This window comes from Paenibacillus sp. ALJ109b, assembly GCF_010747435.1.
Taxonomy (GTDB): Bacteria; Bacillota; Bacilli; order Paenibacillales; family Paenibacillaceae; genus Paenibacillus; species Paenibacillus taichungensis.
In genome coordinates, this window is sequence record NZ_JAAIFP010000028.1 from 57,672 (window position 1) to 115,342 (window position 57,671).

The window sequence follows — 57,671 nt, forward strand, 5'->3', positions numbered from 1 at the left end:
CAAGTTAAGCTTCTCGGCAAGCGCTTGACCATGCAATTCTCCCTGGGATAACAGCAGCAGTATCCGAAGTCGGGTCGGATCAGCCAGGGCTTTATGGTAAGCCACAATCTTCTCCAGTTGCATTTCGTTCAACTCACTTTCGTTAGATGATCATCTAATTTGATACTAATCTTTTTTGTTTCCCAAGTCAATTCCCTATGATCAAGATCATTTCTTCACGTCCGTATCCTTCTTGAACTGGCATTGAACCCATATTTACGGTAGGATTATATTGCTTGAAATAAGGAGGATTAAGAACATGGAAGATGTCATTATTATCGGCGGAGGCCCATGCGGTCTATCTGCTGCCATTGAATGCGAGCGGCTGGGACTGTCCGCTGTAATTGTTGAGAAGTACAATATCGTCCAATCTATTTATCTGTATCCAACCCATATGCAGTTTTTCAGTACAGCGGAATTACTTGAGATCGGGAATGTTCCGTTCAGCACACCGAACGACAAACCTTTTCGTTACGAGGCACTCGCCTATTATCGCAAGGTAGCCGAACATTTCGGCCTGCGTGTTCATAACTATGAGGAAGCCCAAGAAATCAAACGCAAAGACGATGGCACGTTCGAGGTACATACGGTCAATCGGCGTGGGCAGACAATCGTTCATGAAGGACGAAATGTCGTTGTTGCTACAGGTTATTTTGACCACCCTAACTATCTTGGCATTCCCGGAGAAGACAAAGATAAAGTCAGTCATTATTTCCGTGAAGCTCATCCTTACACACGCACACGTGTCGCCATTATTGGAGGCAGTAACTCAGCTGTCGATGCTGCGATGGAACTGGTTCGTGTCGGCGCACATATTGACATGGTTTATCGTGGGAGCGGTGTTTCGGAACACATTAAACCATGGGTTCGTCCATTGTTCGAAAGCATGGTGCAAAAAGGCAAAATCTCACTTCACCTTGGCTCACGTGTAAATGAAATTTTGGACGATTCCATTCGTTTGCTCCATTCTGATGGCTCCACAAGTGAACTCGACAATGATTTTGTGCTAGCCTTGACGGGTTTCCGTCCTGACCGCAAACTGCTTTCTTCCGTAGGTGTGGAGATGTCTGCGGATATGGATAAACCCGTATATGACCCACAGACAATGGAGAGCAGTGTACCAGGCATATACGTTGGTGGAGTAATCGCTTCAGGCCGCAATGCCAATGAAGTGTTTATTGAATCCGGGCGCTGGCATGGAAGATATATTGCAGAACATATTGTAGGTCGTCATCGCGGGCAGACCGAAGGGGAATGAAATCGATGGATATGACCTCACTGCTGTTGCTCGTGTTTGCCGCGCTAGGTATTATCAGCAGTAATACACCCGTAACCGTAGCCATGGTATTTCTGTTGTTGCTGCGGGTACTGAACCTTAATCAGGCTTTTCCGTGGCTGGAAAAGTATGGACTTACGATCGGTATCATCGTCCTGACCATTGGTGTTATGGCACCTCTCGCCAGTGGCAAAATCAGTTTGCAGACGATCGGAGAGTCTTTTCTGCACTGGAAATCGCTGCTCGCCATCGGTGTAGGATTACTTGTCGCCCATCTGGGAGGACGAGGAGCTACGCTGATGAGTACACAGCCTACCGTCGTTGCCGGGCTGCTTATTGGTACGGTGCTTGGGGTTGCCTTGTTCAAAGGTGTACCGGTTGGTCCCCTGATTGCAGCAGGAATTTTATCCTTACTGCTCGGAAAATCATGATCAAAGTTGGGACTTGACATCCTTCTGCGGACTGGCTGTTTTTCCCACCGTTGTATGATATACTTCTATTCATGCAATTCAAGCACCCAAGTCCATAGCAGAGAAATCAATTTGATGATCCATCATACAAAAGAAAATTGATTCACCTCGCAACTATTAATGGCCGCAGGAGGATTCAGGAACCCATGTCACGTCAGTTTGTTACAGAAGCCGTGATGGTGGCAATTTACGGTCAATTACTCGCGCCGCCGGCGCCTGTTGAATATATTGTTCCTTACACCACCATCCTGGAGTTATATGAATTTCAGACCAGCCCTGACCCTTTGATGGATAATCCGGCGGATGACCAGCATGTGAAATCCAAGATTAATGAAATGATTTCTTATTTTGAAGAACCGTTGAATAAGAAAAAAATAGAGCGCGCCCTGGCTGTTCCCTGGGCCAAAAGTCCATCCATTTTGTTTGGTGACCAGGTCTCCATCGCCATTATTAATGCGGTTGATACCGCACAATATGGTGAATATTTTGATCCCATTGAGACCGAGCTCCTTCTCACTTCACAGCGCCTGGATACCCCCATACTTACCGATCAGGTCGAATTGATCGCACGTATTATTGAATCGGCATCTCCCGTGCAGGTCTTCGATATTGACGATTTTGATTTTGCGATGGATGATGAAGAACCGCTTGATCAAGTCTAGGTATGACAGGAGCCTGCTGGTTAACGAGAGTGATCATCGTACTCATGGACATCGGTCTATAAAATACTGATTGCCGCAATAAAGAAGACGCCTTCCCGTCAGGAAAGGCGTCTTCTTTGTTCGGTTTATTCAATTCCGGAAGACCTGAGCAGCAAGCGACTAAGATCATTCAGCCTGGGCAATGATTTGAGATCAAAAAACTTCAGCCCAGCCTCGCTATTTACTCGTGATTCTACGAGCGAATCCTGAACAATTTTTGCCCTGAACATGGCAATGACAAAATATTCTTCATCCCCACTGGCATGCAAATGTCTCAGATTCGGACCGGAATGCAAACCTTCAAGTATCATATGATTGGTGGTCCACCCCGTCTCTTCCCACAGTTCCCTGTGCGCGGTGTCCTCAATGGCTTCTCCCGGGCGCATCTGTCCCGCAGGAATACGCCAATGTCCGTGTTCAGCATGCTGGATCAGCAATAATTCACCTTGTTCATTCTCGGCCCGAACCGCCGCCTTAACAACAATATGAGAGCGATTCGCGATATACTGGGCCAAATCTCGGGCTGGCGGATTCATGTGGTATCTCCTCCTGTTCGAAAATCGGTGCGACCGGTGATGAGCCATTCTATATACGCAGAGATATTACGTTAAATCTCGGTGTAGCGATATTCGATATCCTGTCCTTCTTCAACAACATCTACATGAAGTTGATGACCTTTCAGATACCAGTAATCATGATCTTCCATAAAAAATTGGATACCCGATACCTTCGTTTGATCAGCAGGATGTCTCGGTTCCTCCACGGCGATTCCGAGGGAGAAGCCAGGATGAAGACCTCCGCCGGAGCTATAACGGGCGAAGAATCGAATGCTGTCTCCTTCGTTCAAATTCAGTTCTTCCTTATACCAGCGAGCAGCGCGGTCAGATACATGTATGGTACTCATTTGGTGTCAGCTCCTTCTCTATATATATGTTCCATCATATCGCTACAATGGCCTGATTACAAACCTCAACCACCCTAAATACGCAAAAAAAGTTCATTTACTTGTCATAATTCCATCACATTGCGTTGCATCTTCTGTTTTGGAAAAACGTTTGACAGATTGTAAAAGTCGGTGTTAAGATGCAAACATACGAGATCCACATGCAATTTATTACCAAAAAAGAAAGGGTGGTTACGGTGTTTAACAATGACGATCTACATCAATTCAGCATACAACTAAATACCGGAGCACCCATGAAATCGTTATTCCGTTCATAAGACCGCATCACAGAAGCCTCTACTCAGGTTTGCTGTTTTGTACTCTCACAATCGAACTTTATCTACGGTGGTGGCTCTGCTCTCGGAGCCATGCTGCCGTATGAATGATACCCAAGACATACCGCCTGCGTGCGGTATGTCTTTTTTTGTGGGCTCAAATGGCTAAACATGAACGGAACATGCATTTCACGAACTTGAAAGGAAGGGATACCACTTGTTCTCTGTACTTAAAAATCTGGCCTGGTTTTTCCGGCTGGAACGCAAACGATACCTCATTGGTGTCACCTTGCTTATTATGGTGGGCATCATTGAACTGCTGCCACCTCGTCTTCTGGGCAATGCCATTGACGAGATTGTACGCGGTTCCATCACCGGCGCCTCACTCACACGTTACATTTTACTTATTCTAGGATCGGTCATCATTATCTATTTGACAACGTACATATGGATGCACAAACTGTTTGGCGGTGCCAATCTGGTTGAACGCTTGCTGCGGTCACGCTTTATGGACCATTTGCTGCGAATGACCCCGCCCTTTTTTGAGAAAAACAGAACCGGCGATCTGATGGCGCGTGCCACAAATGATCTTCGTTCCATTGCTACCACAGCAGGCTTCGGCATGCTGACGTTAACCGACTCTACTGCTTTTCTGGCAACCGTATTATTCGCCATGGGTTTTCTGGTTAGCTGGAAACTGACCCTGGCCGCAATTCTGCCTCTGCCTTTTATCGCTATCGCCATGATGATCTATGGTAAAGCCGTCCATCAACGATACACACTGGCACAGGATGCATTCGGGGATATGAACGATCAGGTGCTTGAGTCTATTGCCGGCATTCGAGTCGTGCGTGCCTATGTTCAGGAACGTCTGGATGAGAAAAGGTTCGCTGATGTCACTGAAGATGTGTACCGCAAAAATCTGGCCGTTGCCAAGATGGATGCACTGTTTGAACCTACCATCCGGTTATGTGTCGGACTCAGTTATGTGATTGCACTTGCCTATGGCATTTATCTTGTTTTTCATAATGAAATTACCCTAGGGGATCTCGTATCGTTCAATATGTACCTGGGGATGATGATCTGGCCAATGTTTGCGATTGGCGAATTGATTAACCTGATGCAGCGTGGTAGTGCCTCACTCGATCGTGTTAACGAGACGCTATCTGTAGAACCTGCCGTGAAAGATGTTGAGCAGCCTGCTCATATTACGAATCCGGAAGAAATCGCCATGCAGGATGTTACCTTCCGTTATCCTAGTTCTACTGTAGACAATCTCAGTCATGTCAGCTTTTCACTTCGCCGCGGGCAGACACTGGGTATCGTGGGACGTACAGGTAGCGGCAAGTCCACCCTGCTCAAACAATTGCTTCATGAATACCCGGCCGGATCGGGTAAATTAAGCATCTCCGGTCATCCGATTCAGGATATCGCCAAAGATGACCTGCACAGCTGGATTGGATATGTTCCACAGGAACAGGTGTTGTTCTCCAAATCAGTCCGTCAGAACATTCAATTCGGTAAGCCAGGTGCTGATGATAATGTAATTATGGAAGCGATTCGCACCGCAGCCTTTGACGGAGATCTGGGCACTTTATCCGATGGTCTGGACACACTCGTTGGTGAAAAAGGAATTGCGCTGTCCGGTGGACAGAAACAGCGTGTATCGCTGGCGCGTGCCTTTATCGCCGATCCAGACATTTTGATTTTGGATGATGCTTTATCCGCCGTCGATGCAAGAACCGAAGCTAAAATTATCGAAAATATACGCAACAAACGCTCGGGCAAAACTACGCTGATTTCGACTCACCGCCTGTCCGCTATTGAACACGCAGACCGAATCATCGTACTGGAGCACGGGAAAATAACGGAAGAAGGAACCCATCAGGAACTGCTTGCTATGAACGGCTGGTACCGTGAACAGTATGAACGGCAGCAGGTGGAGTCTAATTTGTCCACGTAGGAGGTCAACGCTTTGAAGTCTAATACAGGCAAACGGCTGCTTCAATACGCCCTAAAAGCCAAAGGTACGTTTATTGCCGCTTTAATTATGCTTACGATTGGAGTTGCGGCTGAACTTGCCGGCCCTTTCATCGCCAAGTCCATGATCGACAATCATTTGCTCGCCATTGAGCAACCTTTCTATGAGACTACAGCTTCAAGCGAAGCGGCGGTCTACAATGGAAAGAACTACAAACGTGAAGGCCGGTTTGAACCGGAAGAAACGAAAGGTACCGAGGTACGCGTACTGCAAGCCGGTAGAAGTTTTTATTTTGTAAATGAACCCGTTAGTGCCCCCGATGGGGATCGAACATACGCGAACGGAACACTGACGGTTACACGCGCAGGCGAAGTGACGGGTCAATATGCGGCGGTGCCTTTATCCGCTGGTGAACTCTTTGCCTTTTACAAACCGGAAATGCCAAGCATCTATCAGCTGATTGTGTATTACATGATCTTCCTTGTCATCTCAGTCATTATGGAGTTTGGTAAAACATACTGGCTGCAATCATCTGCCAACAAAGTCATCCAAAGACTTCGTAACGATGTGTATGCACACATCCAGCGATTGCCCGTACATTTTTTCGACAATCTACCTGCAGGGAAAGTAGTCTCTCGGGTCACCAACGATACTGAAGCTGTCAAGGATCTGTTCGTTGCAGTTCTGTCGAACTTTTTCTCTGGCATCATTACGATTACTGGAGTGTACGTTGCGCTCTTCCTGCTGGATTTCCGCCTCGGATTGATCTCTCTGTTCGTTGTGCCGATGCTGGTTCTGTGGATTGTGCTTTATCGTAAAATCGCTACTCGGTACAACACGATCATTCGTTCACGTCTGAGTGAAATTAATGCGATTATTAACGAGTCCATTCAGGGGATGTCCATTATCCGGGTATTCCGTCATCAGAAACAGACCAAGCAGGAATTCGAGGATCTGAATGATGATTATATGAAACACCAGAACAAAATGCTCAACCTGAACGCTTTCACCTCACACAATCTGGTTAACGTCCTGCGGAATATGGCTTTTGCGGTCGTCCTGTGGTACTTCGGATCTAGTGTGCTGGACGGCACAAGTATCATCTCGCTGGGTGTACTGTATGCATTCGTTGACGTTCTCGGACGTTTGTTCCAGCCAATTACAGGTATGGTCAACCAACTCGCGAACCTGGACTCCTCTATGGTATCCGCCGGACGTGTATTTGAACTGATGGATGAGAAAGGTGAACCGGTAACCGATGGCTCGATGCCGAGGTACAAAGGAAATGTCGTGTTTGACGATGTATCGTTTGCCTATAAAAAAGATTATGTGCTGAACAACATCTCGTTCAAAGCCTCACAAGGTCAAACGGTCGCCCTGGTGGGCCATACCGGTTCCGGTAAAAGCTCGATCATCAACTTGCTGTTCCGGTTCTATGATCCACAGAAAGGCAAGATCACGATTGACGGTCAGAACGTGAAGGATCTGCCTAAACAGTGGATTCGCAAACATATGGGCATTGTACTGCAAGATCCGTACCTGTTCACGGGTACCGTTGCTTCCAATGTCAGTCTCGGGGATGAGCAGATTACTCGTGCACAGATTGAACAGGCGCTGCGCGATGTAGGTGCTGAGCGAATTCTCGCCCATCTACCGCAAGGATTCGACGAGCCGGTTATCGAAAAAGGAAGCACATTATCTGCCGGACAACGGCAATTGATCTCCTTTGCTCGTGCACTGGCATTCGATCCAGCCATTCTGATTCTGGATGAAGCTACGGCGAATATTGATACCGAAACGGAAGCATTAATTCAAAATGCGCTCGAAGTCCTCAAAAAAGGACGGACCACTTTCATCATCGCCCACCGTCTGTCCACCATTCGTTCAGCAGACCAGATTTTGGTTCTGCATCGCGGACGGATCGTTGAACAAGGTGCTCATGATGAATTGATGGAACTTAAAGGTCGCTATTATCAGATGTATCAGCTACAGCAAGGTGCTCAAGCAGCACCGGATACGAATGGGAACAACCCAATAGGCGAGGCCATTCGAACCACTTCCTCCTTTGCTGGGGGCGGCGTGTAAGTAAAACGGGAATAAATGTAATTATATTTCAACAACCAACCGATATGCCCGCGGACCTCTTGGTCTGTAGGCATATCGGTTTTATTTTGTCCATGACCCAAATCCGAAAGAAGGTTGGTTGCTCTATCTACTTTATTCTGGTCCCCACTTCACTTTTCTCCGCTCTTATTTATCTTTTCTTGATCCTACCTTTACTCAATTAACTCAGATTTGATCGATATAAACTTCCTTCGTGTATCACTTATTCCGATTTCCTCTTATTGACAATGGAAACATCTCTCTGTATTATACATACCAACGGTCGGTATCTAAAATATAAGGAGGTTATTATGTCCAGAAACAAGCACCCTGAACAGACGGTACAGCAGATTCTGAACGTCGCTGCGCAGTTGTTCACAGATAAAGGATTTGAAAAGACGAGTATCCAGGACATCATTGTTGCCCTAGGCATGTCCAAGGGAGCTGTGTATCATCACTTTAGATCCAAAGAGGAAATACTGGACGCGGTCATGGAACAACAGTTCAACTATTCCGCTCAAATGCTGGATCAATTAGTTACAAATACAACGACTACACCAGCACGAGAGAAGTTAGTTCAGATTTTGGAGTATGTCGTCTCTGATCAACAGGCCCATTCTCTGGATCACGTACTTCGAACCCAGATCAAAAATCCAGTATTCATTGTACGAGGGATTCAACAGGCTGTGCGGATTGATGCCCCGGTGATTGCAGCGATTTTGCGTGAAGGCATTACAGATGGATCTATTCATACCGAAGATCCCGAAGCTTGTGCAGAAGTATTCATGATGCTGGTCAATATATGGATTAATCCAACACTGTTCGGCCGCAATTCGAGCGAAACAAAGCAACGTCTTTATTTTTTACAGCGGTTGATGAACATGCTTGGTGCCGATATTGTGAGTGAATCACTAATTGAACGTATTCTAGACCAACATGCTGCGATGGATGCTTATCCTATTCTGGATGAAGATGTTGACAGAAATGAGGGATAACCATTTTGAAACCTAATAGACACATGATTTGCAAAGAATGGTTGTACGAAGAACCCCTTCTCGCCCTTTCTCTGGAATGGATGCAAGGTGAAGTGCATATTAGCCGGGGCACAGAAGCGGTTATTCGTGTTACTCAATGGGGCTCCGCTCGTTTTCCAAGAACTCGATGTTTTGAAGCTAACGTCAGCCACGGTTTATTACATCTGATCGATGGACGAAAACAAGCTTTTCCGCTGGGCATTAACTTCCACCGCACATCGCTCCACATTGTACTGCCGATTACAGTCTTGAAAAGGCTGTCGATCAACGGAGTTGGTTCCCACTTTCTTGTAGATAACGTTTCTTCGGAACAATGGAATTGTGACTGTACATCCGGCAAGCTCACCTTAACTGGCCATGCCCAGCATATCCGTCTACGATCAGTAGGCAGTCGGGTTACAGCAACAGACCTCCATGCAGAACAAATGCAACTGCAATCCACTTCTTCACCTGTTCAGTTATCCGGTCAGTTCACCCATATTCAATCTAAAGTGACAGGCAGCCAACTCACTATTCACTCCTCAACGATGCTTCAATCTCTGGATATTCGCTCCACAGGTTGTAACGTTGAAGTGCGAATCCCAGCAGATAACGATGGATTCAAGTTAGACTTCAAGCAGGCTGGGGGCCGATTCAACAGTGATCTCCCGCTTCACTCCGATCATAATCAACATACGTATCGTAACGGTACTTATCCATTTCAAGCAGAGGTCAGAGGTGGGAAGCTCACCATAGGGAGCTCTTCTTAACATTCCATATAGAGGAGGTAAACATATGAGCATTGGCTGGATTGTTGGCAGCAGCTTAGCTACCGTGGTATTACTCGCGGGGATCATCCGTTTGTTCATCGGTATACGTAGAAGCAATCATCGGCGCTGGCCTTGGTGGTTCATCGGTTTTGGGGTGGCCGCACTGGTTAGTGCAGCGATTAATTATCCCGGAACATAGAAACGCCGCATCACCATGCGCAAAAAAAGACAATCACGCAGACCAGTCACTTTTCGTGCTGCTGCGGATTGTCTATCCATCTATCCATCCTTTGACCATATATCCCATATATAATATCGTTTCTCTTGCCAGAAAAGGAAATTGGCTGCGCCAGGTCTGGTAAGCCGTCGTTCGTGTTGGGGACGGAACAGCATCCATGCCGAGTCCCTTAGCGAGCTTCATCGCCCGTTTCATGTGTAGCGGGTCACTTACAATGGTGTAGGTGTGAAACCCCGCCTGTTTCCCAACGGAAAGCGAGTTCACCAGATTCTCCTCCGTAATTCTCGACTCTGTCTCCATTTGAATATCTGAAGGATCTACACCATGTGCAACAGCATAATCTCGTCCTACTTCAGCTTCGGTTCGTTCTCCTGCACTGCCAGAACCACCAGTAAAGAGCAGATGGCTGATCGTCCCCTGGCGATATAATAAAATGGCATGCTCAATACGTTCGCGAAATACGGGTGAAGGGTTATCCCCATCTACGGCTGCACCGAGGATAATAGCCGCATCACTCTGTCTGGATGATTCCTCATCGGTGTAGGTCCAGATGAGCGAGGCCGTAGTTATCGTCCATATAACCCCAAGCAACACGAGCAATGTAATGGAGATTACAAGCCAGCGTCTGCTTTTTATTTTACGTATCCGGGACTTGCCTTCTATCACAATGATTCATCCTCTTCCAGTGCCCGGGCGTGCATGCTCTCTGCATGCATACGTTCGAGTGTCTGCAACGCCGCCGCGGATTCAGCATCCAACCCCAGCTCTGCAATCCAGGCACCTGTGTACTGCTGAAGACTAATCTCCAGTTTCTGTGCACGGTCTTTGAAATCTTCCAGCTCCTTGATCATGCGTGATCGTCCTTCAGGACTGAATGTCTCATGAATTCGTTCCTTGAAATAGTGATGTACAATGCTATTACGCTGCTTCCATAGTTCATTCAACTGCCGAGTCTCTTCCTCCGAAAAGGTAAAATGATGGCGCACCTCATGAATGAGTTGTCCGAGTGAACTGCTCATCTTCCGTTCGTACAGATCTTCCAGATCTTCTTCGGATACAACTTTTCCCTGAGACATTTTCATTAATAAAATCAGATTGACCAGTTGCTGTTCAAGCGCCTGTCCATAATATACAGCCAATCCGTAATATGCAAACAATTCCCTGGAGTGTTCGCTGTCCAGCATGTCACCATGCTGCATGTCTGTATTTTGCATAAGCGAGCGCCCCCTTTATCTCCGTACAATACATTCCATTCTAACGTCCCTCTATGGTAACGAAACATAGACTAACATTCAAGTTAAGCGGAATAATAGCATCTAACTCCGTAAATCCCTTCTTCCTGATAACCATACATGAATGATAAGTAGAACTATGGCATAAAGTACAGCCCACACTGTCGTCAGTACAACGGCCCCCAACTTCAAATTTTCAAATAACATCATCTCACGCACGAGATAAAATGCCGGTGGCAGAATCTTGACAACCCACTGTATGGATTCAGGCAAACGTCCGCTTAATGAACCTTGGACAAACGATAATAACATCACCACAATGAAAGGCGGCATGCTGCGGCTCAGCATGGGAATGTATGATTTTTGGAAGAAAACACTGAGCCCCAGACCCAGGAGCGACAACGCCAAATGTCCGGCCCAAGCCATAATCCACTCCCCAGTACTTGGTACCCTTCCAAACATGCCCGTAACAACCGGATATAACACGGTAATTGCAGTCAGACCAAACTGCATGATCAACGCACAGATCAGTTGTGCGAAGACAGCCTTGCGTTTGCTTCCTGCATGGAGAACAAGCAATTGATACTGACCCGCAGGTTCCGTATTCATTACCGTCAGGCCCAGCCAGGCCGCACCAAAAAAGAGCAGCATGGCCGTAACGCTGTAACTGTCCGCAACCGGATTAGGTTTGTAGGAATAGATAAGCAGCATCGTAATAATATAAAAGATCACCGGCGCAACATATTTCTGTGAACGTATGTAATGTTTTAACAAATAACGAGTCAAGTAGATCATTGGAGGTCGCCTCCTGCCGTAGATATAGAGGAAAGGTTCTCAGCAACTTCCCTGCTTATAGCCTCACCTGGGTGCCGCCCCTCCATCAATCCTTCCATATTTAATCGGCTCTCTTCCGGCTGTACAGATACAATGGAACCGCCAGCTGCCAGAATCATTCCAATAATCCGATCTGCCGAACTGCGTGACACCTTCCAATCCCATACTTCTCGACCATAATCCTGACGAACCATACTGCGATGGGATGCAATGATTCCCGGTTGATCAACAAGCAGCGCATCGATAACGGATTGTTCCAGCCCTTCCATCACACTTTGAATACTCACGGCGGGCTCACCAGCTTGCTGCAAATCTTCCTGACTCCATCGACGCAGCACCGTCCCCTTCTGTAACACGATGACCTGATCCGCGAGACGTTCAATCAGCAATGGCTCATGGCAAGCTGTAACGATCTGGCTTCCTTCCTGTTTCCACTGTCTGAGCAAAGCTACAATTGCTTCCTGTGCCGGAACGTCCAGTCCGGACAATGGTTCATCAAGCAGCAATAACCCATCAGGTCCAGGCAGTAAAGCCTGAATCAAATTCACCTTCTGCAAAGTACCTTTGGATAACTGAGGCAGGTTCTGATCCAGCGCCGCGCCCACGAATAACAGCTCACTTAATTCCCCTATCCGTTGACGCAATATCTCAGGTCTCATGCCACGAATACGTCCCATTTCCCAAAGGTACTCTCTTGATGTGAAGGGCAGGCGTGACAGTCCATCCAGTGCATACATAATCCGCCCATGCCTGTGCTTGCGCAGCGAGCCTGAGTCAGGCAGTAACATACCTGCCAGCACACGCAGCAATGTGCTTTTGCCTGAGCCATTCCTGCCCACCAGGACGATACACTCCCCCTGACCTACTTCCAGATTGATATCATTCAATACCTGCACATCCCCAAGTCGTTTGCTCACCTGTTGTAGCGATATGATTCGTCCGTTTGAGCCTGCTGCTGCTTTTCCTGCTTTATCGAAGAATCTACTTGTCCTCCATCCCATAGAATCACATCCGTTCAGGAGCCTGAACGCCCAGTAAATATAGGCTGTAGGCAAGACGCTCCGCCGTACGCTCTGTTAACGCCACCCGGAAGGGTTTGACGTCAGCCGGCGCATCCGCAATCCGTTCCGCATGGTAAAAGCGGTTGAACGCTTGGGCAACATCTATCGCATACTTGGCAATGACCGAAGGCTCGTTGCGATGAATTGCTTTTTCCAAATGCTGCGGATAATCCGCCAGCAGTTTCAGCAATGCCCATGAAGTGTCACCGACCATGACCGGCTTGTTCTCTGAATTTGCCGCAGTATTGTTACTACTACTGCTACGAACATCGTCCAATTGATTATCATTTTCCACGCGCTCTGCCTCTACTGCCTTCGCAAGCACACTGTTAATCCGGGCATGTGTGTATTGCACATAAGGTCCTGTCTCCCCTTCAAAGCTCACCGCATCTTCGAGCGAGAAATCGACGTCGTTCAACCGGTTATTGCGCAGATCTCCGAATACAATCGCACCTACACCAACCGCTTCCGCAACCTCCTGCGAATTCGGCAGATCCGGATTTTTCTCCTGAATAATCTGTAATGCCCGAGCGACCGCCTCGTCCAGTACTTCCTGCAAAAAGACAACCTTCCCCCGGCGAGTAGACATCTTCCGTCCTTCGAAACGCATCAAACCAAACGGAATATGTTCACAAATCTCAGACCACGCATACCCCATCCGGGATAATACCGCAAATACTTGACGGAAATGAAGCTTCTGCTCACCCCCGACCACATACAGCATTTTATCTGCCTTCATCACATCATGACGATAAACGGCTGTTGCCAAATCCCGTGTAGGATAGATGGTTGTTCCATCGGTTTTGATAATCAGGCAAGGTGGCATATTCTCCTCCTCCAAACGGACCACCAATGCGCCTTCGCTCTCTTCGAGCAAACCTTTGGATTTCAGTTCTTCAACTATTGCACCCATCTTGTCGTTATAAAAGCTCTCACCCAGCGTATGGTCAAACTGTACATTTAGACGCTCATACATCCGGTTGAATTCTTTCATGCTCACTTCTACAAAAAAGGTCCATAACCGCTGCGCCTCTTCATCGCCTTGCTCCAGCTTTCGAAACCAATCTCGTGCCTCGATCTCCAGAGATGGATCACTCTCCGCCTCATCGTGAAAACGCACATACAGCTCCAATGATGTACGAATTGGCTCAGCCTGTAGTGCTTCATCATTACCCCAACGTTTATAGGCTGCAATCTGCTTGCCGAATTGCGTTCCCCAATCCCCCAGATGATTCACACTGACCGAAGTATAGCCTGCCTCGTTATATAACCGATACAATGCTGCCCCAATTACGGTGGAGCGCAGATGACCGATTCCGAATGGCTTGGCAATGTTAGGCGACGACATGTCGATCACAACACGTGCACCTGCCCCCAATTGCAACTTGCCAAATGTTTTATGTCCCAGTTCATGCAGCAGCTTCGGCGCCAGATCTTCCCGATTGAAACGTATGTTTACATAGGGTCCTGCTGGTGAAGCATCCAGCCCAACGGTCTGTAATTCGGCAGCGATATCCGCGGCGATAACCGCGGGTGCTTTTTTCAACGACTTGGCCAGAATAAAGCAGGGAAACGCCGCATCTCCCATCTCCGCCTGTGGTGGAACCTCCAGTAATCTCAACACCTCATCTTGCTTCAATCCCGTTAACGGAGCAAGTTGTGCTGCTGCCTGATTCATCAACATGTTGAACACTCCTAATCATTATCGTATTTAGCCATGCTATAGATAACAAAAAAAGCCCTCGTCTCTATATCAGAGACGAGAGCTGATCTTCACAGTTCCCGCGGTACCACTCTAGGTGAGCAGATGGCGAATGCACATCAAAGTACATTCATTGTCTGCTCCGCTCGGTGCGATTAACGGCCGCCTGCCGGATTGCCCTCCATGACCTGCTCTGCATCCTCTCAAGGATGTAAACATTCCTTCGGACAACCATCTCACGGGTGCGCTTCACTCAGGTCATGTCATACCGGCTTCCACCTGCCCCGGCTCGCTGTCATGCATGGATTCTGGCTACTCTCCCGATCATGGATATTCATCGTTTTAATTCATTTCCATCATTATACAGATCAAGCTCTGCTTTGGCAACCTGTTACATGCATTTCCCAATGGAGAGCCTACTGGCGATAGAAGTTCTCGCCTGCTGATGGTGAAGAATGTTACTATGCTGTATCCATAAAAAATCCCCTCGAGCAGACAACGTTGAAGTACATCTTATCGGATGTCTTATCGTTGTCTTCTGTGAGGGGATTAGCCTGGCATCTTTGCAGATTGCCCGGGCTTTTTATTTTTCAATTCAATTTAATTCAATGGAGTTATATTTACGCTACTGCGGCCATCAGGCGGCAAGCCTCTGCACATTTGCGGCAAGCTTCTGCGCAAGCCTGGCAGTGATCATGTTGATGTTTGCCACACTCAGCAGCACAAGCTTCACATGCTTTCACACACAGTGCGCAAATTTCGGCGATGAAATCACTTCCGCGTGTCATGGCTTGAGCAGCAAAACTGCAGATTTCGGCACATTCCCGATCCAAACGAATGCAATCACGCAGCATTGCCAGATCATATTCTTTCAGACTCGATATGTAACATACGTTGCAAGCATTCATACACTCCAGGCAAGCATCGATACATTGTTGATATTGTTGTTGTGTCATTTAAAGTTACCTCCCAGACTAAGTTTGCTATGCTTCTTAATACCCCGTCTGGAGGAACCTTGAATCATTAAACCTGATTTGCCGCCTCTAATTCCAGCAATTGGTTGCGAATAACCGACTGATCGAAATGTTCACCTATAAACACAGCTACGTTAGGCACATCCCCCTGAGGCGTGATCTTCATATAATCCGATTCCCGGTAAGCATATTGGAACCAAAACCGGCTGGACGTATCGCTAAAGAATAAAATCCCTTTTGCCCGATACACATCGCGTGGTAACTCAGCTATCAAACGCTCGAAGGCCTCACTGTTTACCGGCTGGGTGAAATAGTGTGTATATACCATGACATGTTCATGCGAAGCATGGGGATGGGCATGATTATGATTATGGTTGTGGTCATGTGGAGGTTCGTGGTCATTCCCCTGAGAATGTTGATCTTCTTCGTAATCATGATCCACATGCTCATGATGTTCATGTCCATGATCATGGCTGCATCCATGCTCTGCGCAAGCCTCGGAATGCACGTGATGTTCCTTCTCCGCGTGTTTACTCGTTTCCTCAACAGATTGATAGGCATGCACATTGTCTCCGCTACGAAGCAGAACATCCATATCGACTTCACACTTCACCGTAGGCAGTACCGGAGCGAAACCGTTCCAGCGTGCCAACAGGTCCTGCAGATCTGCCAGCTGCTGCTCGTTCACCCGGTCCATTTTGTTCAGGAGAAGTACAGACGCACAGCGAATCTGCTCCTGCATCAGCTTGAAGGTTTGTCCCTTCTGCTCCTGGTACAGCCCTGACAGATGCGCGGCGTCTACTACAGTAATCAGGCTTCTCAGTTCCAGTCGCATATAGAGGGATGTTTCCGTTACTGCATCCAGAATCTCCATCGGGTTTGCTGCTCCCGTTGCTTCGATGATAATGACATCAGGCGATTCCTCCTGCACAAGATCAGCAAGTTGCAGCCCCAAGTCACCGCGCACAGTACAGCAGATGCATCCTCCTAACATTTCCGTCATGGGCACGGAAGCATCCACAATTTGACCATCCAGATTGACTTCACCCAATTCATTCATGACCACGGCGGGCCGGAGACCTTGCTGCTGCCAATGTTCAATCAGCTGAACAAGCAGTGTCGTTTTGCCACTGCCCAAGAAGCCTGACAATATATATACAGGTATGGATGATTCATTTGTTTTTAATTCACTCATCGTTGTTCACCTCTCTATTTGTCCAATGGAACTGGTCTATCTCTATCCTAGCGAGTGTACACTATCCTGCAATCTTTGCGCAATCCTGGCCTTCTATTTGCAAGTCCATTGCCTCATTCTACTGAATGGTCTATGCTATGAGAACATGTTGATTGGGGGAGGATGTATTATGACCAATTCAGTGGAACAACATCGTCAGGAAGCCCCTGACACGGTATCCTGTATGATTGTAACCGTATCAGATACCCGCACCAAGGACACCGATACAAGCGGACAACTTATGCATAAGCTGCTGACTGATTCAGGCTACCAGATCGTCGAATATATCATTACACCGGATGAAACTGAAACCATTCGAAGCATCCTGCAGGATGCAGCCGTTCGTGACGATATCGAAGCCGTGCTGCTCAGCGGTGGGACCGGAATTGCACCCCGAGATACAACATACGAGGCAGTGTCTTCACTACTCGATAAGGAGCTGCCGGGGTTTGGAGAAATCTTCCGCTTCCTAAGCTATACCGAGGATATCGGTTCTGCTGCCATTCTAAGCCGAGCGGTAGCCGGAACGATTGGGCGTACAGCCGTATTCTCCATGCCAGGTTCCAAGGGAGCTGTCAAACTGGCAATGGAAAAACTCATTTTGCCTGAACTAAGGCATGTCATGCGTGAAATATATAAACCCGTCTGAATAATCAGACGGGTTTTTCGGATTTATTTTAGTGGAGTCGATTACTTCAGTTGCTCAAGCACATGCTGGAATACCTGCATAACGTCTTCTTCATAATCGTCCTTTTCTCCACCTGAAGCCGTATAGACCAGTGACACGTAGTCTTTGCTGCGAATCGTTGTTTTGCCAAGTACATTTTCCATCACAGCCTCATCGCCATCATTACCGTACATTTCGTTCATCCGGGCTAGTCTTGTAGGGGCATCACTGAAAATGTGGACCTTTACAATATGTCTGCCACTTCCATTCAGCAAGTACATATATGATATTCCGTCCTCACCATCGTCCGCAGACATATTATTCATCAACTTTATGCCTTTTGCAGCAAAAGCTTCATCCAGCTCCTGAATTAATGGACCATTTAACCCGTGACCTTGACTCTTTGCCCTTACATTTCCTTCATCCGTCGCTTGTCGGGTATATATTTTCCGTTCCTGCTCAACATTCGATGCTGAACACGCTATTACCGATATTGTACATAGCACCACGACCATACGGACCAGCACAGACTTCACACGTCCAGATCTATGATGCAATCCTTTTTCGTTAACACGCATACTCATCCTTCCTTTCCCGCCACATGTACGGTGACGCTCTCAGGTAGAGTTAGCATGTCTAGGAGAAAAGAATCTTATTCGGCAGGCGTATCGGACATCGTATTAACTACAGTACGGCCTACAGCACCGCCCTTGAGGATCGTTTCCAGTGTCTGAGGCAGTTGTGACCATGAGATTTCCTGAATCCCCAGCTCCAGCGCCCGATTCGGCTTCCATTCTCCGCCAAGCAGCTTCCATATTCGTTCCCGCCGTTCCATCGGACAATAGACTGAATCAATCCCAATCAATTGAACCCCCCGCAAAATAAATGGAAATACGGTAGACTCGAACGCAGCTCCTCCGGTTAAGCCTGATACGGCGACAGCGCCTCCGTATTGAATCTGTTTCAGACGCTCAGCCAGTGCCGGACCTGCTGCCGGATCAATAACGCCTGCCCAGAGCTGTTTGCCCATTGCTCCTTTGGCTGGCGCATCCGCTTCTTCGCGTGAAATGACATGTGAGGCACCTAGATTCCGAAGCAGCTGCTCCTGTTGATCTTTTTTGCCTGTACTTGCTGTCACTTCAAATCCCAGCTTCGCCAGAATAGCCACCGCCATAATGCCTACTCCTCCGGTAGCTCCCGTCACGAGAATCTTGCCCATCTTCGGAGTTACTCCAGCCTGCAACAAAGCATCTACCGAAAGTGCTGCCGTGAACCCTGCTGTCCCAATCGCCATCGCTTCCTTCTCACTGAGTCCATGCGGCAAAGGAACAAGCCATTCGCTGCGCAGACGCGCATATTGACTATACCCTCCAAAATGAGACACGCCCGGCTCGAAGCCAGTGCTGATCACCCGATCCCCCGGTGCAAATCGGCCGCTCACGGATTCCTCTACAATCCCTGCAAGATCGATCCCCGGTACGATCGGATACTCGCGAACCACACCACCCTTTTCTGTTGTGGCAAGCCCATCTTTAAAATTGACGCTTGAGTATTGAACCTGTAGGGTTACGTCACCATTAGGCAAGTCTTCTTTCGTCAACTGCTCCATAGCAGCCTTCACGCCACCCTTTTCTTCTTTACGCACAACATAGGCAGGAAAAGTATTTTTCATTCGTTATCCTCTCCTTAATTAATATTTACATATTTTTCTATTCATATCATGAATTGTTCGCCTTCAGATTAAACAAGTATAAGGGCGGCCTCCGTCAAACTCAATCTCTCCGTGCTGTCATTAAATAAATGAGAGGGCCTATCAATGGGATCAACCCTGCAACGGCCCACCCACGAGAACGACGATTGAGAGAAGCATCCCTAAACAATGCGATCACGGAAAGCAACGTCAGGATGACGAAATCAATCGTCATAATATGTAAAAAGGAAGACTCTCTGAACGCTTCCATGTATACATCAGAATTGCCTTGAGTCACTGCATAGAAGCCTGTGCCCAATGTAAGCAGCAAAAGAACCATATGGGTCAGCTTATGAGCTGCCACACGTCCGATACCTGATTCACGTTGACTGCCAAAAGACAATTGTTCGTACCCCGAATCTCTGTGTGTTTGCGAGGACCACGCAAAATAAGCCAGCAGCGCAAAGGCTCCTAATGCAAAAGACAGCAATACAAAGGGCCAAGCAGATACACGAGATCCTCTCGCTTTCCCTGACCTCCTTAACAGCAGGCAAGCAAAAATGGCCGGGAAAATCCCAAGCCACGAAAATACGGTTAGTAGCCAGGGCTCTTTGCTTTGCAGTGTGACCAGCTCTTTAAACACAGGGTCACTCCCAAGAGGCTGCCCAGGTACCCAAATCCAGGGCATACGCAATGAAAGCCAGCCAGATCAGTGCCAAAATCCATCTCATGGTTGCACCTCCTCTTTCATTCATCCCCGGCCGATGCGCAGTTGAAACAGCCACTGAAACGGATCCTGTCGAAAGGCAGGCTCGGAAAGATGCAGCATTTGACGTCTCCTGCGCTTTCCCGAGAAATAATTGGTTCATTTCCCTTATGAACCTGTGTCCTTTGAAGGTACAGTATACCTCAGTTCATGGACTGTCCGTCCATGATGTTTCACACACAGTCATTCGTCATGTGGGACAATTAGCAGCTAAAAGGAAACCAAAAAGGCATAACCCGGCCTACTTGCTTCCGGTTATGCCCCTTTATTTGATTTATTCTTCGGTGGATTGCACGTGCTCAGCAATGAGCTTCTGCTTCATATTCCAGGCCGCAGGGCTGATATTTACGCGGTAAATCTCAGGATTAAGTTTACGCAGATATTCCGGCCAGAACAGATCCATCTGCTCGCGGTGATAACTGCGAATCTCATCCAGGGTAGGCAGTTCATACACTTTGCGCCCATTCACAAAGATCGGTTCCAGCATGTTCACTGCTTCGTAGCGGGTTACCGTCTTTTTCAGATAGGGGTGTAGCGGGTTGAACAACTTGAGCGGCCCACCCTGTATCGGCTGCTCTTCTCCTGGATAGCAGATATAATCTGCAATCGCCTTGCCATGTTTCGGATCAATGATTCGGAAGACTTCTTTTTTACCTGGTGTGGAGACTTTTTCGGGATTCGCCGAAATTTTGATCGTAGGCAGCATGGCACCGTCCACTTCACGCTCCACCAATTTGTACACGCCACCCAAAGAAGGCTGGTCGGAAGCGGTAATTAGCTGTGTACCTACTCCCCATGTATCGATGCGAGCTCCTTGCGCCTTAAGGTTGAAAATCGTATTTTCATCTAGGTCGTTGGAAGCTACAATCTTGACGTAATCCAATCCAGCGTCGTCCAGCATCTGCCGAGCTTGAATGGATAGATACGCAAGGTCCCCACTATCCAGACGAATGGCGTTCATTTTTTTGCCTTGGCTTTCCAGCTTCTTGGCGGTCTTGATTGCATGAGGAACACCACTGTTCAATGTATCAAAGGTATCCACCAGCAGTGTCACTTGATCTGGCAGCACCTTGGCATAGACGTCAAACGCCTCCTGCTCACTCATAAAACTCTGCACCCAAGAATGGGCATGTGTCCCTGCTGTCGGAATTCCAAAGCGTTCTCCAGCCAGCATATTAGACGTTGCATGGAATCCTGCCACATACGAGGCACGCGCCCCCCAAATGGCCGCATCCGCTTCCTGTGCACGCCGTGTTCCGAATTCGAGCAAAGTATCCTGACTTGCCACCTGTTTGATCCGAGAAGCCTTGGTTGCAATTAACGTCTGATAATTCATGAAGTTAAGTATCGCCGTCTCCACCAGTTGTGTCTCCATAATGGAGCCTTCTACCCGAATGAGCGGTTCATCAGGGAAAACGAGCGCCCCTTCCTTCATGGAATGAATCGTCCCCTGAAATGAAAACTGGAGCAACTCTTCCAGAAAGACCGGATCGTAATTTTCCTCTTGTTTGGATAAATATTTGATGTCCTCCATCGTAAAACGAAGCTGGCTGATATAATTCACAATGCGTTCCAATCCGGCAAAAACGGCATATCCGTTGCCAAAAGGAAGCTTGCGGAAATAGGCTTCAAACACCGCTTTCCGTTTGTGAGTTCCATTCACCCAATGGGCGTACATCATATTGATTTGATACTTATCCGTATGTAAAGCCAGGCTAGTCGTCTGCATTTGTCTCATCCTCTCTGACTTCCGCTTGTGCCGGCAGGCCCTGCCTGCTGACACGGGTCAACATGTGGAGACTCATTGCTCATGAGTCATGATTATGGTTACGTACCATTGCATAAGTCTCCGGTTTATTCCTATTCACCATATTCCCCTGCAACATAACACTTGTTCAACAGGGTATGATGGATATAATCACAGGTTCGTTTATAGGTTCAAGCCTGCGAGAACGGTATCGCTCGCTTTGACCACCTGAGCCCCAAGGCTTGCACGAAAATGTCCAAGCGCCCAATCATGTCCTGCTTGATTGAAGCTAGCCACGGCGTCTTCATATACCGTTATGTGAAAACCTTTATTATAAGCATCCACTGCCGTGTGCAGTACGCAAATATCTGTACATACACCGATCAGTGCAATGTCTGTTATTCCACGTTCACGCAGCCGCAGTTCCAGATCTGTACCGCAGAATGCGCTGTATCTTGTTTTATCCATCCAGCGAATCTGGGATTCCCGTTCTTCCATAACCTGGGCCAGACGACCGTAAAGTTGTCTTCCCTCCGTACCCCTGATGTTATGAGGCGGAAAAAGAGCCGTTTCCGGATGGTAAGGATCATTCTCTTCATGTAAGTCCACAGCCATAACAACCTCATGTTTGTTATGGCAATAAGCCTCCGTTATCGCTGCAATCGTCTCCTCAATCTCCACAGCAGGCTGGCCTACAGGCAACGAACCTGTCACAAAATCACGTGTAAAATCGATTACAATCAGTGCTTTCATCGTCCACACTCCCTTTTTGAGAATAGGTTGATCCTGATTCAATCCATCATGATTCGCTTGCGAATTAAGTATAGATGGAAAGACGAGGTACAAGCTCGGTAAAACGGTATAGCTGCGCTGGACGCTGTGAGTATTGATTGGAGCTTAGCAGGTTGCCCTCTTCATCCCGAACCTCTTCCACAATGCCTTTGCGGCTGCGAGTTGAAGTGATCTTCCGAATGAAATTCGGTTCTTCAAAGTCAGGTACAACACTCTGAATCACTTGGTATAACTCGCTTAATGTAAAATCACGAGGCAGGAACTGTCGTGCAATTGTCGTTTCCAGCATTTGCTGTTGAATACGCCGGTATGCATCTTCTATAATCGTCCGATGATCAAAGGCAAGCTCGAGTTCTTGCAAAGCTTCCTGAATTGTAAATAATCCAACATCCTCTGCATCGTCCGCCGCCTGACGGTGTTCCAGCATCCATTCCTCTACCAGTGCAAAAAACGCATGTGAGATAATCCATCCTCTGGGATCACGCCCAGGCTGACTATATACATTCAAATACTCCAGATGTCCGCCGTCCACACCTGTCTCTTCCATCAACTCGCGCTTTGCAGCACCATAAATGGATTCATTCTCCTGACAAAATCCACCTGGCAACGCCCATCTTCCCGCAAAAGGCCATCCTTTGCGTTTGATCAGCATGACCTTCAACTCCCGGATGGGGAGTGTCTTGGTTACCGTCTTACGCTCCCGCTTGGTCAAGGTGAACATGACGATATCCGCGGGAACACCATCGGGTGTACGATATTTCTTGGAACTATAGGCACGTGCTGCCTGTTCATCGCTTTCAGCATTGAATTGTTCGTAGTTTTCGCTCATGGGCACCACCGACTATTCTCATTTTGATATTTTCATTATGACATAATAATATCTTTTGTCAACCTTGGGATTCCGTGTTTTGCACTTTTACTCGCGCTATACGGAATGTAGCTGTTGCCATACACCCCAACGTACCAGATGCATCCCGGACCTCAGATTGTGCCGTCACACTACGCCCCGCTTGATGCAGGATCGTTGATGTCACGATTAATTCCCCTTGTTTCATGGGTGCCAAGAAATGAACATTCAGATTGGTGGTCACACAACTGTCTACTGCCATTGCGGCTGTAGCTACCATGCCCATCGCCTGATCCATCAGAGACGTCAGCACTCCACCATGAATAATCCCCATGGAGTTTGTGTGGTGTTCGCCCGCTGTCAGCGCGATCTGTACTTCTTCTCCGTCACCTTTAATAAACCGACAACCGAGAAAGCCCCAAAATCTTCCGTTTCCTTCTGCAACCATTTTGTCCAAAATACCCATATTGATTTCCCCTTTAGTGCACTTTAAGTATAAAGCCCATGATGTATGTTGTTGTTGATTTTACCAGCATTGGTTCTTTTCGTAGTTGATCTAAAGTGCTTGGTTATTATATTAAGCCTGCTCTTACGGAACAGGTCTTATCCAGTGAAGTTGTCTTGATCAAGCCCACCACACAAAATAACCCCACCACGTGGAGTCTGAGATGATCAAAAAAGGCGCGGACTGCGTCCGCACCCTTCCGTTCACTTACCCGCAGCTAGTCGGAGGTGAATCCGTACCTGCCTCCACGTTCACTTTCTCGGAGACGGTATCCCGGATTACAGAAATAACAAGCTGAAGCAAATAATTGATATCGCTTTGACTTTGCTGGAATTCTGTAACGAGTGGAATGCCGTCCAACTCTGCCTGCAGATCTTCAATTTCCTGTTCAATTTTGCTGACCATGTCTGCATTTTTGAAGCTTTCAAAAGCAACAATTTCCTTTTGTTTCTTCTTAATCGTTGCAATCAATTGCTGGATGCGTTCATGATCACGAATTTTGGACTCAGCCTGTTGGAACTGTTTAACTTCTTCGCTCGTTCCAAGCATATCAGCCAATTCTTTGGCTTTTCCCATAATGTCGTCGCGTATGACCAGATTGCGCGTATCGTAGGTAGGCATTCCATAATGGTTGTACTGCACTTCTTCCTGCGCCACTCGAAATCGCTCCATTCTATGAGATGATATAAGATGAACTACTCGATGTTGCACTAAGCTCAGTTGACTGCTCGAGTGACCGCTACGGTTACGGATCGTTCTTTTGATCGCTGTTGTCTCCAAATTTTTCTGATTGTGATGGTCCTTGGTTAAAATTTGGAGACAAAGGCGAACGCTTCGCTTCTACAGAATCGATTCCGTCACCTTCGCTACGCAGGGCCGTAACCCGCCAAGTGCAAAAAGACATTCATCTTATTAGGTTTGTGTATTACTGATTGGCGGCTACTGGCTCTGTGAGCAGGTTGCCCCGAATATAGAAAGTCATTGGATCGGTGATTTCTACATTTACAAAAGTACCGATCAATTCTTTAGGTCCTTCAAAATGCACCAGCTTGTTGCTGCGTGTACGTCCTGCCAGAACATTGGAATTCCGTTTGCTCTCACCTTCAACAAGCACTTCAACAACCTTGCCTCGTTGTTTCTCATTGCTGCTATGGCTGTATGCGTTGATCGTCTCGTTCAAGCGTTTCAAACGTTCCTTCTTCACGTCCATCGGCACGTTGTCCTCCATCACCGCAGCAGGTGTACCTTCGCGCGGAGAGTAGATAAATGTATAAGCAAAGTCGTAGCCAACTTCCTTGACTAGTGACAGCGTATCTTCGAACTGCTCTTCCGTTTCCCCCGGGAAACCAACGATAATATCAGTGGTTAACACGACATCTGGAATTGCAGTTTTAATTTTGTCGGCGAGCTTTAGGTAGTGTTCCCGACTGTACTTGCGGCTCATACGTTTCAGCACTTCCGTGCTGCCAGACTGTACAGGCAGATGGATATGTTCCACCAGGTTCCCGCCCTTCGCAAGCACCTCAATCAGATGATCATCGAAGTCACGTGGATGACTGGTTGTAAACCGAACCCGTGGAATATCGATTTTGCGGATATCATCCATCAGGTCACCGAAGCTGTACTTCAGATCTGTGAAATCCTTGCCATAAGCATTGACGTTCTGGCCAAGCAGCGTGATTTCCTTGAAGCCTTGTCTTGCCAGTTCGCGAACTTCGGCAATGACATCTTCCGGACGTCGACTGCGCTCTTTTCCCCGTGTGAACGGAACGATGCAATATGTACAGAACTTGTCGCAACCATACATAATGTTCACCCAGCCACGCATGCCCTCACGTTTTTTCGGTAGGTTCTCAATGATGTCGCCTTCCTTGGACCATACCTCAACAACCATTTCTTTACTAAACAGCGCTTCCTGAATCAGATGCGGCAGCCGATGCACGTTGTGTGTACCAAAAATCATATCCACAAAGCCATGCTTCTGCATGATCCGGTTCACGACGCCTTCTTCCTGCGACATACACCCACACACACCCAGCAATAAGCCTGGACGTTCGGTTTTTAGGGTTTTCAGATGGCCCAGCTCACCAAACACTTTATCTTCCGCATTTTCCCGAATCGCACATGTGTTTAACAGAATGATATCTGCCTCTTTGCGATCCTCGGTAGCCTGATACCCCATTGATTCAAGTAACCCTTTAATGGTCTCCGAATCATGCTCGTTCATCTGGCATCCATACGTATATACGATATAGTGTTTGCCTATCCCCACATTTTTCAGTTCATCGGGTACGGCCGTTTCATAAAGCACCTGGACGTCTTCCTTGCCCCGTTGTTTCTCCTGACGATGATTGGGTTCCGACTTGATGTTAATCTCCCGGCCCCGGATTCTTATCTTTTTGCTGAATTCATCTTGCGAAATTACTTTGGCATCGGAGAAATCAAAATATTGGGAGTAATCCTTTTTTGAGTCTTTAGCCATTTCCTTCGGTCACTCCTTACAGCCTCTATTAATAAAAAATCGTTATTTCATCTTGTTTCACGTGATTTGCACGCTTTATACATCAAAAGAGCATTACAGCAAATTATAACATGAATTGGGCTGTAGTTCCACATCCAAAGCCGCTGTCCCTTCCCTAATCCGAAATCCACGCTGGTCTGCTAAACAGCCCGAAAACACACAAAAACCTGAGCTATCCTCAGGTCGAATGTAGCGACGCTGTGGATACTCAGGTTTATACGTTCATTCAAACCGTCAGGATCACGGCTGAAGATGGTTCCATGTGATTAGTCGATGATTTCAGCAGTATCGCCGTTACGAGCGCCAGCTGCATTAGCTTCATCCGTATCAATATGCATGTCCAGTGCAAAGGAATCCGATACACGAGCCAGTACATTTTCCAGTACCAGACCACGATCTCCACCCAGACGAACTTTCAGCAATTGTTTATCCTCAATACCCCATTTAGCGGCATCAGAAGTATGGAAGTGGATGTGACGAGCAGCAACGATAACACCTTTATCGATTGTAACTTCACCAGCAGGTCCTTTAATCGTGATACCAGGAGTACCTTCGATGCTTCCGGATTCACGTACAGGTGCCTTAACACCAATAGCGAAAGAGTCCGTCATCGAGATTTCCAGTTGCGTTTCCGGACGAACAGGTCCAAGGATACGCACTTTATCAAACTGTCCTTTTGAACCAATAACCGCTACTGTTTCGTTAGCAGCATATTGTCCTGGTTGGGACAGAGGTTTAAACTCAGTCAATTCGTAGCCTTTACCAAACAAAATTTCAACGTGCTCTTGAGATACATGAATGTGACGGGCAGATACGCCCACAGGTACTGTTTTGCTCATTGTGAATTTCACTCCTTGTTTATCTATGGCCTGTAGCCAGGCTCTTAACAATCCTATGGTATTATACCCCTTTTTGAAGTGAAATGAAAACGAACTGCTGAAAATTCATGAAATACACTTATTTTGCAATCATAAATCTCCTGCATTTGGTAAATCCGTCTGAACATGTACGACTTTTGCCTTCAGCTCGTCTTATTCAGATGGCCAACAGTATCATGATTTCCCATGTTCCATCTTCAAGTTTTTCGACGGCAAGTTTTCTTCTAAATAACTCATCGCATTACCCCACATCCAACCTCGAACGAGTGATTCGTCGTAGTGCTTAAGCAGCGTATTTATCAGCTTTGGATACTGCCCGGTATGTTCAAGGTCGTGGATATACGTAGCAATTCCGTCAAAATCAGACCCCATCATCAGATGATGCTCACCACCCAGAGAACATATCCGCTCAATATGAGGCAATAGATCTTCAATACATACTTCGCCTTCTCGCTTCACAAACCACGGCACAAACGTCAGTCCGATGCGCCCTTCCCGGGCAATAATAGCTAGAATCTGATCATCCTTCAAATTACGCACATGCGGGCAGATGGCATAACTGTTGGAATGCGAAGCGATAAAAGGGCGTTCACTAAGGTCAGCAAGTTCCCAAAAGCCTTTCTCGGTCAGATGCGAAACATCCAACAGCATGCCGATTTGGTTACATAAGTGAACCAGCTCCCTGCCCTTCTCCGTAAGTCCCGCCCCACGTTTCTCCAATACACCATCAGCTGCCCAATTGGCATAGTTCCAGGTAAGCCCAACGATCCGCACACCCATTTGATAACATAACTCCAGATAAAAAAGATTGCCCTCCAGTCCATCGACACCCTCAAGTGTAAGCAGTCCCCACGGTCTATCCGTCTGCCCGATCTGCGTAAGCTGTTCTCGCCATAATAATGTATGTGTGCCTTCAGTTCGTTCTTTGGTTATCTCCACTCGCTTGCGGTAGATGTCCAACTGGCCCATCACATGTTCAAACTTGCCTCTGCCAAGCACTTCGGGCAAATAGATTGCAAAGGCCTGTAAACCAATGTTACCTTCCCTCATACGTTCCAGATTCACATCCAGCTGTGAAGCATTTTCAAATGAATGGCTAGGGTTCATCAGCATTTTACTCAAAGCATCACAATGAAAATCGGCTACTCGCCAGTTGTGCATCACAATCTCTCCTTCTACACGGTTATGTTATGGAATTAAAACGCAAAAAAACCTGTCTACTTCGTAAACAGGTTCAATGCATAAGCGCATGTATTATCTGGGCTCCACAATCAGCTTAATGGCCGTTCGGTCCTCGCCGTCGATCACAATGTCTGTAAAAGCTGGAATACAAATCAAGTCAACTCCGCTTGGTGCTACAAATCCCCGGGCTATCGCTACCGCTTTAATGGCTTGGTTCAGTGCTCCCGCTCCAATTGCCTGCAGTTCAGCATTTCCACGTTCACGAAGAACACCTGCAAGAGCGCCGGCTACGGAATTGGGATTGGACTTTGCTGAAACTTTTAATACTTCCATGGTAAGTACCTCCCTGGGAATGTTGAATGTTTGTTTCCACTTACTAGATGTTATTCGCGGGAGGCAAAAAAATTCCTTCTTTTTAGATGGGTTTCCCTGCAAAATGGGACAATACCCCTATTCCATGCGCCACTCGTCCTCCATCAGACGAATTTTCTCAATGCGTGTTGCAGCACCTGTGGCTTCATCAATCTCCACAAATACACCGTGGAAATGCCATTTGCCATCATCAACAACAAATCGTACCGGAAGCTGAGTGTAGAACTTGCGAAGCACCGCTTCACGCTCCATGCCCAATATGCCGTCACGCGGCCCTACCATACCAGCATCGGTTAAATAAGCTGTTCCTCCAGGCAAAATACGATCATCGTTGCTCTGCACATGTGTATGTGTACCTACGACCAGCGATGCACGTCCATCCAAATGCCAGCCCATAGCAATCTTCTCTGATGTGGCTTCAGCATGCATATCGACCAGAATGCATTTATGGTCCTGACGCAGTTCATCCACAATTTCATCGGCGACGCGGAATGGACAATCCAGAGCAGGCAGGAACGTCCGGCCCTGCAGGTTGACAATCGCCAGCTCCTTGCCTTCTCCTTTGACTACCGTGTACCCGCGCCCTGGTGTTCCTGGAGGAAAGTTCGCAGGACGAATCATACGTGGCTCATCATCTATAAAATCAAATATGTCCTTATTGTCCCAGGTATGGTTACCAAGGGTGATGCCATGCACACCCCAGTTAAAAAATTCATTCGCAATTGCCCCGGTGATTCCCCGGCCTGCCGCTGCATTTTCCCCATTTACAATGACCACATGTGGCTTATACTTCGTTTTGAGGTAGGGCAGGTTTTCCTTCAGTGCCTTACGCCCCACATTCCCCACAATATCACCAATAAACAAAACTTTCATTTTACCGCCTCCTTAATCCCTACCAAGCGCAGCTTTTCTTCAAAGCATCCGAAACTTCGCAGGACCTCTATCTCTTGCTCATCAATTTTATTATAAAAATGCCTTTTAACAGGCTATCAACAGGAAAAGTGGCCCACTACTGCGGCCACTTTTCCGTAATGCTCTATTTTGCGTATTCAACCGCACGGGTTTCCCGGATGACGGTGACCTTGATGTGACCCGGATAATCGAGTTCGTTCTCGATCATCTTCGTGATGTCACGCGCGAGGCGGAAGGCTTCAGCATCGTCGATTTTTTCAGGCTGTACCATAACGCGAACTTCGCGTCCGGCCTGAATGGCATATGATTTCTCGACACCTTCGAACGATTCCGAAATTTCTTCCAGCTTCTCCAGTCGTTTGATATACGTTTCCAGCGTTTCGCGGCGTGCGCCTGGTCTTGCTGCGGAGAGCGCATCTGCTGCACCAACCAACATGGCAATAACCGAAGTCGCTTCGCAATCCCCGTGATGGGACGCGATACTGTTGATTACAACCGGATGTTCTTTGTATTTCTTCGCTAGTTCCACGCCGATTTCGACGTGTGATCCTTCCACTTCGTGATCCAGCGCTTTACCAATGTCATGCAATAGACCTGCACGTCTTGCTAGGGTTACGTCTTCTCCGAGTTCGCCAGCCATCAATCCAGCCAGATAAGCGACTTCCATCGAATGTTTCAAGACGTTTTGACCGTAGCTTGTACGGAACTTCAACCGGCCCAGAATTTTAATCAAGTCCGGATGCAGACCATGCACGCCCACTTCAAAGGTAGCTTGCTCACCGTATTCACGGATACGCTCATCCACTTCTTTGCGGGATTTCTCCACCATCTCTTCAATCCGTGCCGGGTGAATACGTCCATCAGCCACCAGTTTTTCGAGGGCAGTACGGGCGATTTCACGGCGAATCGGGTCAAAGCCCGACAGAATAACAGCTTCTGGCGTATCATCGATAATGAGGTCAATCCCTGTAAGGGTTTCAAGCGCACGGATGTTACGTCCTTCACGACCGATAATCCGGCCTTTCATTTCTTCATTTGGCAAAGTAACAACGGATACCGTTGTTTCCGCCACGTGATCAGCCGCACAGCGTTGGATGGCGAGTGTAATAATCTCGCGGGACTTTTTGTCCGCTTCTTCCTTCGCTTGCTGTTCAATGTCCTTGATCATTTGAGCCGTCTCATGACGAACTTCCTGTTCTACGTTGGACAGTATGATACTGCGTGCGTCTTCCATGGTGAGGTTGGATATGCGCTCCAGCTCCGTCACCTGGTTTTTGTAGATCATCTCGATTTGCTGCTGTGTCTCATCAATTCGTTTCTCTTTGTTAGCCACTTGCTCTTCTTTACGTTCGAGTGATTCCAATTTTTTATCCAGCGACTCTTCTTTTTGCAACAATCGTCTTTCTTGTCGTTGAATTTCGTTCCGACGTTCACGAGTGTCTTTTTCAGCTTCGGCGCGAATGCGATGGATTTCGTCCTTCGCTTCCAGCACCGTTTCTTTCTTCAGTGCCTCTGCCTCTTTCTTCGCGTTCTCCACGATTTGCACGGCAGCTTGTTCCGCACTGGAGATCTTAGCCTCTGCAAGAGATTTGCGAATAAAATACCCTACTCCGAACCCAATAACGAGCGCGGCCACAACGAGAACGATCGTGATTACGATGTCCATACTGTTCACCTCCTCGTTGGTTCCTCCAAGGCACTCCTTGGGTCAATTTGTTGTTTTCAAGCCTTACATATTTTTGGGAATAACGAATACTCACGGCGATCCCCCGCCGATTTTCATTTCACATGTACATGCTTCCATGTACTATTCACCGTTTCCAGCGAACCCATAATCATGAATGGTATAAATCTTAAAAAACAGAAACCGCTTTTTTGGAAGGAAAAAGGGTTGTCCATTTCTTACAGACTCATGTCCATTTTAGTATTTGACGAAAGAAATTGTCAAGAGAATGCAGTATAGTGAGTCCAGTCTGCTAATCCCATAACAACGCTTCGTCATCTTCAAGGTCTTTAGCCTCGTCTTCTTCAATTAAACAATTCACGACCCGACGCACCATATCCATGGAAAAACCTCGTCGCATCAAGAAGGGAAGCGTTTTACGTTTCTTCTCCTGGATGTCTCCTTTGACCTGATTCCATTTTTTGCGTCCGGCGGTTAGAGCCGTCTCATATTCCGCATCTGTACTTACACCTTCTAGCGCTTCAGCAATCAGCTCATTGGCAATGCCTTTCTGACGAAGCTCTTGCCTTATCCACAGTTTCCCCTTCCGCTGGCCCTCCATACGCTGACGAGTCCATTCCTTCGCAAACAGTTCGTCATCGACCAAATTCTCTCGCTCAAGCCGGTCCAGGGCCTCTTCAATCAACGGTGCAGCAAACTCTTTCTGACGAAGCTTCTGACTTAATTCGTGGCGTGTGCGGGGTTTATGCTCCAGATATCGCAAAGACTGCACATACGTTCGCTGTCGCTCGTCAGCTACTATGATATCTTCCAAGTCTTTTTTCAGAAACGTATTTCCCCGGGTCATCCGATATTTAATCATTACATCTTCAAGCACTGTAATTGAATATAAACCAAAGGTAATTCGGTAACGAGCTTCCCTGCTCTTCGTTCGTTCAACTCGTGTAATGATAAGTTCTTCGTTATCCGGGAATTGGGAGATTCCCTCCAGCTCGGCTTCTTCATATAAATCATCTTCATGTTGATCCATTTCGGTCTCCCCTTCCACATCAATTGATACTTGTATCACAGGTGTCTAACTGAAAGCAGACAATAAAACAATGATTAGCAGATCTCCGACGGAGATAAGCAGCTAAACTGCATACGTTTAGAGCGTAACTTCACAGAGACATCAGATGCTAATACAAAAGGCCGGAAACAATGTCCGGCCTCTCCCTAACAGAAAACGTACCAACAGCCCCTGCCCATTCGGACAGAGGCTGTTGGACAGCGCGAGCGCACACCTTACCCCATTAGCTAGATCTAGATCGAGCCAAGCTCAATCAGACAAGTTTCGGGGATTCAGAGCATTACTCGTTAATTTCAAACAATTCTTGTTCTTCTGCCGCTTCTTTTTGTTGATCTTCAGTCGTAGGCACAGGAACTGCAGTAGTCAAGTTGCTGGCTACACGGATTTTTTGCTCGATTACTTGAGCAATATCTTGATGCTCTTTCATGAACTGCTTGGCGTTTTCACGTCCTTGACCTAAACGCTCGCCTTCGTAAGAGTACCACGCACCACTTTTGTTAACGATGTCCAGCTCTGTACCAATATCAATGATACTGCCTTCTCTCGAAATACCTTCACCGTACATAATGTCCACTTCCGCTTGTTTAAACGGTGGTGCCACTTTGTTTTTTACAACTTTGATACGAGTACGGTTTCCGATGATGTCATTACCTGATTTAATACTCTCAATACGACGTACATCCAGACGTACTGTAGAGTAGAATTTCAGGGCACGACCACCAGGTGTTGTCTCCGGGTTACCAAACATAACACCGACTTTTTCACGAAGCTGGTTAATGAAGATTGCGATGGTTTTGGATTTGCTGATTGCCCCAGACAGTTTACGCAATGCCTGAGACATCAGACGTGCTTGCAAACCGACATGGGAATCACCCATTTCGCCTTCGATTTCCGCTTTTGGTACCAATGCAGCAACGGAGTCAATAACGACAATATCCACAGCGCCACTACGTACAAGTGCTTCTGCAATTTCAAGCCCTTGCTCACCCGTATCTGGCTGGGACAGAAGCAACTCATCAATGTTAACACCCAGTTTGCTTGCGTATTGCGGGTCAAGAGCATGCTCTGCATCGATAAATGCAGCTTGTCCACCCACCCGTTGTACTTCAGCAATCGCATGCAATGCTACAGTTGTTTTACCGGAAGATTCTGGTCCATATATTTCAACAATACGGCCTTTGGGCAAGCCGCCTGTTCCTAATGCAATATCCAGAGCCAAGGAACCGCTGGGTATGATTTCCACTTGCATGTGAGTCGACTCACCCAGTTTCATGATGGATCCTTTACCAAATTGCTTCTCTATTTGACGGAGCGCCATATCAAGCGCGGCACGACGGTCTGACAATAAGCTCACACCCTTTACTGTTTATAAGATAATGATACCTTGTTTTAACACGTTTGCCAAGCTTTTTTTCGAACATACATTCGTTTTTTTTGTGAAGGCCGAGGCGCCTCTTCCTCAAGCAAACTTTCCATTAAACAGAAAAAAGAACCGTAAACAAGGCTGTAAAGCCTGATTCTACGGTTCTTCCGTCTTCCTTTATTATACTTGCTTGCTTTGGCAAATGCAATCCGAGCCGTGAACTAGTCCATCTCCACAAGTTTACGCCACAAACGGTAAAGAATCGCCTTCGCTGAACGGATCCGAACCGTCTCCCGATTGCCATTAATGCGCAGTTCATGAATTTCTGTCTCTTTACCACGTTGAGCCAGAGCGATGAAAACAAGTCCTGGCGGTTTGCGTTCAGAATAACCAGGTCCCGCTACACCTGTAACCGACAGACCGAAGTCGGCATCCCCAATCATGCGAATCTGTTCTGCCAGCACTTTGGCGACTTCGGGACTCACTGCGCCCGGTGCATCTTCACCTTCCAGGTAGGCATGTGGCACATGGAGCAGCTTCTCCTTAATTTCATTGGAGTAACATACTATTCCGCCCTTAAGCATCGAAGCACTGCCAGGGACTGACGTCAGACTTTGCATGACGAGCCCTCCTGTGCAGCTCTCAGCCGCGCTAAGGGTCAGACCCATATCAGACATCATCGTTACGATTGTGTACTCTATAGGCACATCCTCGTTCGCGTAGAGATGCTCTGGCAATCGTTCCCGGATCTGAACTTCCATTGCGTCCAGCTTCAGCTTCGCCTCACTCTCACTTGGAGCCTTTGTAGATACACGTACCGTAACTTCTCCCTCACTGGCATAAGGAGCAATCGTTGGATCTGTCTGCGTATCAATCAGATCCAGGAGTCGGTCTTCCAATGCTGATTCTCCGATTCCTGCAAACTTCAGCATTTTCGAGTAAATCGGCATTTCTTCTGTCAGTACATGCTGGAACAGCCAAGGCTTAACTTCCTGTTCAAACATTGGAATCAGCTCTTTCGGTGGTCCAGGCATCACTACATAATGCTTGCCATTGTCGGAAATCGCATTTCCTGCGGCAAGGCCTGTTTCGTTCGCCAGCGGTGTCCCACCTTCTATAACGATTGCCTGACGGCGATTATTTTCGGTCATGTCCACATTGCGATCTCGGAAGAAGCTCTCGATTTTGTCCATAGCCATTCGATCTATATGAAGCTTGCGGTTCAAGACCGCCGCGATCGCATCCTTGGTCAGATCATCCCGTGTGGGACCGATGCCCCCGGAAAATAAAATGACGTCTGCACGACCTTGAGCGATGCGAATAGCGTCACTAAGTCGATTAAGATTATCACCAACCACCGTTTGGAAATATACATCAATCCCGATCGCAGCCAATTCACGGGATAGATATCGGGCATTGGTATTCACAATTTGTCCAAGCAACAATTCTGTGCCAACTGCAATAATTTCTGCCTTCATTCAGCATCCTCCTGTACACGTGATGAGTGATCAAAGGGCAATAGGATAATTCCCTATTGCCCTTCGTACAAATGATTTCTTCATGCTTCCCCATTTAACCTCAAAAACGTTACGCTTTCGATAAATGAAGCAAATTTTTGTTTTTAATAAAGTAATCAATACCTGACCAAATCGTAATGATTGCTGCAGCCCAAACGGCAATAACGTCCATGTGAATACCCGTAAATGAGAACGGGAAATTATTCAACAACAGCAGCACAATCGCCACAATTTGCACGACGGTTTTCAGTTTGCCCCAGGCACTTGCAGCAACAACCGAACCATCCAATAATGCAATCTGACGCAAGCCGGTAACCGCAAACTCACGACTAATAATGACCACGGCAATCCAGGAATCCAACTTGCCCATTTCCACAAGCGAAATCAGTACCGCAGTAACCAACAACTTGTCAGCCAGCGGATCAAGCAATTTCCCTAGGTTGGTGACCATATTATTTTTCCGCGCCAGATAGCCATCAATTCCATCCGTGCTTGCTGCAATGATAAAAATGACAGCAGCAATCAACTGATTATACGGAAGTGATAAGCTTCCCAATTGCAACGGCTCTGGGTAAAACGGAAAATCTACGAGCAGGAACACCATCAAAAAAGGGATTAAGCAAATTCGTGCAAGCGTAATCCGGTTGGGTAAATTCACAAGACGCCCTCCCTCTTATCCTCCATTACTCCAAACATTCATCTTAATCCCGTATTCATCATCCGGAACATGAAATTTACAGTTTCACTGTCAATCAGCACTAAAGTGCTCTCACTATGTAAAAACGCAAAAAATAAAGTCAACCGTTCAAACGCAAAACCGTTTTAAACGTTCCGGTGACTTTCAGAAGATGTACTGCTTTTCACAAAGTCAGCAAACGATGATGACTGGGCTTTGATGCTTATCTGCCAGCAATGCACACTTAGTATAATATACGCCAATTGCAGTGTCAAAAAACATACCTAGCTACAATAAGGAGATATTACTTAAAGTTTGTATATTGCAGATCCAGAGGTAGATTGGCACCGTTCAACAACTGCATGACTGCCTGCAAATCATTCTTACTTTTACCTGTTACCCGGAGCTGATCTCCCTGAATCTGACTCTTCACCTTAATCTTGGAGTCACGAATCAGAATATTAATTTTTTTAGCGATATCCTGATCAATCCCCTGTTTGAAATTCAAACGCTGGCGGACTGTACCTGAAGAAGCTGGTTCTACTTTTGCATAATCAATGTTTTTTAGAGGTAAACCCCGCTTAGCCATCTTGGATTGCAGTACATCGATAACAGCCTTGAGTTTGGTCTCATCATCAGATACGATCGTTAACGCATCCTTATCCAGTTTCAGACTGCTCTTGCTGCCCTTGAAGTCATAACGCGTGCCAATTTCCTTTTCCGTTTGTGTAACGGCATTTGTCAATTCCTGCAAGTCCATTTTGGACACGATATCAAATGAATTTTCTGAACTCAAACCAGTCACCCTTTCAGTTAATCATATATTCTGTAACATTATAGAGGATACGCCAAGCAAAAGTCTAATTTTATGAGGTTTTTCAGAATAAAAAAGCATTTTTGGCTACCACTTAAGATGGTTACCAAAAATGCTTTTCATGCGGCTGTCCTTCTAATAACGGCTGCGATTAGGCTGTCTGAACATGTCAAGCACACCCAGAAGTACATGTGCAAGTCCAAAACCCAAAATTCCGTAACCCCAAGCAGTTGGAGTCAAGTAATAACCCAGGAGGCTGACAATGATCCCCAAACCTGTTACGATCCAGCTGACTGTCACAGCCATCCACCTCACTTCACCAAAAGTTGACTGCAAGTTGAAGACAAGGTTAGTGTCTCCCGCAGAAACTTTGGTTATTCGCCGCTAGTGCCGTTGCTTCCTTCGGTATTGCTTTCTGTTTCATTCGTCGTTGTGGCTTCAGTACCAGTGGAGGACGTATCCTCACCAAGTCTTAACCGAATGCGGTTTGTCGCTTTCCCGTCTGTCACAACCTGCCCTGCAACCTCAATTGTGGTCGCTGCAGCGTAACCGGACTTAATGTACATTCCTGCACTGTCCAATTCAAAAGTATAACTGTCTCCCTCAGCGGTGTTGCCGTATTCCAACTTCTCGCCACTAGAGTTCTCGCCCTTGTATACTTCCAGCCAACTATGCCCCGTTGCTTTAATTGTAACCGTCACAGGCTGCCCTGCACTGCCGTTCACTTTGAAGTTCGTAATATTGCCTGATTTTCCGTCTTCAGCAACAGTTACAGAAGCTGGCTGATTATCCGTTGGGTTCTCTTCATTTTCACCCGTTGTTTGCCCATCCGTCTGTCCATCAGTTTGTCTGTCAGTCTGCCCCTCTGCTGTTCCGCCACCGTTACCGCCTGCTTCGCCTTCATTCGTTTCTCCGCTACCTGGTTCATTAGCTGGAGGATTAGAAGCTTGGCCATTATCTGTAGGCTCATCCGGTTTATCTTGAGGTTGCTGCTGGCTGTCTGTGATCTTTGTCTGATCCAGCCCTTGTGTATCCGAATCATCTTTGTTCATCACTACATACACGTACAACAGCACAAGAATTAATACCGGAAAAGTCCACATCAGCGCAACAGACATCCAGCGGTTACTGCGCTCTACAGGGCGGCTTGAACGCTTTTGAATAACTGGCTCCATGGTTGCTTCCGTTTCTTCTGCAGGTACATCTTTCTTATGTCCCTCCAGCAGCTCATCAGGATTTAGTCCCACCGTTTCCGCATAGGTTTTGATAAATGCACGCACATAGAAGCTGCCAGGCAGCACTTTGTAGTCTCCTGCCTCTATTGCCTCCAAATACCTCTTGCGAATTTTAGTCATTTCCTGTACATCGTCAAGACTCATCCCTTTTTGCAGCCGGGCCTCTCTTAACTGCTGACCCAGTTCAGACATGCCATCTCCTCCTTATGTTTATCTCTATGGTTGTTGCTTATCTATTTCATGATCCAGTACGGAGCGTTACAGTTCGTCGGTGTAGCTGGCCGTAAACGTATCATAAATAATTTCTTCATTCGGATTGTTGCGCAGTTCAATAATAATGTCAAAATCATTAAAATCATATTCAGACTCCTGCACAAAAATATCCGGATGTTCAATAACCTTGGTGCTTGGCATCGTCATGATGTCCTGTAACAGATTATAATGCCGTTCGCTTGAACGAATCGTACTGACAATTCCGTCAATGATAAACACATTGTTTGGATTCAATTCGTCCTCTGACATCTGGCTTCTTATGGTCTGACGAAGAAGTGTGGAGGAAACAAACGTCCAGCGCTTCATCGCACATACGCTGCCTGCAATAATGGATTCCGTTTTGCCTACACGCGGCATTCCACGCAAACCAATGACTTGATTGCCTTCCCTCTTAAATACTTCACCCAAAAAGTCCACAAGTAACCCAAGTTCGTCCCGCGTAAAACGAAATGTTTTGCGATCATCCGAATCACGATCAATATAACGACCATGACGCACAGCGAGAATATCTACCAGTTTCGGTTGTCGCAAAGCAGACACCGTTATGCTGTTCACTTTGCCAAGCATTTCACCCAGCAGACGGATCTTCTCATCATCGTCCGATTCCAAAAGCATCCCCCGGGTTTTGCCTTCAACACCGTTGATGGTCAATATATTTACTTCAAGCATCCCCAGCATAGAGGCAATATCCCCTAACAGACCGGGTCTGTTCTTATGTATTTTATACTCCATATACCATTGTTTAGATTCCATTTAAACACCCCGTAAAGCATTATTCCACATTATTCGACAGTAACAGAACGCGTCCATTGGACGACAATCTGAGATATCTTCTAAAAATGGGTCACGTTAATGATATATAAAATGAAAATGAATTACAAGAACAGGTCTGTAATCAATGTGTAATCATTAGAGAAAAGCCCCCTTGCGGGAGCTTTCCATCTGTAATCTTATGCGTTTTGTTTGGCCAATTTGACCATCAGGCACGCGATCGTACGACGCTCATCTGCATCGCCGACTTCCCATAATTCTTTCAATGCCCGGTTGGAATGGTTCGCCGGATCGACTTTCTCATCCAGGAAGTCACCGATTTCGTATGCAAGTTTGTTGATGGTATCTTCACTCATCCCCATCTTCTCTGCTTGCAGCACGCGGTCACCCAAAAACTTCTTCCAAGTGTCAAAACTTGAGAGCACTGTTTTTTCTGTTGACATGATAAATCCTCCTTAGCTGACGCATGAGATTTAAAATCAACAGTTGTAATATGTGCTTCCCGGACATTTTATATACGAGCATTTTTGAATTAATCGAAGATCATCTACGAATCATTAATTTCCATCACGAAACTACCCGTATTTAAAAACAAAATTGTTTGCGCGCCCCCCATATATTACGTGAGCCAGCCACCATTTGGACTTATAATCTGCCCATTAATGTATCCAGACTCGGGAAGTGCAAGGAAGTAGACCAGTGATGAGATTTCATCTGGCTGGGCAAGTCTTCCTGCCGGAATTTCCTCTTCCAGCATTTTTAGTTCATCCTGGTCCAGATGGTTCAACATAGATGTTTGAACTGCACCAGGAGCTACAGCATTCACCGTTACGCCAGATGGAGCCAACTCTTTGGCAAGAGCCTTAGTGAATGCATTTACACCGCCTTTGGTTGTAGAATACAACACCTCACAAGAGGCCCCGGACAGTCCCCAGATAGACGACACGTTAATAATTCGGCCATATCTTTGGGAGATCATGTGAGGCATCATTTCCTGTGTACACAAGAACGTGCCTTTCAAGTTGATCGCCATCACTTCATCCCAGATTTCTTCCGTAACATCGGACAGCATTCCATAATGAGATATCCCTGCATTATTCACCAGAATATCCGGCATCAGCCCATGTGATTCCAGCTTCTCACGCATACGTTCAATTTGCTCCCGACTGCGTAGATCAGCAGACACCGTCATGACTTTACCACTGCCTTGTTCCATGCACCTTCTCGCCGCTTCATTAGCTGCTTCATGCGATTTCATATAGTGAATCACTACATTCATGCCCACCTTGGCAAAACGCTCTGCGATAGCTGCTCCAATGCCTCCGCTCGCGCCTGTTACAAGTACTGTCATTTCTCCAATTGGCTTCAATTGTCCTGTTCCCCTCTCCATATTAAGGACTCACGACAAGCGATATCGCCAGTTGATCCCAACGAATATGCTCTTTCAACCTGCGGTTTACCTCTTCCAGTGTGAGCGATTCATACAACGAGAGCATGTTGAAAAAATCGCCACCACGGAATTGCTGACGCGTGAATTCATTCGCAATGTTTTCTGGTGAATTGAGCATACGCAAATATCCACCTATTTTCTTTTTGCGTGCGCGCTCAAAGTCGGTTGCATCAAATCCCTTTTCCACAATAGCATCGACTTCTTCACGGATACGCGCAAGCAGTTGATCAGGGTCTTTGGTATCCCCGCCAATAGCAGAAAAAGCATATTGCCGCGAACTGTTATATTCATGCCCAAAGCTGTCCGAAATCAGGTCTTCATCGTACAATTTTTGAAATAGCGGGGTACTTGAACCAAATAACAGATCCATCATTAGTTTAGTTGTCATATCCCGGCGCAGCAGGTCTTCTCCAGTAAGTCCCACTTCAGTTTCCTTAAAACCAAACAAACATTTGGGCAGGGAAACGGCCAATTTGGATTCACGTCTAGCTTCGCCCACTTGCTTAGGCTCCGGTTCGAAAATCCGCTCGATTTTCCCTTGAGGCTTGTAATTTTTCTTCGCCTGGTTCGAACGAACCATATCGATCACTTCCTGCGGATCTACTCCACCCACGACAAACAGAAGCATATTGCTTGGATGATAAAAAGAATTGTAACATGTGTACAACGTTTCTTTGGTTATAGTACCAATGGATTCAACGGTTCCGGCGATATCAATATGCACAGGATGTTTCTGATACATCGCCTCGATCAGGCCAAAATAAACGCGCCAATCCGGATTATCCGCATACATATTAATTTCCTGTGCGATGATCCCTTTTTCCTTTTCCACATTCTGATCGGTGAAGTAAGGATTTTGCACAAAATCAACTAATGTTTGTATATTTTCATTGACATGTTCCGTCGCCGAAAACAAATAAACCGTCTGATCGAAACTGGTAAAAGCATTGGCAGAAGCTCCATGAGAAGCAAATGTGGCAAAAATATCACCTGTTGGCTCTTCAAACATTTTGTGTTCCAGAAAATGAGCAATTCCGTCCGGGACCTTCACTTCCTCTTGTCCTTCAACCTTAAAATGATTGTCCACCGAGCCGTATTTGGTTGCAAATGTGGCATATGTTTTCTGGAAACCCGGTTTAGGCAGAATATAAACATGCAGCCCGTTATCCATCACTTCGTAATACAGCGTTTCCTGCAAACGATCGTATGTTATGCTCTCCACCGACTATTCCCCCTTCTCATCACGCAAGAAATAAATGGTATCCAGACGGAATTTCTCTGCCGCCTCACGAACATTTTCTTTACTGATTTGTTCTACCTGGGCCAGCAGTTCCTCGGCGGTCCGTTCTTTGCCGGATAACTGTCGATTGAAATCATAAGCAATCAGCTCAAATGCAGAATCCTGCATTTCCTTGAGCAAATTACGGATCATCGCCTTGGTCTGGGACATCTCCAGGTCAGTGATATTCCCATTCTTCATTTCATCCAGCTGCTGCTTGATAATCATGACGGCTTTTTCGTAATTGGGGATTTCTATCCCGGATTGGATCGTTGCAATCCCTTTATGCCCGTCATAACGCGAAGAGGCATAGTACGCCAGACTTTCTTTTTCACGAACATTAACAAACAGCTTGGAATGAGGATATCCTCCGAGAATGCCGTTATACATCAAAGCAGCTGCATACTGAGGGTCACCATAAGTGATAGACGTGCGAAGCCCCATATTGAGCTTACCCTGATTAACATTAAGCCGTTCTACAACGGTTTCCACTTCTTTATCTCCACGAATAGCTTCCTGTGTATGATAGTCAGAAGAGGTCGCTCGTTCTACATTGAAATAACGCTGAACCAGATTCTCTACCTCTTCCAGCGTGGTGTCGCCCACCACATACAAGTCCATACTTGCCTGCTGCAACCATTCCTGATACGAAGCTGTCAATGTATCTGGATCAATGCCCGGCAAATCCTTGCGTTCACCAAGCGGGTGCAAGCGGTAAGGTTCGTTTTTACACATCTCCTCAATACTACGTTCCGCAGCATAACGCATCTTGTCATTGACGATGGACTCCAGCATTTTGCGAACAGTCTCCCGTTCAGCTTGTACATAAGAGGTTCGGAAATGTCCATTCTCCTGTGCAGGGCGTGTGAGGACCTCACCCAGAAAAGCAAAAGAGCGATCCAACAGCTGCTCGTCTCCGCCAACAAAGGAATCATTAATGGTATCCATACGGAACTGTACGATCTGGTAATCGCCACGTTTATAGACATCAAAGCCAAAACCCGCTCCATATAAATGTTCCAATTGTTCACGAAATTGCGTTGTTTCCGGATAGGATTCGGTCCCGCGCCGAAGTACGAAAGGTGTTAAGGCTACTTTGGTAACCGTATCTTCCTGCAGGGGAACCCCTGCGTAAAGCGAGATCGCAAATGTCTTAAAACGTTTCGTAGGAAGAACATGTATGCGGAATTCTTTCCGGTTTCCTCGTTCAAATCCTGATGTATTCAAATGTCAAAACCCCTTTACGGCGTCATTTATCGTGCAATAAGTGAAGCTTAAACGTAACAACCATTTTAACCCATTCAAAAGGCAAGAAGCAACCGAAGTCACGCCTTCTGGTTGCTTCCAAGATCATCACATACAGAATATATGTTGCCCAATTGTTTTTACCTGAGGACGTGTCCAGATCCATTTGGATGTAGCTGTCTTCGGATTAAAATAATAGAGGCATCCACCGGATGGGTCCCAACCATTCATCGCCTGTTCAACTGCTTTTTTAGCTTGTGCATTCGGTTCCAGATAAATCTGGCCGTCTGCAACGGCAGTAAACGCACCCGGCTGGAAAATCACTCCTGACGGTGTGTTCGGGAAACTCGGCGATTTCACACGATTCAGGATAACTGCCGCTACTGCCACTTGACCTTCAAATGGCTCTCCGCGAGATTCACCATATACCGCGTTAGCCATAATTTTGATTTCGTTCTCTGACAATCCCATGGAATTGGCAGAGCCCATATTGTCCTGCTCTTTATCCGCAGTATTGTTATTGTTGCCACTATCTCCTGAGGTTTGATCCTTGTGCAACGGTGTTTCTGTTGGCGACCATTGTTTTGAAGCATTGTAAAGTTTCAGCTTGGTTTTGGCTCCAACCACACCATCTGCCTTCATGCCGAATTCCGATTGAAACCATTTTACTGATTTCAATGTGGTGCTGCCGAAATTACTGTCAATTTTACCATTGTAAAATCCCAAATATTTTAGCCGGCCTTGAAGCTCATATACATCCTGACCGTAACTTCCATATTTCACAGCATTGGTGCTAAAGGTCGGTAACGACTGCTCTTCGACTTGCGAGGTACTTGGGTTTGGACTTTCAGTTGCTGTATTCCCAGGAAGCAAATAACGAATTCCCAATGCGGACATCAGCAAAATAGCAGTGAAAAGCCATATGTTCATTTTTCGCATCGACTGTGCTCTACCTTTCTCTTGTGGGATTAACAGAATCGCTAAGGTTATTATGACAAGCATACTTCGTTCCTATGCACCAAATCCTCCGATCATTGGACATCATGGCAAATCTTCAGTCAAATGGCATGCAAAAAGCCCTCAACCAGTAAGGTTAAGGGCTTGGATCGTTTACACATGCTGTGTATTACGAGCTTATTTTATTCTGTTGATACTGTTCCAGTGAGATCAATACTTCCCTTGGTTTACTGCCCTCGTAAGGACCAATTACACCTCGGGCCTCCATGGAGTCAATCAAACGTGCTGCGCGCGTGTAACCCACTCGCATTCGGCGCTGCAGTAGAGAAACGGAAGCTTGCTTCGCCTCCAAAATAATCTGCACTGCTTGTTCATATAACTCATCCTGCACTTCATCTGCTGCCTGAACGGAATCATCCACCTCAGGAACAATGGATTCGTCATACTGCGCTTCACCTTGACCACGCACGTAATTCACGATATTTTCAACTTCCTCATCACTCATAAAAGCGCCTTGTACACGAACCGGCTTCGAAGCTCCCATAGGCATAAACAGCATATCTCCTCGGCCCAACAACTTCTCGGCCCCACCCATATCCAGAATGGTTCGAGAATCCACTTGAGAGGACACACCAAAGGCAATCCGGGACGGAATGTTGGCTTTGATTACACCAGTGATAACATCCACAGAAGGGCGCTGTGTAGCAATGATCAGATGGATACCCGCTGCACGCGCCATCTGAGCCAATCGAGCAATCGCATCTTCCACGTCACCGGCGGCAACCATCATGAGGTCAGCCAGCTCGTCCACGATAACAACGATGTAAGGCAAAACCGCCGCTGGGTTGTCTTTCATCAGATTGTTATAACCTTCAACGTTACGTGTACCGGATTTGGAGAACAACTCATATCTTTTCTCCATCTCAACAACGATCTTTTTGAGTGCAAGTGAAGCCCTTTTAGGATCCGTTACGACTGGCGCCATCAGATGTGGAATACCGTTATATACGTTTAGCTCGACCATTTTGGGATCGACCATCAAAAATTTCACTTCATCCGGCTTCGCTTTGTACAGGATGCTCGTAATAATACCATTGATACATACTGATTTACCTGAACCCGTCGCACCAGCCACCAGCAAATGGGGCATTCGAGCCAGATTACCGATGATCGTCTGTCCAGAGATATCTCGTCCAAATGCAATGGTCACTTTGGATTCGGCTTCCTGGAATGTGGGTGTCTCCATAACCTCCCGCATTGTTACTACGGATACCTCTCCATTAGGTACTTCAATACCGATTGCGGATTTGCCGGGAATTGGGGCTTCCATTCGGATATCTTTTGCCGCCAGGGCTAAAGCAATATCGTCTGTCAGACTTACAATTCTGCTAACCTTCACACCAATATCCGGTTGGATCTCATACCGTGTAACAGCTGGTCCTCTGACTACTTCAAGTACTTTGGCACGAACACCGAAGCTTTCCAGCGTTGCTTCCAGCTTGCGTGCAGTCTGCATGTAATCCTTCTGGTCGCCACCCTTGCCTCCATTGTTAGGCTTGGAAAGAAGTCTGAATGACGGAAGTTTATAAGGTTTCGGAGGTGGTGGTGGAGGCTTAACTGGCTGCACTTCCTGCCCCTCCGTATCTGAAACAACCGAACCTTGAGCCCCATTGCTCAACGTAGACCCAACGTCTGAACTACCCTCAACAGCATCAATCGTAGCTATTCCAGCATCCGCCGCTTCAGGCCACTCATTGTTATCCACAAGTTCATCTGAGATCTTGATTGGAAGCTCTTCTGCCTGCATGTTATCCGTTAGATCATCCGGGAAAGGATACGCATCATCCAGATCATCATCTTTACCCGCATCCTCGGATCTGACATGTTCAAAGAAGTCACGGATGATTGGAGCCGAATTAGCTCTTGATTGCACAGAAACTGCTGCGGGAGACATTACATCGGATGCGATGCTTGGCTCATCATGCCATGAATCCGCAGGGGTTTCCTGCTCAGCACGGTAGACGACATGTTCCGCTTCTAAAGAATCATCCTCGTCCACTCCACGCTCAGTCTTCGTACGTTCCCGATCAGAACCCCATTTTCCAAATAGTTGGAAAAAAATAGGTGCTTTTCGTTTCGGTAGCTGTTGATTCTGCAGATCATCGTAATCGTCATCATCTTCCTCGTCGTCTACTGGAACAGGTACCACTTTGCGAACATTCCCGTTTTTCTTGCCCGCAGAGCTTGAAGTAGCACGTGCTGCTGGTCTAGCCTCCAGCTTTTTGTACATCGCACTGCCTGCATCCCATATCTTCGTTCTGAAAATACGAATCAGATCGACATAAGAAAGATTGGTAATCAACATGAAACTGATAACGAACATCACGATCATAATCAATCGGGCTCCCAAGCTGCCAAACAACCACAAGAACAAGGCAAACTGCGCCGCTCCTATATAACCGCCGCTAATGTCCTTATTGAGCATCGAATCCCGTTCGCCTGGCGCAGCAGGCGTGAGCAACTCGGTTTGCATATCATTATGTATCTGTGTAAGTACAGCACCTGGCTCAAGGGCTCCAACTGGTATAAGTTTCTGGTGCATGGCAGAGACGGTACTCATCAGTGTTAAAGCAAACACCAGCAATACGAGCCCTGTCTTGCGCGTTGTCCAGCCGCTCGGCCATTTTCGATGAATCATCACCATTAAGCCATAATAGATCCCTATAAGCGGAATCGCAAAATAGAACTTGCCAAGCATCAATCCAAACATCTTGGAAAGCGAGCGCCCTACGGTTGCTTCACCCGACAAAGCAATGACGGCAAGGGTTATAAGCACAATGCCGTAAATTTCATATTTTAAAACGCCGCTAAAAGCTGCGGCCTTTTTTTTCCTCTTTTTTCTTCTGGCCAAAATCAGGTCACCCCCAGAAGAATATTATACCATACAAATATAATCCGTACATATGTTCTTTTTCTGCTCAATTTGTCTTATTCGGTCGCGTTATGTTGGTCCCGGGTTACCCGAAAGTGGAACGATAGATCCGGGCATATTAGCGGGATTCAGATAAGCTTCCAAGGGGCATTCAAGTAAACGTACAATGACAGCCTCATTTTCATTAACAGGTCTGACCAGCATCAATAATCCGTTCATCTTGATCTCACGGGTGTCTTCTCCTTCATTCCACATCCCTGACCACAGCAGTTCAGGTGGCATCACTGTGTAAAGTGTCATTGGGTATACCCACCTGCCTGCAGCGTCTGTCTTTTGTCTCCAATGAGCTGATTCAACTGGGCGATGGCCTGTCCGATCCCGCCTACGGCATCCATCAATCCATATTTAACCGCATCAGCGCTACCCACAGCTGTTCCGATATCGCGGTTGAGTTCACCCGTTTTAAACATCAGTTCCTTGAACATTTCTTCAGAGATATTGGAGTGCGATGTAACAAATCTTACGACACGTTCCTGCATCTTCTCCATGTACTCAAACGTCTGAGGCACGCCTATCACCAGTCCGTTCATACGGATCGGATGAATGGTCATTGTTGCACTACCCGCAATCAGTGAATAGGTTGAGGCAACCGCGATCGGAACCCCGATGCTGTGCCCTCCTCCAATGACGACGGTAACCGTAGGTTTACTAAGTGAAGCAATCATTTCGGCAATAGCCAGGCCCGCCTCCACATCTCCTCCTACCGTATTTAAAATGATCAAGATGCCTTCGATTCGCTGATTCTGCTCTGCTGCAACCAGCTGAGGAATGAGGTGTTCATACTTCGTTGTTTTGTTTTGCGGAGGTAAAATTAAATGCCCTTCCACCTGACCGATAATGGTCATACAGAAAATGTTCGATTCAGCTGCGGGTGACTGCGTCTGTCCAAATTGCTGAATGGCCTCCGTTACAGGTGACATGGCCTTTTCCTCTTGTGCGGGGACTTCCGGTGCCTCGGTGCCCGGTTGTTCCGATTTCGGTGTTTGCTTGTTTTTCATGTTTTCGCTCATTCGATTACTCCCCTTCTCCAGAAACATGTAATGTATTTCCTTAGTATGGGGAATGTTTCAGCTGACTTATACCCTATTACTCATCAATTTCTCCATAATCTGGTGTAGGGCCAGAAAACAACAAAAAAAGCCCCTTCTCTACGAGGAACCGTCCAATATTACTCGTAGAGAAGGGGCGACTGTGTGCCTGAATTTATGTTTTTGTTTGATTTATTTTAAACTTCCATAATGATTGGCAAAATCATCGGTCTACGACGAGTTTGCTCATACAAGAAGCGTCCGAGTGCATCTTTAACATTCGTTTTGAGTGAAGCCCATTCGTTAACGTTCTCACTCATCAACTTCTGCAGTGTGCTGCTGACGATGCGATTGGCTTCATCAAGCAGTCCTTCCGATTCGCGTACATAGACAAATCCACGGGAGATGATGTCCGGACCGGAAACAATTTTGCCATCCTGTTTGCTCAGTGTTACCACGACAACCAGAATGCCATCCTGTGACAGCAATTTACGGTCACGCAATACGATGTTACCTACATCGCCTACACCCAAGCCGTCGATCAACACGTTACCTGCAGTAACTTTACCTGCCTTGCGTGCTGCTCCGCCTTGAATTTCAACCACTTCACCGATATCCGTAATGAAAATGTTGTCTGGATCAATACCTACAGATTCAGCCAATACCGCGTGACGGCGCTGCATACGGAATTCACCGTGAATCGGCAGGAAATATTTCGGTTTCATCAGGTTAAGCATTAGTTTCAGCTCTTCCTGGCTACCGTGACCGGATACGTGAACGCCACTGTTTGCACCGCTGTAATGCACGTTGGCACCCAGACGGAACAGTTCGTCAATCGTACGGCCTACATATTTCTCATTACCTGGAACTGGAGTTGCAGCAATAATTACTGTATCACCAGGCAAAATATCTACTTTACGATGAGTGGAACGAGCCATACGTGTCAATGCTGACATCGGCTCGCCTTGGCTACCTGTGCAGAGAATTACTACACGGTCTGCAGCCATTTTGCCTACTTCTTCCGGCTCAATGATCATGCCGTCTGGAATCTCAAGGTAACCCAGTTCAGAAGCAATACCCACCACATTTACCATACTGCGTCCAATAACTGCGACTTTACGTCCAGTTACTTCAGCTGCATTGATAACCTGTTGAATCCGGTGTACGTTGGAAGCAAATGTTGCTACAACGACACGTTGGCTTGCTTTACGGAAGATATCTTCCAGAACGATACCCACATTTTTCTCCGAAGGTGTAAATCCAGGTTTCTCTGCGTTGGTGCTATCGGACAAGAGGGCGAGTACGCCATTGGTTCCGATCTGTGCCATACGCTGGAGATCTGCATATTGACCATTGACTGGAGTGTGATCAAATTTGAAGTCACCTGTATGAACAACAGCGCCTTCCGGTGTTTCGACACATACGCCGACGGAATCCGGAATACTATGGTTAGTAGCGAAGAACGTTGCTTTCAATACAGAGCCGAGTTGAATCTCGGAATCCGCATCAATCAGGATGCGTTTTGTTTCACCCAGCAAATTGGCTTCTTTCAGCTTGTTCTCCACAAGTCCGAGAGTAAGCTTTGTTCCGTATACAGGAACATTCAAGTGTTTCAGAACATATGGCAGACCACCGATATGATCCTCATGTCCGTGAGTCAAAATAATACCTCTTACTTTGTCACGGTTTTCAGTTAGATAAGAGATGTCAGGAATGACGATATCGATTCCAAGCATATCTTCTTCCGGGAATTTAAGACCAGCATCTACGACTACAATGTCGTTCGCGTATTGGATGACGTACATATTTTTACCAATCTCGCCTACGCCGCCCAAAGCAAAAATCATCAGTTTATCGTTGTTATTTTTCTTAGACAAATGAATCTAAACCTCCTATGGTAGTTGGACGTCGTACCTTATTATTTTATTGTAAGTTAAGAAAAGCAGTCCATCACACCCATGCCCGTAAATAGGGATGAATGCAAAAGAGCACCTTTATTCACGATATTTGGAAGAAGTTCTTCGAAGTTATTCCCCTTCACCAACAAGATGGATTTTGAAATGATCCTTCTTAGCCGTTCCTTCCTTTTTCACCACAAAGCTACACCAAGAAACGATGTCGCTTTCAATTTCAAAAAAATACCGCACCCAGTCACTTGACATCATTATACATGATTAAAAACAAAAAAAACAAGTCACTCTCTCGTTAACCTCTAGGTTTGCCTCCAGTTGTGAAAAGAAACCTAACAATCATCGTCAAAAAAAGAACCGCCTCCTCTTAAATGAGGAGCGGTTCTTCTACAATTTCTATGGGTTTATAAAAGTTAACAAATCAGTTCAATATCGTATTATTGCAAGTTGAACAAGGTACGAATAAAGCCTTGCTCATCCTCTGTTGCAGCTATAAGCGGAAGGCGTACAGTTCCTACATTCAGACCGCGCAATGTCAGAGCGTATTTCACCGCTACAGGGTTCGGTAAAGGCTGTGGGCACTCGAATAGACCTTTGAACACCGGAAACAGCTTCTGATGTATCTGAGCCGCCTGTACAGGTGCACCACCGAAGTAGGAATCAATCATTTGTTTCATCTCAGCGCCTACCACATGGCTAGCAACGCTAACGATCCCGTAAGCACCTACAGCGATGGCTGGCAAGCCAGAAGCATCGTCACCGGAATACACCCTGAAATGTCCCGGTGCACCCGCAGCAATCTGCGTGACTTGCTCCAATGATACACATTCCTTCGTAGCTACTATGTTAGGAATCTGTGCCAAACGAAGCGTTGTTGCAGCCGAAAGACTGGCTGCTGTACGTCCAGGAACGTTATATAACATAATTGGCAGTTTCGTCGCGTTGGCGATCGCTTCAAAGTGTCTAAACATTCCCTCTTGACTTGGTTTGTTGTAATAAGGAACAACCAGCAAAACACCATCTACACCAGCACGTTCAGCGTCCTGAGTCAGATGGATAGAATGAGCGGTGTTATTGCTACCCGTTCCAGCAATGATTTTGCACCGTCCAGCCGCATGTTTTACTGCGAATTCGAATAGTTCTACTTTTTCTTTGTCGCTAAGCGTGGGAGATTCTCCAGTTGTTCCTGAAATAACGAGCGTCTCTGACTTTTGATCATCAATCAAATAGTCAATCAGACGTGCAGTTTCCTCCCAATGGATCTCCCCTTGTTCGTTGAACGGAGTGACCATTGCTGTAATCAATCTTCCAAAGTCCAATTCGATTCCTCCTTCAAAACAGGTCCGGCTCCTCTGACTTCAAAGTACTACAAGTGAAGTTCGAATGAGGCGTGAAGCGCCCTCAGAGCTTGAACCATATCTTCTTTTTTCACAAGTACCCAAATCGTTGTATTGGAATCTGCAGATTGCAGGATCTGGATGTCCGCAAGTGTCAAGGACTCCACGATCCGTGCCATAATGCCTGGCACTCCGTTGATACCTCCGCCGATGACGGAAACTTTGGCACATCCGGAGAGACTTTGCGGTTTAAGACCAATTTCCTGCAGTACCTGTATAGCTTTCTCGGAATCACTATCGAAAACGGTATAGACAACCCCCAGAGGGGTAACATTAATAAAATCTACGCTGATCGAATTTTCAGCCATCGTTTTGAACACTTTCAGCTGCAAACGATCTGCACCGCCCGGCACTTCCACGGTTATTTGCGTAACATTACTCACATAGGCAATCCCTGTTACATAACGGTCGACAATGCCTGTCTGCACATCCTGGAATCCTTCTGGATGCGTTACCAGCGTCCCTTCACTATCTGCAAAGGTAGATCTCACACGCACTGGAATCTGGGATTGCATTGCAATCTCGACTGCACGTGGGTGAATTACCTTGGCTCCTTGATGGGCCATATTACATATCTCGGCATAACTCACAACAGTCAACGGACGAGCATCCTCCACGATACGTGGATCTGCTGTCAGTATCCCATTTACATCTGTGTATATGTCCACCATCTCAGCATGTAATGCTGCACCAAGAGCTGTGGCTGACGTATCACTTCCTCCACGACCAAGGGTCGTAAAGTCACCATTTTCGGTCTGCCCCTGGAACCCTGTAACAATGACAACACGCCCACTCTGTAGCTGCTCCAGCACACGAACAGGACGGACATCCAAAATTCGGGCATTCCCGAAATTGTCGTCCGTCACAAAACCTGCTTGTGCACCGGTCAGCACTGTAGTTGGAATGCCTTCATGTTCGAGCAGACTGCTCAAAGTCGTCGCAGAAATAATTTCACCACAGCACAGCAGTAAATCCTTTTCGCGTGCGGAGAGTGCATTTCCGTTCTGTGCAGCCCAGTCCAGTAACGTATCAGTTGCATAAGGCTCACCACGGCGACCCATCGCTGACACAACAATGACCAGACTTAATCCTGCTTCAAGTTCACGTTTAACATGACGGAGCACATGCTCTCTCGCCTGAACGGTAGAGAGAGATGTACCTCCGAATTTCTGTACCATGATGCGCATCTTTATTCCTCCATTTGTGTACGCAAGAAGACTGGACACGGGTCAAATCAACAAATGGATCACCCTAGGGAGCGTTCCGATGCGATAATTTCAGCATTTTATACGGCATTTCATGCCGCTCCTCATCAAAGATTAGTGAAACAATCCCATATGAAGGCCGCGGTTGTTATCGAGATCATGACGCACACGTTCCCCGTGCACTGATCCCGCTTGCCTAACCTAATCGTTGCAAGCAGGAATTCCCTTTTAATGAAAGGAACGTGGACACAGGTAGCTGTTTATGCCAGCATAACGTCCCTCATGATTTTCTTTGTCTCTCGAACCATCTTCATTTCTTCAAGCGAATAACCGTTATCCCCTTAACTAAGTCTGTACAGAACCATGTCTATAAACAAACTAATGTTACGGAGGACCCAAGAACTATCAAGCCTGTGCAGAACGCTGCACAATCATTGGCTGTAACTGTTTGCCTTCAAGCGCACTCCAGCATGCCTCCGGAATGAGCTCCATTTTGGCCACTAACGAGTTCGGTTTTTTCTCCGGATCATCCTGCCCAAATGGCACAAAATACAGATATTTGGCCACCAACAGTTTGGCGATGTTCGCAGCATTCAACCCAAGGCCATCATTGGTGGAGATGGCGAGTACCAGCGGACGCTGATTTCGCATCTGGGCTTTGGCTGCCATTAAAACCGGACTGTCCGTCATGGCGTTAGCCAGCTTACTCGTCGTGTTGCCTGTGCATGGAGCAATTACGAGCACATCGAGCAACTTGGAAGGACCTAACGGCTCTGCCTCAACAATTGTAGAAATGATATCATTCCCCGTTATATCTTTCAACTGTTTTTGCCAATTTTGCGCGGTCCCAAAGCGTGTATCCGTAGTCAGAACCGAATTGGAAATAATCGGGACAACATTGGCACCTTCGGCCACGAAGCGGCTAATCACCGGCATAACCTCTTCAAACGTACAATGAGAACCTGTAATTGCGTAACCTACCGTTTTTCCCTGCCAGTTCATTGTTCAACCTCCCGTGCGTTTTGTTCTTCCAAAAGCAAACGGATTAACACGTCGGCAATAATGCCGCCAGCCGTTTTGGGAGCAACAATGCCGGGGAGGCCAGGCGCAAGTAGCGCTTTGATACCGCGTTTTTCAGCATACCGGAAATCACAGCCGCCAGGAGCGGATGCGAGGTCGATAATGACTGCTTTTTGCGGCATTTTGGACAGGATTTGTGCTGTGATTATCATAGTCGGTATCGTATTAAAAAGCAAGTCAACTCCCCCGGTTTGAGCGGCCAAATCCGTTGTCATGAAAGGCTTCCAGCCCATTATGGCTGCTCGAGCAGCATCCTCTTCGCGCCTGATTCCCACCCGTACATTTGCCCCAAGTCCCTGAAGCGTTTTGGCCATTGTGAAACCTGTTCGACCCAAGCCAAGCACAATACATTCCGAGCCGTGGATCGTGAAGTCCGTCTCCCGAATCGCCATAGCAATTGCGCCTTCAGCAGTCGGAATGGAGTTGTAGAGCGCGATGTCATCACGATCGAGTACTTCAACAAGCCGTAGACCATTTTCCCGGCACAAATCACGTAAAAAAGGCTTCGCCATACCTGTGAACACAATACAATGCTCCGGCAAGGCCGCAACATGTTCCTTTTTCAGAAAAATCGGTGTATCACTGAACGAAGTGCTCACTTTACCCTGATCATCACACCCGACCACAGGAAGCACCAGCACATCTGCCGAAGCAAATACATCGTCCTCCAATTCCTGGTGTTCGATACCCGGTATGGGACGCTCCAGCTTGTCGAAGCCCACCACACTTACCGTAGCATCCAGCTCTGCGCATTTTTGAATGACTTCAAGCTGCCGCGCATCTCCGCCCAGGACTATAATCCGGACACCGGTCAGCATCGGGACGTCACTCCTTTCACCACATGTATGCCTTATCGTATGCAGTGGCCCACAGGGGGGTGAAACATTAAAATTGAAGCATGCAAAGAAAACATTGTCTCTATCGTTCAAAAAAAAGAAAAAAGAGCCGCCCCTCGGGGACGACTCTTCGAGAACATGCTCAGTAAATCAAACTTTAAAGCTCTAATTACAGATGATGCTCCTATTTACAACTTGGTTTCAGAGCATTTATTTTCCGGTATGACCGAATCCGCCTTCACCACGTACAGTTTCCGACAGTTCAGCGACTTCGGTTAATTCAACTGCAGGAACGGTTTGAAAGACGATTTGGGCAATTCGCTCCCCACGTACAATGGTGAATGGCTCCTGACCCAGATTAATCAAAAGGACCTTAACCTCACCGCGATAATCGGCATCAATGGTGCCAGGTGTGTTCAGACACGTAATCCCATGTTTGAAAGCCAGACCGCTACGCGGGCGAACCTGTGCCTCCAATCCAGCAGGCATTGCCATCGCGAGTCCCGTAGGAATCAACGTACGCTGTCCCGGCTGCAATACAACCTCTTCTTGTAATGCCGCAACTACATCAAAGCCGGAGGCTAGCTCTGACATTTTTTGAGGCAACTTAATATCTTCATTGCCCGGTAACTTTTGAATTTGAACGTAATGCAACAAAATCATCCCTTCTTAATCCAGCGATCGTACGATCCGAAGCACCGACCATAGCAAGCGCAAATGGCTCTGCAAACATCAGGTCCAGCACAGCATCAACATCGTCCATCGTTACTTCTTCAATTTTGGCAATCATTTCGTCCAGCGTGTGGTGTCTGCCCAACATCAGCTCGTTTTTACCCAGACGGTTCATCCGGCTGCCCGTGCTTTCCAAACTGAGGATGAGACTTCCTTTCAGTTGTTCTTTTCCTTTACGAAGTTCATCTTCAGACAATCCATTTACAGCCAGATCGTGTAGAACCTCTTTGGTCAGATCCAGAACTTCTTTCGTCTGTTTCGGCGCTGTACCTGCATAGATGGTGAAGAGTCCACTATCCGCATGGGAACTATGATACGAATAAACGGAATAAGCAAGGCCGCGTTTCTCCCGAATTTCCTGGAAGAGTCTGGAGCTCATGCCTCCGCCAATCGCATTATTCAACACGACCATGGCGAATTGGAGCGGATCTCCGATCTTACATCCCGGGAACGAGATACAGATATGATTCTGTTCCGTTTTCTTTTTGTGAAAGAGTTGTCCGCTCTGGAATGCAGGCAGTGTGACTTGTTCAGCTACACCGTTGACATCAAAAGCACCAAAATGCTTTTCCATCAAATCAATCACACTGTCATCAATGTTACCCGCAATACTAATAACGGTATTCTCAATCGTGTAGTGCTCCTTCATATATGCACGCAAATGGCTGGAGTCCATCGCCTTGAGACGCTCTTCTGTACCCAGAATCGGATAAGCGAGCGGATGCTCACCATAGGCGGCCAAAGCCATAAGATCATGGACCATGTCATCAGGCGTATCCTCATACATCGATATTTCTTCCAGAATGACGTTTTTCTCCTTCAGTAGTTCACCATCATCCATTTTAGAGCGGAAGAACATATCGGACAACACATCGACAGCTATTGGTAGATGTTCATCCAGTACTTTGGCATAATAACAAGTGTATTCTTTTGAAGTGAACGCATTCACGTTACCACCAATGGCATCAAATTGCTCCGCAATCGCTTTGGCATCATAACGATCCGTTCCTTTGAACAGCATGTGCTCAATAAAATGGGACACTCCGTTGCTTGCAGGCTGCTCATTGCGAGAACCCGTCTTGACCCATATTCCAAATGACACGGAACGACAGGTCGGAATTTGTTCCATGACAACTCTGAGGCCATTGCCCAGCTGAATTTTTTTCACGGTTGGCCCTCCTACATCTCTATAATTGCCTGGATTTCAACGCGAAATTGAAATCGACATTTGGTTCCAACTGTTTGATAGTAACAAAAAAACATCATTCACTCAACCGCTGATCCCTTCACGCGCTCGGATGACAACGTTTCGCTAACGGTTCCAAGCGTCAAACCCTTGGCCCGTATGGAATCAATCATTCCTTTTAAAGCTCCTGAAGAAGCAGCTGTGGGGTGCATCAGAATTAATGTACCGGCTTCTACTTTTTTGGCGATCTTGGCTACAACAGATTCAGAAGTCGGTTTGCGCCAATCCACCGTATCCAGTGTCCAAAGTACCGTTTGAAGTCCCATGCCGGAAGCAATGTCGACCGTTTGTTGATTAAAATCACCGGAAGGTGGAGCAAACCAATGGTTCTCCACACCCAACTTTTCTTTGAGCAGGTCCTGGGTTTTGCTGATTTCCAGCTTGGCTCGCTCCGTACTCAACCGACTCATATTCGGATGTGAGTATGCATGATTCGATAACTCATGTCCACGCTTTTGGATTTCCTTGGCCAGTTCCTCGTTTTTGCTCAACCAGCTTCCATCCAGGAAAAAAGTAGCTTTGACTTTTTCGGCGTCAAGCGTATCTAGCATCGGGATAATGAATTCATTGCCCCACGCTACATTAATCATGAAAGACACCATTGGTTTCTCGGCATTCCCACGGTAAATCGGGTGTGCACCCAAATCCTTAAGCTGGATTTCAGGTACAGTCTGCCGATAGACATACGCTATCTTGGTATTCAGCGTGCCACCAAGTGCTTTGCGATACGTGGCTTCCACATCAATTTCTATTCCGTTATACCCGGGTATCGCTTTCCAGACCCGATCCACTCTGGCATTTACCGGAGCGATTTTCGTTTCGGCCGCTTTATCCCGGATCGCCGACAACAGCTGATCTTCTCCGGTTGCCTCTTTGAACATATCAAATGCATTTTGCGTGCCTGGTCCATCACGAATTTCCGTAATGTATGTACGTACACTGCCCACTTGTCCGACCAGTATGACAGCTGCCATACCTACCAGAACAGCCGCCAGCTTTTTGGATTGGTTTCCCACAGCTCCATCCTCCCGCCGTCTTTGTCCCCATCATATGAGGACAAGTGCAAGAATATGAATAAAACAAGCTGTTCATGTAAAGTATCTTCAAAGCTGGATTCAGAGGCCTTATGAGTAGACAATCGATGTCATAAAGATATTTAAACGTTAAAAAAAGAGCCAGAAATTCAC

Annotated in this window: 58 protein-coding genes (1 of these 58 only partly in view); 9 read left to right on the plus strand and 49 right to left on the minus strand. The window is 46.8% G+C overall.

Features of this window, described 5'->3' with window-relative positions:
- A protein-coding gene (locus G3352_RS24380) for a DUF2087 domain-containing protein (RefSeq protein ID WP_163760973.1) crosses the window boundary here: on the minus strand, window positions 1-123 show its beginning. It extends 471 nt beyond the left edge of the window; only the first 123 of its 594 coding nucleotides appear in the window; it begins with the start codon at window positions 121-123; its stop codon lies off the left edge, out of view.
- 175 nt (window positions 124-298) lie between these two features.
- Here G3352_RS24380 and G3352_RS24385 point away from each other — a divergent pair, with 175 nt between their 5' ends.
- The 3 genes from G3352_RS24385 (at window position 299) to G3352_RS24395 (ending at window position 2,447) form a co-directional block, all read left to right on the plus strand.
- Window positions 299-1,297, plus strand: coding sequence for a YpdA family putative bacillithiol disulfide reductase (locus tag G3352_RS24385; protein ID WP_163760830.1), 999 nt, complete (start codon window positions 299-301; stop codon window positions 1,295-1,297).
- 5 nt (window positions 1,298-1,302) lie between these two features.
- The gene (locus tag G3352_RS24390; protein WP_076289566.1) at window positions 1,303-1,746 is read left to right on the plus strand and encodes a DUF441 domain-containing protein; all 444 of its coding nucleotides are present in this window, start codon (window positions 1,303-1,305) and stop codon (window positions 1,744-1,746) included.
- Between the two features lie 185 nt (window positions 1,747-1,931).
- Complete coding sequence (locus G3352_RS24395) at window positions 1,932-2,447, plus strand: hypothetical protein (protein WP_063566333.1); 516 nt, start codon at window positions 1,932-1,934, stop codon at window positions 2,445-2,447.
- A 125-nt stretch (window positions 2,448-2,572) separates the two neighbouring features.
- Here G3352_RS24395 and G3352_RS24400 read toward each other — a convergent pair whose 3' ends face one another.
- On the minus strand, window positions 2,573-3,022 hold the full coding sequence (locus G3352_RS24400; protein ID WP_163760832.1) for an NUDIX domain-containing protein: 450 nt from the start codon (window positions 3,020-3,022) through the stop codon (window positions 2,573-2,575).
- Between the two features lie 71 nt (window positions 3,023-3,093).
- On the minus strand, window positions 3,094-3,390 hold the full coding sequence (locus G3352_RS24405; protein ID WP_024630313.1) for a HesB/YadR/YfhF family protein: 297 nt from the start codon (window positions 3,388-3,390) through the stop codon (window positions 3,094-3,096).
- Window positions 3,391-3,921: 531 nt separating this feature from the next.
- On the opposite strand from G3352_RS24405, the gene G3352_RS24410 reads away from it, so the two are divergent.
- The 5 genes from G3352_RS24410 to G3352_RS30950 all read left to right on the plus strand — a co-directional run bounded on the left by G3352_RS24410 (window position 3,922) and on the right by G3352_RS30950 (window position 9,770).
- A complete protein-coding gene (locus G3352_RS24410) occupies window positions 3,922-5,667 on the plus strand; it encodes an ABC transporter ATP-binding protein (RefSeq protein ID WP_076289564.1) in 1,746 nt (581 codons plus the stop codon).
- 12 nt (window positions 5,668-5,679) lie between these two features.
- Window positions 5,680-7,770, plus strand: a complete 2,091-nt coding sequence (locus G3352_RS24415) for an ABC transporter ATP-binding protein (protein WP_163760834.1) — start codon at window positions 5,680-5,682, stop codon at window positions 7,768-7,770.
- 329 nt (window positions 7,771-8,099) lie between these two features.
- A complete protein-coding gene (locus tag G3352_RS24420; RefSeq protein ID WP_163760836.1) occupies window positions 8,100-8,783 on the plus strand; it encodes a TetR/AcrR family transcriptional regulator in 684 nt (227 codons plus the stop codon).
- A 23-nt stretch (window positions 8,784-8,806) separates the two neighbouring features.
- Window positions 8,807-9,571, plus strand: coding sequence for a DUF4097 family beta strand repeat-containing protein (locus G3352_RS24425; RefSeq protein ID WP_163760838.1), 765 nt, complete (start codon window positions 8,807-8,809; stop codon window positions 9,569-9,571).
- A gap of 25 nt (window positions 9,572-9,596) precedes the next feature.
- A complete protein-coding gene (locus tag G3352_RS30950) occupies window positions 9,597-9,770 on the plus strand; it encodes a hypothetical protein (protein ID WP_205525042.1) in 174 nt (57 codons plus the stop codon).
- Between the two features lie 72 nt (window positions 9,771-9,842).
- Here the strand turns inward: G3352_RS30950 and G3352_RS24430 are convergent, their stop codons facing one another.
- The 7 genes from G3352_RS24430 to G3352_RS24460 form a co-directional block, all read right to left on the minus strand.
- Entirely contained in the window at window positions 9,843-10,475 is a 633-nt protein-coding gene (locus G3352_RS24430) for a YdcF family protein (RefSeq protein WP_345940802.1), read from the minus strand.
- Window positions 10,472-11,023, minus strand: a complete 552-nt coding sequence (locus tag G3352_RS24435; protein ID WP_163760840.1) for a hypothetical protein — start codon at window positions 11,021-11,023, stop codon at window positions 10,472-10,474. The genes G3352_RS24430 and G3352_RS24435 overlap by 4 nt, the downstream gene beginning before the upstream one ends.
- A 102-nt stretch (window positions 11,024-11,125) precedes the next feature.
- Window positions 11,126-11,836: a hypothetical protein gene (locus tag G3352_RS24440; protein ID WP_163760842.1), complete on the minus strand. Its 711-nt coding sequence runs from the start codon at window positions 11,834-11,836 to the stop codon at window positions 11,126-11,128.
- Window positions 11,833-12,876 (minus strand): ATP-binding cassette domain-containing protein, encoded by a 1,044-nt coding sequence (locus G3352_RS24445; protein WP_163760844.1) that lies wholly within the window; start codon window positions 12,874-12,876, stop codon window positions 11,833-11,835. Before G3352_RS24445 ends, G3352_RS24440 begins: the two co-directional genes overlap by 4 nt.
- 4 nt (window positions 12,877-12,880) lie before the next feature.
- Window positions 12,881-14,620 carry an arginine--tRNA ligase gene (gene argS, locus G3352_RS24450; RefSeq protein WP_163760846.1) on the minus strand — a complete coding sequence of 580 codons (1,740 nt, stop codon included), beginning with the start codon at window positions 14,618-14,620 and terminating at the stop codon, window positions 12,881-12,883.
- A gap of 638 nt (window positions 14,621-15,258) precedes the next feature.
- Window positions 15,259-15,594, minus strand: coding sequence for a four-helix bundle copper-binding protein (locus G3352_RS24455; RefSeq protein WP_163760848.1), 336 nt, complete (start codon window positions 15,592-15,594; stop codon window positions 15,259-15,261).
- Between the two features lie 67 nt (window positions 15,595-15,661).
- Window positions 15,662-16,807 (minus strand): CobW family GTP-binding protein, encoded by a 1,146-nt coding sequence (locus tag G3352_RS24460; RefSeq protein WP_163760850.1) that lies wholly within the window; start codon window positions 16,805-16,807, stop codon window positions 15,662-15,664.
- 166 nt (window positions 16,808-16,973) lie between these two features.
- Here G3352_RS24460 and G3352_RS24465 point away from each other — a divergent pair, with 166 nt between their 5' ends.
- Window positions 16,974-17,495, plus strand: a complete 522-nt coding sequence (locus G3352_RS24465) for a MogA/MoaB family molybdenum cofactor biosynthesis protein (protein WP_099853702.1) — start codon at window positions 16,974-16,976, stop codon at window positions 17,493-17,495.
- Between the two features lie 41 nt (window positions 17,496-17,536).
- On the opposite strand, the gene G3352_RS24470 is transcribed toward G3352_RS24465, so the two are convergent.
- The 39 genes from G3352_RS24470 to G3352_RS24660 form a co-directional block, all read right to left on the minus strand.
- Entirely contained in the window at window positions 17,537-18,091 is a 555-nt protein-coding gene (locus tag G3352_RS24470; RefSeq protein ID WP_163760853.1) for a hypothetical protein, read from the minus strand.
- 74 nt (window positions 18,092-18,165) lie between these two features.
- Complete coding sequence (locus tag G3352_RS24475) at window positions 18,166-19,185, minus strand: oxidoreductase (protein ID WP_163760855.1); 1,020 nt, start codon at window positions 19,183-19,185, stop codon at window positions 18,166-18,168.
- A 100-nt stretch (window positions 19,186-19,285) separates the two neighbouring features.
- On the minus strand, window positions 19,286-19,846 hold the full coding sequence (locus tag G3352_RS24480; RefSeq protein WP_163760857.1) for a hypothetical protein: 561 nt from the start codon (window positions 19,844-19,846) through the stop codon (window positions 19,286-19,288).
- Between the two features lie 4 nt (window positions 19,847-19,850).
- Window positions 19,851-19,988, minus strand: a complete 138-nt coding sequence (locus G3352_RS24485) for a hypothetical protein (RefSeq protein WP_163760858.1) — start codon at window positions 19,986-19,988, stop codon at window positions 19,851-19,853.
- A gap of 255 nt (window positions 19,989-20,243) precedes the next feature.
- Complete coding sequence (locus G3352_RS24490) at window positions 20,244-21,698, minus strand: nicotinate phosphoribosyltransferase (RefSeq protein WP_163760860.1); 1,455 nt, start codon at window positions 21,696-21,698, stop codon at window positions 20,244-20,246.
- Window positions 21,699-21,899: 201 nt separating this feature from the next.
- Window positions 21,900-22,469 (minus strand): cysteine hydrolase family protein, encoded by a 570-nt coding sequence (locus tag G3352_RS24495; protein WP_163760862.1) that lies wholly within the window; start codon window positions 22,467-22,469, stop codon window positions 21,900-21,902.
- Between the two features lie 64 nt (window positions 22,470-22,533).
- On the minus strand, window positions 22,534-23,337 hold the full coding sequence (locus G3352_RS24500; RefSeq protein WP_062326181.1) for an NUDIX hydrolase: 804 nt from the start codon (window positions 23,335-23,337) through the stop codon (window positions 22,534-22,536).
- A gap of 58 nt (window positions 23,338-23,395) precedes the next feature.
- Window positions 23,396-23,821 carry a PaaI family thioesterase gene (locus G3352_RS24505; protein WP_163760864.1) on the minus strand — a complete coding sequence of 142 codons (426 nt, stop codon included), beginning with the start codon at window positions 23,819-23,821 and terminating at the stop codon, window positions 23,396-23,398.
- A 246-nt stretch (window positions 23,822-24,067) separates the two neighbouring features.
- Window positions 24,068-24,481, minus strand: coding sequence for a YlbF/YmcA family competence regulator (locus G3352_RS24510; protein ID WP_373561674.1), 414 nt, complete (start codon window positions 24,479-24,481; stop codon window positions 24,068-24,070).
- 304 nt (window positions 24,482-24,785) lie between these two features.
- Window positions 24,786-26,342 (minus strand): tRNA (N6-isopentenyl adenosine(37)-C2)-methylthiotransferase MiaB, encoded by a 1,557-nt coding sequence (miaB, locus tag G3352_RS24515; protein ID WP_163760867.1) that lies wholly within the window; start codon window positions 26,340-26,342, stop codon window positions 24,786-24,788.
- A 305-nt stretch (window positions 26,343-26,647) separates the two neighbouring features.
- Window positions 26,648-27,220 (minus strand): phosphate propanoyltransferase, encoded by a 573-nt coding sequence (gene pduL, locus G3352_RS24520; RefSeq protein WP_053783855.1) that lies wholly within the window; start codon window positions 27,218-27,220, stop codon window positions 26,648-26,650.
- Between the two features lie 213 nt (window positions 27,221-27,433).
- Entirely contained in the window at window positions 27,434-28,420 is a 987-nt protein-coding gene (locus tag G3352_RS24525) for a dipeptidase (RefSeq protein WP_163760868.1), read from the minus strand.
- Between the two features lie 93 nt (window positions 28,421-28,513).
- Window positions 28,514-28,774, minus strand: coding sequence for a stage V sporulation protein S (locus G3352_RS24530; RefSeq protein ID WP_019005392.1), 261 nt, complete (start codon window positions 28,772-28,774; stop codon window positions 28,514-28,516).
- 117 nt (window positions 28,775-28,891) lie between these two features.
- Window positions 28,892-29,686, minus strand: a complete 795-nt coding sequence (locus tag G3352_RS24535) for a TIGR00282 family metallophosphoesterase (RefSeq protein ID WP_024630289.1) — start codon at window positions 29,684-29,686, stop codon at window positions 28,892-28,894.
- Between the two features lie 163 nt (window positions 29,687-29,849).
- Window positions 29,850-31,391 (minus strand): ribonuclease Y, encoded by a 1,542-nt coding sequence (gene rny, locus G3352_RS24540; RefSeq protein ID WP_062326115.1) that lies wholly within the window; start codon window positions 31,389-31,391, stop codon window positions 29,850-29,852.
- 310 nt (window positions 31,392-31,701) lie between these two features.
- The gene (locus G3352_RS24545) at window positions 31,702-32,439 is read right to left on the minus strand and encodes a regulatory protein RecX (protein ID WP_163760870.1); all 738 of its coding nucleotides are present in this window, start codon (window positions 32,437-32,439) and stop codon (window positions 31,702-31,704) included.
- Window positions 32,440-32,758: 319 nt separating this feature from the next.
- Complete coding sequence (gene recA, locus G3352_RS24550; RefSeq protein WP_076289544.1) at window positions 32,759-33,823, minus strand: recombinase RecA; 1,065 nt, start codon at window positions 33,821-33,823, stop codon at window positions 32,759-32,761.
- Between the two features lie 239 nt (window positions 33,824-34,062).
- Entirely contained in the window at window positions 34,063-35,319 is a 1,257-nt protein-coding gene (locus G3352_RS24555) for a competence/damage-inducible protein A (protein ID WP_163760872.1), read from the minus strand.
- A 109-nt stretch (window positions 35,320-35,428) separates the two neighbouring features.
- Window positions 35,429-36,016, minus strand: coding sequence for a CDP-diacylglycerol--glycerol-3-phosphate 3-phosphatidyltransferase (gene pgsA / locus G3352_RS24560; protein ID WP_063566359.1), 588 nt, complete (start codon window positions 36,014-36,016; stop codon window positions 35,429-35,431).
- 322 nt (window positions 36,017-36,338) lie between these two features.
- A complete protein-coding gene (locus tag G3352_RS24565) occupies window positions 36,339-36,830 on the minus strand; it encodes a YajQ family cyclic di-GMP-binding protein (RefSeq protein WP_163760874.1) in 492 nt (163 codons plus the stop codon).
- 153 nt (window positions 36,831-36,983) lie between these two features.
- Window positions 36,984-37,154, minus strand: a complete 171-nt coding sequence (locus G3352_RS24570) for a hypothetical protein (RefSeq protein WP_157258470.1) — start codon at window positions 37,152-37,154, stop codon at window positions 36,984-36,986.
- Between the two features lie 68 nt (window positions 37,155-37,222).
- Window positions 37,223-38,275 carry a helix-turn-helix domain-containing protein gene (locus G3352_RS24575; RefSeq protein ID WP_163760875.1) on the minus strand — a complete coding sequence of 351 codons (1,053 nt, stop codon included), beginning with the start codon at window positions 38,273-38,275 and terminating at the stop codon, window positions 37,223-37,225.
- 66 nt (window positions 38,276-38,341) lie between these two features.
- Window positions 38,342-39,109, minus strand: a complete 768-nt coding sequence (locus G3352_RS24580) for a DUF3388 domain-containing protein (RefSeq protein WP_024630282.1) — start codon at window positions 39,107-39,109, stop codon at window positions 38,342-38,344.
- Between the two features lie 197 nt (window positions 39,110-39,306).
- Window positions 39,307-39,570 carry a DUF3243 domain-containing protein gene (locus G3352_RS24585; RefSeq protein ID WP_163760877.1) on the minus strand — a complete coding sequence of 88 codons (264 nt, stop codon included), beginning with the start codon at window positions 39,568-39,570 and terminating at the stop codon, window positions 39,307-39,309.
- A gap of 176 nt (window positions 39,571-39,746) precedes the next feature.
- Window positions 39,747-40,517, minus strand: a complete 771-nt coding sequence (gene ymfI, locus G3352_RS24590) for an elongation factor P 5-aminopentanone reductase (protein WP_076289541.1) — start codon at window positions 40,515-40,517, stop codon at window positions 39,747-39,749.
- A 1-nt stretch (window position 40,518) separates the two neighbouring features.
- On the minus strand, window positions 40,519-41,799 hold the full coding sequence (gene yfmH / locus G3352_RS24595; protein WP_163760879.1) for an EF-P 5-aminopentanol modification-associated protein YfmH: 1,281 nt from the start codon (window positions 41,797-41,799) through the stop codon (window positions 40,519-40,521).
- A gap of 3 nt (window positions 41,800-41,802) precedes the next feature.
- Window positions 41,803-43,083, minus strand: a complete 1,281-nt coding sequence (gene yfmF, locus G3352_RS24600; RefSeq protein ID WP_099853249.1) for an EF-P 5-aminopentanol modification-associated protein YfmF — start codon at window positions 43,081-43,083, stop codon at window positions 41,803-41,805.
- Window positions 43,084-43,209: 126 nt separating this feature from the next.
- Complete coding sequence (gene sleB, locus G3352_RS24605; RefSeq protein WP_163760881.1) at window positions 43,210-44,040, minus strand: spore cortex-lytic enzyme; 831 nt, start codon at window positions 44,038-44,040, stop codon at window positions 43,210-43,212.
- Between the two features lie 187 nt (window positions 44,041-44,227).
- On the minus strand, window positions 44,228-46,969 hold the full coding sequence (locus G3352_RS24610) for an FtsK/SpoIIIE family DNA translocase (RefSeq protein WP_163760883.1): 2,742 nt from the start codon (window positions 46,967-46,969) through the stop codon (window positions 44,228-44,230).
- 90 nt (window positions 46,970-47,059) lie between these two features.
- Window positions 47,060-47,290 carry a YlzJ-like family protein gene (locus tag G3352_RS24615; RefSeq protein WP_163760885.1) on the minus strand — a complete coding sequence of 77 codons (231 nt, stop codon included), beginning with the start codon at window positions 47,288-47,290 and terminating at the stop codon, window positions 47,060-47,062.
- A complete protein-coding gene (locus G3352_RS24620) occupies window positions 47,287-48,060 on the minus strand; it encodes a ClpP family protease (protein ID WP_481856331.1) in 774 nt (257 codons plus the stop codon). Before G3352_RS24620 ends, G3352_RS24615 begins: the two co-directional genes overlap by 4 nt.
- Window positions 48,061-48,275: 215 nt before the next feature.
- Window positions 48,276-49,955, minus strand: coding sequence for a ribonuclease J (locus tag G3352_RS24625; RefSeq protein WP_053783840.1), 1,680 nt, complete (start codon window positions 49,953-49,955; stop codon window positions 48,276-48,278).
- A gap of 470 nt (window positions 49,956-50,425) precedes the next feature.
- Window positions 50,426-51,307 (minus strand): 4-hydroxy-tetrahydrodipicolinate synthase, encoded by an 882-nt coding sequence (gene dapA, locus G3352_RS24630; protein WP_163760889.1) that lies wholly within the window; start codon window positions 51,305-51,307, stop codon window positions 50,426-50,428.
- A 47-nt stretch (window positions 51,308-51,354) separates the two neighbouring features.
- Window positions 51,355-52,572, minus strand: a complete 1,218-nt coding sequence (gene dapG / locus G3352_RS24635; RefSeq protein WP_063566369.1) for an aspartate kinase — start codon at window positions 52,570-52,572, stop codon at window positions 51,355-51,357.
- 423 nt (window positions 52,573-52,995) lie between these two features.
- Complete coding sequence (locus G3352_RS24640; protein WP_163760891.1) at window positions 52,996-53,592, minus strand: dipicolinate synthase subunit B; 597 nt, start codon at window positions 53,590-53,592, stop codon at window positions 52,996-52,998.
- Window positions 53,589-54,488 carry a dipicolinate synthase subunit DpsA gene (dpsA, locus tag G3352_RS24645; protein WP_163760893.1) on the minus strand — a complete coding sequence of 300 codons (900 nt, stop codon included), beginning with the start codon at window positions 54,486-54,488 and terminating at the stop codon, window positions 53,589-53,591. The genes G3352_RS24640 and dpsA overlap by 4 nt, the downstream gene beginning before the upstream one ends.
- Before the next feature lie 228 nt (window positions 54,489-54,716).
- Window positions 54,717-55,163, minus strand: coding sequence for a dUTP diphosphatase (gene dut, locus G3352_RS24650; protein WP_170867769.1), 447 nt, complete (start codon window positions 55,161-55,163; stop codon window positions 54,717-54,719).
- Window positions 55,123-56,406 (minus strand): M16 family metallopeptidase, encoded by a 1,284-nt coding sequence (locus G3352_RS24655; RefSeq protein WP_076289533.1) that lies wholly within the window; start codon window positions 56,404-56,406, stop codon window positions 55,123-55,125. The genes dut and G3352_RS24655 overlap by 41 nt, the downstream gene beginning before the upstream one ends.
- Before the next feature lie 98 nt (window positions 56,407-56,504).
- Window positions 56,505-57,458 carry a polysaccharide deacetylase family protein gene (locus G3352_RS24660; RefSeq protein ID WP_163760975.1) on the minus strand — a complete coding sequence of 318 codons (954 nt, stop codon included), beginning with the start codon at window positions 57,456-57,458 and terminating at the stop codon, window positions 56,505-56,507.
- Between the last annotated feature and the right edge of the window lie 213 nt (window positions 57,459-57,671).

What these genes read in the sequence shown, in the direction of transcription:
- G3352_RS24385 (WP_163760830.1), top strand. Translation starts at nt 299, where the DNA reads ATGGAAGATGTCATTATTATCGGCGGAGGCCCATGCGGTCTATCTGCT.
- G3352_RS24390 (WP_076289566.1), top strand. Translation starts at nt 1,303, where the DNA reads ATGGATATGACCTCACTGCTGTTGCTCGTGTTTGCCGCGCTAGGTATT.
- G3352_RS24395 (WP_063566333.1), top strand. Translation starts at nt 1,932, where the DNA reads ATGTCACGTCAGTTTGTTACAGAAGCCGTGATGGTGGCAATTTACGGT.
- G3352_RS24400 (WP_163760832.1), bottom strand. Translation starts at nt 3,022, where the DNA reads ATGAATCCGCCAGCCCGAGATTTGGCCCAGTATATCGCGAATCGCTCT.
- G3352_RS24405 (WP_024630313.1), bottom strand. Translation starts at nt 3,390, where the DNA reads ATGAGTACCATACATGTATCTGACCGCGCTGCTCGCTGGTATAAGGAA.
- G3352_RS24420 (WP_163760836.1), top strand. Translation starts at nt 8,100, where the DNA reads ATGTCCAGAAACAAGCACCCTGAACAGACGGTACAGCAGATTCTGAAC.
- G3352_RS24425 (WP_163760838.1), top strand. Translation starts at nt 8,807, where the DNA reads ATGATTTGCAAAGAATGGTTGTACGAAGAACCCCTTCTCGCCCTTTCT.
- G3352_RS30950 (WP_205525042.1), top strand. Translation starts at nt 9,597, where the DNA reads ATGAGCATTGGCTGGATTGTTGGCAGCAGCTTAGCTACCGTGGTATTA.
- G3352_RS24435 (WP_163760840.1), bottom strand. Translation starts at nt 11,023, where the DNA reads ATGCAAAATACAGACATGCAGCATGGTGACATGCTGGACAGCGAACAC.
- G3352_RS24440 (WP_163760842.1), bottom strand. Translation starts at nt 11,836, where the DNA reads ATGATCTACTTGACTCGTTATTTGTTAAAACATTACATACGTTCACAG.
- G3352_RS24445 (WP_163760844.1), bottom strand. Translation starts at nt 12,876, where the DNA reads ATGGGATGGAGGACAAGTAGATTCTTCGATAAAGCAGGAAAAGCAGCA.
- argS (WP_163760846.1), bottom strand. Translation starts at nt 14,620, where the DNA reads ATGTTGATGAATCAGGCAGCAGCACAACTTGCTCCGTTAACGGGATTG.
- G3352_RS24455 (WP_163760848.1), bottom strand. Translation starts at nt 15,594, where the DNA reads ATGACACAACAACAATATCAACAATGTATCGATGCTTGCCTGGAGTGT.
- G3352_RS24460 (WP_163760850.1), bottom strand. Translation starts at nt 16,807, where the DNA reads ATGAGTGAATTAAAAACAAATGAATCATCCATACCTGTATATATATTG.
- G3352_RS24470 (WP_163760853.1), bottom strand. Translation starts at nt 18,091, where the DNA reads ATGCGTGTTAACGAAAAAGGATTGCATCATAGATCTGGACGTGTGAAG.
- G3352_RS24475 (WP_163760855.1), bottom strand. Translation starts at nt 19,185, where the DNA reads ATGAAAAATACTTTTCCTGCCTATGTTGTGCGTAAAGAAGAAAAGGGT.
- G3352_RS24490 (WP_163760860.1), bottom strand. Translation starts at nt 21,698, where the DNA reads ATGCAGACGACTAGCCTGGCTTTACATACGGATAAGTATCAAATCAAT.
- G3352_RS24495 (WP_163760862.1), bottom strand. Translation starts at nt 22,469, where the DNA reads ATGAAAGCACTGATTGTAATCGATTTTACACGTGATTTTGTGACAGGT.
- G3352_RS24500 (WP_062326181.1), bottom strand. Translation starts at nt 23,337, where the DNA reads ATGAGCGAAAACTACGAACAATTCAATGCTGAAAGCGATGAACAGGCA.
- G3352_RS24505 (WP_163760864.1), bottom strand. Translation starts at nt 23,821, where the DNA reads ATGGGTATTTTGGACAAAATGGTTGCAGAAGGAAACGGAAGATTTTGG.
- G3352_RS24510 (WP_373561674.1), bottom strand. Translation starts at nt 24,481, where the DNA reads ATGCCTACCTACGATACGCGCAATCTGGTCATACGCGACGACATTATG.
- miaB (WP_163760867.1), bottom strand. Translation starts at nt 26,342, where the DNA reads ATGGCTAAAGACTCAAAAAAGGATTACTCCCAATATTTTGATTTCTCC.
- pduL (WP_053783855.1), bottom strand. Translation starts at nt 27,220, where the DNA reads ATGAGCAAAACAGTACCTGTGGGCGTATCTGCCCGTCACATTCATGTA.
- G3352_RS24525 (WP_163760868.1), bottom strand. Translation starts at nt 28,420, where the DNA reads ATGCACAACTGGCGAGTAGCCGATTTTCATTGTGATGCTTTGAGTAAA.
- G3352_RS24530 (WP_019005392.1), bottom strand. Translation starts at nt 28,774, where the DNA reads ATGGAAGTATTAAAAGTTTCAGCAAAGTCCAATCCCAATTCCGTAGCC.
- G3352_RS24535 (WP_024630289.1), bottom strand. Translation starts at nt 29,686, where the DNA reads ATGAAAGTTTTGTTTATTGGTGATATTGTGGGGAATGTGGGGCGTAAG.
- rny (WP_062326115.1), bottom strand. Translation starts at nt 31,391, where the DNA reads ATGGACATCGTAATCACGATCGTTCTCGTTGTGGCCGCGCTCGTTATT.
- G3352_RS24545 (WP_163760870.1), bottom strand. Translation starts at nt 32,439, where the DNA reads ATGGATCAACATGAAGATGATTTATATGAAGAAGCCGAGCTGGAGGGA.
- G3352_RS24555 (WP_163760872.1), bottom strand. Translation starts at nt 35,319, where the DNA reads ATGAAGGCAGAAATTATTGCAGTTGGCACAGAATTGTTGCTTGGACAA.
- G3352_RS24570 (WP_157258470.1), bottom strand. Translation starts at nt 37,154, where the DNA reads ATGGCTGTGACAGTCAGCTGGATCGTAACAGGTTTGGGGATCATTGTC.
- G3352_RS24575 (WP_163760875.1), bottom strand. Translation starts at nt 38,275, where the DNA reads ATGTCTGAACTGGGTCAGCAGTTAAGAGAGGCCCGGCTGCAAAAAGGG.
- G3352_RS24580 (WP_024630282.1), bottom strand. Translation starts at nt 39,109, where the DNA reads ATGGAATCTAAACAATGGTATATGGAGTATAAAATACATAAGAACAGA.
- G3352_RS24585 (WP_163760877.1), bottom strand. Translation starts at nt 39,570, where the DNA reads ATGTCAACAGAAAAAACAGTGCTCTCAAGTTTTGACACTTGGAAGAAG.
- ymfI (WP_076289541.1), bottom strand. Translation starts at nt 40,517, where the DNA reads ATGGAGAGGGGAACAGGACAATTGAAGCCAATTGGAGAAATGACAGTA.
- sleB (WP_163760881.1), bottom strand. Translation starts at nt 44,040, where the DNA reads ATGCGAAAAATGAACATATGGCTTTTCACTGCTATTTTGCTGATGTCC.
- G3352_RS24615 (WP_163760885.1), bottom strand. Translation starts at nt 47,290, where the DNA reads ATGACACTTTACACAGTGATGCCACCTGAACTGCTGTGGTCAGGGATG.
- G3352_RS24620 (WP_481856331.1), bottom strand. Translation starts at nt 48,060, where the DNA reads ATGAGCGAAAACATGAAAAACAAGCAAACACCGAAATCGGAACAACCG.
- dapG (WP_063566369.1), bottom strand. Translation starts at nt 52,572, where the DNA reads ATGCGCATCATGGTACAGAAATTCGGAGGTACATCTCTCTCTACCGTT.
- G3352_RS24640 (WP_163760891.1), bottom strand. Translation starts at nt 53,592, where the DNA reads ATGAACTGGCAGGGAAAAACGGTAGGTTACGCAATTACAGGTTCTCAT.
- dpsA (WP_163760893.1), bottom strand. Translation starts at nt 54,488, where the DNA reads ATGCTGACCGGTGTCCGGATTATAGTCCTGGGCGGAGATGCGCGGCAG.
- G3352_RS24660 (WP_163760975.1), bottom strand. Translation starts at nt 57,458, where the DNA reads ATGGCAGCTGTCATACTGGTCGGACAAGTGGGCAGTGTACGTACATAC.